Origin of the sequence: Knoellia subterranea KCTC 19937 (genome assembly GCF_000768685.1) — a bacterium.
GTDB classification, from domain to species: domain Bacteria; phylum Actinomycetota; class Actinomycetes; order Actinomycetales; family Dermatophilaceae; genus Knoellia; species Knoellia subterranea.
Genome location: NZ_AVPK01000004.1, coordinates 281871 through 337589 on the forward strand (window position 1 = coordinate 281871; position 55719 = coordinate 337589).

The 55719-nt window shown below is 69.0% G+C and carries 58 protein-coding genes (1 of these 58 cut by a window edge); 37 read left to right on the top strand and 21 right to left on the bottom strand.

The genetic code is table 11. The features are described 5' to 3' along the window. Window positions 1–70 precede the first annotated feature (70 nt). Window positions 71–418: a MazG-like family protein gene (locus N803_RS09170; RefSeq protein WP_035904324.1), complete on the bottom strand. Its 348-nt coding sequence runs from the start codon at window positions 416–418 to the stop codon at window positions 71–73. A 73-nt stretch (window positions 419–491) separates the two neighbouring features. Between N803_RS09170 and N803_RS09175 the strand changes: the two genes are divergently transcribed. Beyond that, window positions 492–1598 (top strand): DNA polymerase IV, encoded by a 1107-nt coding sequence (locus tag N803_RS09175; RefSeq protein ID WP_035904325.1) that lies wholly within the window; start codon window positions 492–494, stop codon window positions 1596–1598. A 262-nt stretch (window positions 1599–1860) separates the two neighbouring features. On the opposite strand, the gene N803_RS09180 is transcribed toward N803_RS09175, so the two are convergent. Next, a complete protein-coding gene (locus N803_RS09180) occupies window positions 1861–3135 on the bottom strand; it encodes an MFS transporter (RefSeq protein ID WP_052112091.1) in 1275 nt (424 codons plus the stop codon). A gap of 106 nt (window positions 3136–3241) precedes the next feature. Between N803_RS09180 and N803_RS09185 the strand changes: the two genes are divergently transcribed. After that, on the top strand, window positions 3242–4147 hold the full coding sequence (locus N803_RS09185; RefSeq protein ID WP_035904327.1) for an NAD(P)/FAD-dependent oxidoreductase: 906 nt from the start codon (window positions 3242–3244) through the stop codon (window positions 4145–4147). Window positions 4148–4165: 18 nt separating this feature from the next. After that, on the top strand, window positions 4166–5098 hold the full coding sequence (locus N803_RS09190) for a S66 peptidase family protein (RefSeq protein ID WP_035904328.1): 933 nt from the start codon (window positions 4166–4168) through the stop codon (window positions 5096–5098). On the opposite strand, the gene N803_RS09195 is transcribed toward N803_RS09190, so the two are convergent. Genes N803_RS09195 through N803_RS09215 form a run of 5 tightly spaced genes read right to left on the bottom strand, consistent with a single transcriptional unit; the run spans window position 5063 to window position 10939 of the window. Next, window positions 5063–6097, bottom strand: coding sequence for an ABC transporter ATP-binding protein (locus N803_RS09195; RefSeq protein WP_035904329.1), 1035 nt, complete (start codon window positions 6095–6097; stop codon window positions 5063–5065). The genes N803_RS09190 and N803_RS09195 overlap by 36 nt on opposite strands. Continuing rightward, window positions 6094–7116, bottom strand: a complete 1023-nt coding sequence (locus tag N803_RS09200; protein ID WP_035904331.1) for an ABC transporter ATP-binding protein — start codon at window positions 7114–7116, stop codon at window positions 6094–6096. The genes N803_RS09195 and N803_RS09200 overlap by 4 nt, the downstream gene beginning before the upstream one ends. Beyond that, a complete protein-coding gene (locus N803_RS09205) occupies window positions 7116–8033 on the bottom strand; it encodes an ABC transporter permease (RefSeq protein ID WP_035904332.1) in 918 nt (305 codons plus the stop codon). Before N803_RS09205 ends, N803_RS09200 begins: the two co-directional genes overlap by 1 nt. Continuing rightward, window positions 8030–9100, bottom strand: a complete 1071-nt coding sequence (locus N803_RS09210; RefSeq protein ID WP_035904333.1) for an ABC transporter permease — start codon at window positions 9098–9100, stop codon at window positions 8030–8032. The genes N803_RS09205 and N803_RS09210 overlap by 4 nt, the downstream gene beginning before the upstream one ends. Before the next feature lie 6 nt (window positions 9101–9106). Beyond that, window positions 9107–10939, bottom strand: a complete 1833-nt coding sequence (locus N803_RS09215) for an ABC transporter substrate-binding protein (protein WP_035904334.1) — start codon at window positions 10937–10939, stop codon at window positions 9107–9109. Between the two features lie 189 nt (window positions 10940–11128). On the opposite strand from N803_RS09215, the gene N803_RS09220 reads away from it, so the two are divergent. The 3 genes from N803_RS09220 (at window position 11129) to N803_RS09230 (ending at window position 13665) form a co-directional block, all read left to right on the top strand. After that, on the top strand, window positions 11129–11599 hold the full coding sequence (locus tag N803_RS09220; protein WP_035904335.1) for a nitroreductase family deazaflavin-dependent oxidoreductase: 471 nt from the start codon (window positions 11129–11131) through the stop codon (window positions 11597–11599). Window positions 11600–11604: 5 nt separating this feature from the next. Next, window positions 11605–12288, top strand: a complete 684-nt coding sequence (locus tag N803_RS09225) for an alpha/beta fold hydrolase (RefSeq protein WP_035904337.1) — start codon at window positions 11605–11607, stop codon at window positions 12286–12288. Between the two features lie 78 nt (window positions 12289–12366). Then, the gene (locus tag N803_RS09230; protein ID WP_035904338.1) at window positions 12367–13665 is read left to right on the top strand and encodes a hypothetical protein; all 1299 of its coding nucleotides are present in this window, start codon (window positions 12367–12369) and stop codon (window positions 13663–13665) included. Here N803_RS09230 and N803_RS09235 read toward each other — a convergent pair. From N803_RS09235 to N803_RS18315, 5 genes are all read right to left on the bottom strand, one after another. After that, complete coding sequence (locus N803_RS09235) at window positions 13643–14272, bottom strand: hypothetical protein (RefSeq protein WP_035904339.1); 630 nt, start codon at window positions 14270–14272, stop codon at window positions 13643–13645. The two genes, N803_RS09230 and N803_RS09235, sit on opposite strands and share 23 nt — an antisense overlap. Beyond that, window positions 14269–14868 carry a hypothetical protein gene (locus N803_RS09240; protein ID WP_035904340.1) on the bottom strand — a complete coding sequence of 200 codons (600 nt, stop codon included), beginning with the start codon at window positions 14866–14868 and terminating at the stop codon, window positions 14269–14271. Before N803_RS09240 ends, N803_RS09235 begins: the two co-directional genes overlap by 4 nt. Further along, window positions 14865–15485, bottom strand: coding sequence for a hypothetical protein (locus N803_RS09245; protein WP_035904341.1), 621 nt, complete (start codon window positions 15483–15485; stop codon window positions 14865–14867). Before N803_RS09245 ends, N803_RS09240 begins: the two co-directional genes overlap by 4 nt. Window positions 15486–15535: 50 nt before the next feature. Continuing rightward, window positions 15536–16741, bottom strand: a complete 1206-nt coding sequence (locus N803_RS09250; RefSeq protein WP_084764322.1) for a potassium channel family protein — start codon at window positions 16739–16741, stop codon at window positions 15536–15538. Between the two features lie 116 nt (window positions 16742–16857). Then, window positions 16858–17004, bottom strand: a complete 147-nt coding sequence (locus N803_RS18315; RefSeq protein ID WP_156969719.1) for a hypothetical protein — start codon at window positions 17002–17004, stop codon at window positions 16858–16860. Window positions 17005–17200: 196 nt separating this feature from the next. Between N803_RS18315 and dnaK the strand changes: the two genes are divergently transcribed. The 9 genes from dnaK to N803_RS09295 all read left to right on the top strand — a co-directional run bounded on the left by dnaK (window position 17201) and on the right by N803_RS09295 (window position 26838). Further along, window positions 17201–19111 (top strand): molecular chaperone DnaK, encoded by a 1911-nt coding sequence (dnaK, locus tag N803_RS09255; protein WP_035904344.1) that lies wholly within the window; start codon window positions 17201–17203, stop codon window positions 19109–19111. Beyond that, entirely contained in the window at window positions 19108–19797 is a 690-nt protein-coding gene (gene grpE / locus N803_RS09260; RefSeq protein WP_425402406.1) for a nucleotide exchange factor GrpE, read from the top strand. The genes dnaK and grpE overlap by 4 nt, the downstream gene beginning before the upstream one ends. Before the next feature lie 62 nt (window positions 19798–19859). Then, on the top strand, window positions 19860–20888 hold the full coding sequence (locus N803_RS09265) for a DnaJ C-terminal domain-containing protein (RefSeq protein ID WP_035904345.1): 1029 nt from the start codon (window positions 19860–19862) through the stop codon (window positions 20886–20888). 2 nt (window positions 20889–20890) lie between these two features. Beyond that, window positions 20891–21367 carry a heat shock protein transcriptional repressor HspR gene (locus tag N803_RS09270; RefSeq protein ID WP_035904346.1) on the top strand — a complete coding sequence of 159 codons (477 nt, stop codon included), beginning with the start codon at window positions 20891–20893 and terminating at the stop codon, window positions 21365–21367. Between the two features lie 206 nt (window positions 21368–21573). Beyond that, window positions 21574–21861 (top strand): hypothetical protein, encoded by a 288-nt coding sequence (locus N803_RS09275; protein ID WP_035904347.1) that lies wholly within the window; start codon window positions 21574–21576, stop codon window positions 21859–21861. Window positions 21862–22166: 305 nt separating this feature from the next. After that, window positions 22167–23708, top strand: coding sequence for a multiple monosaccharide ABC transporter ATP-binding protein (gene mmsA / locus N803_RS09280; RefSeq protein WP_052112112.1), 1542 nt, complete (start codon window positions 22167–22169; stop codon window positions 23706–23708). Next, window positions 23705–24955: a multiple monosaccharide ABC transporter permease gene (gene mmsB / locus N803_RS09285; RefSeq protein WP_035904350.1), complete on the top strand. Its 1251-nt coding sequence runs from the start codon at window positions 23705–23707 to the stop codon at window positions 24953–24955. The genes mmsA and mmsB overlap by 4 nt, the downstream gene beginning before the upstream one ends. Before the next feature lie 86 nt (window positions 24956–25041). Then, complete coding sequence (locus N803_RS09290) at window positions 25042–26154, top strand: substrate-binding domain-containing protein (RefSeq protein WP_035904351.1); 1113 nt, start codon at window positions 25042–25044, stop codon at window positions 26152–26154. 135 nt (window positions 26155–26289) lie between these two features. Continuing rightward, on the top strand, window positions 26290–26838 hold the full coding sequence (locus tag N803_RS09295; RefSeq protein ID WP_211253484.1) for a gluconokinase: 549 nt from the start codon (window positions 26290–26292) through the stop codon (window positions 26836–26838). Between the two features lie 55 nt (window positions 26839–26893). On the opposite strand, the gene N803_RS09300 is transcribed toward N803_RS09295, so the two are convergent. Then, entirely contained in the window at window positions 26894–27733 is an 840-nt protein-coding gene (locus N803_RS09300; protein ID WP_035904352.1) for an SGNH/GDSL hydrolase family protein, read from the bottom strand. A gap of 178 nt (window positions 27734–27911) precedes the next feature. After that, on the bottom strand, window positions 27912–28226 hold the full coding sequence (locus N803_RS09305; RefSeq protein ID WP_156969720.1) for a hypothetical protein: 315 nt from the start codon (window positions 28224–28226) through the stop codon (window positions 27912–27914). 204 nt (window positions 28227–28430) lie between these two features. Between N803_RS09305 and N803_RS09310 the strand changes: the two genes are divergently transcribed. The 6 genes from N803_RS09310 to N803_RS09335 all read left to right on the top strand — a co-directional run bounded on the left by N803_RS09310 (window position 28431) and on the right by N803_RS09335 (window position 36447). After that, entirely contained in the window at window positions 28431–29246 is an 816-nt protein-coding gene (locus N803_RS09310; RefSeq protein ID WP_052112092.1) for an SGNH/GDSL hydrolase family protein, read from the top strand. 30 nt (window positions 29247–29276) lie between these two features. Beyond that, window positions 29277–30860: an LCP family protein gene (locus N803_RS09315; RefSeq protein ID WP_052112093.1), complete on the top strand. Its 1584-nt coding sequence runs from the start codon at window positions 29277–29279 to the stop codon at window positions 30858–30860. Between the two features lie 88 nt (window positions 30861–30948). Continuing rightward, window positions 30949–33516 carry an ATP-dependent chaperone ClpB gene (gene clpB, locus N803_RS09320; RefSeq protein ID WP_035904355.1) on the top strand — a complete coding sequence of 856 codons (2568 nt, stop codon included), beginning with the start codon at window positions 30949–30951 and terminating at the stop codon, window positions 33514–33516. Between the two features lie 30 nt (window positions 33517–33546). Further along, the gene (locus tag N803_RS09325) at window positions 33547–34242 is read left to right on the top strand and encodes an LppX_LprAFG lipoprotein (protein WP_035904356.1); all 696 of its coding nucleotides are present in this window, start codon (window positions 33547–33549) and stop codon (window positions 34240–34242) included. Then, on the top strand, window positions 34223–35890 hold the full coding sequence (locus N803_RS09330; protein WP_035904357.1) for an MFS transporter: 1668 nt from the start codon (window positions 34223–34225) through the stop codon (window positions 35888–35890). Before N803_RS09325 ends, N803_RS09330 begins: the two co-directional genes overlap by 20 nt. 305 nt (window positions 35891–36195) lie before the next feature. Further along, on the top strand, window positions 36196–36447 hold the full coding sequence (locus N803_RS09335) for a hypothetical protein (protein WP_035904359.1): 252 nt from the start codon (window positions 36196–36198) through the stop codon (window positions 36445–36447). Here the strand turns inward: N803_RS09335 and N803_RS09340 are convergent. Together N803_RS09340 and N803_RS09345 are read right to left on the bottom strand one after the other, a co-directional pair. Further along, window positions 36444–37313, bottom strand: coding sequence for an alpha/beta fold hydrolase (locus N803_RS09340; RefSeq protein ID WP_035904360.1), 870 nt, complete (start codon window positions 37311–37313; stop codon window positions 36444–36446). The two genes, N803_RS09335 and N803_RS09340, sit on opposite strands and share 4 nt — an antisense overlap. Beyond that, a complete protein-coding gene (locus N803_RS09345; protein ID WP_035904361.1) occupies window positions 37313–38098 on the bottom strand; it encodes an exodeoxyribonuclease III in 786 nt (261 codons plus the stop codon). Before N803_RS09345 ends, N803_RS09340 begins: the two co-directional genes overlap by 1 nt. 45 nt (window positions 38099–38143) lie before the next feature. Here N803_RS09345 and N803_RS09350 point away from each other — a divergent pair, with 45 nt between their 5' ends. The 7 genes from N803_RS09350 to N803_RS09380 all read left to right on the top strand — a co-directional run bounded on the left by N803_RS09350 (window position 38144) and on the right by N803_RS09380 (window position 44143). Beyond that, on the top strand, window positions 38144–38914 hold the full coding sequence (locus N803_RS09350; protein ID WP_035904362.1) for an SDR family NAD(P)-dependent oxidoreductase: 771 nt from the start codon (window positions 38144–38146) through the stop codon (window positions 38912–38914). Window positions 38915–38919: 5 nt separating this feature from the next. Further along, a complete protein-coding gene (locus tag N803_RS09355) occupies window positions 38920–39906 on the top strand; it encodes an alpha/beta hydrolase (protein WP_211253485.1) in 987 nt (328 codons plus the stop codon). A gap of 35 nt (window positions 39907–39941) precedes the next feature. Then, window positions 39942–41042 carry a CdaR family protein gene (locus N803_RS09360; protein ID WP_035904364.1) on the top strand — a complete coding sequence of 367 codons (1101 nt, stop codon included), beginning with the start codon at window positions 39942–39944 and terminating at the stop codon, window positions 41040–41042. A 144-nt stretch (window positions 41043–41186) separates the two neighbouring features. After that, complete coding sequence (locus tag N803_RS09365) at window positions 41187–42242, top strand: alpha/beta fold hydrolase (protein ID WP_035904365.1); 1056 nt, start codon at window positions 41187–41189, stop codon at window positions 42240–42242. A 36-nt stretch (window positions 42243–42278) separates the two neighbouring features. Further along, on the top strand, window positions 42279–42833 hold the full coding sequence (gene pyrE / locus N803_RS09370; RefSeq protein WP_035904367.1) for an orotate phosphoribosyltransferase: 555 nt from the start codon (window positions 42279–42281) through the stop codon (window positions 42831–42833). Between the two features lie 99 nt (window positions 42834–42932). Continuing rightward, complete coding sequence (locus N803_RS09375; RefSeq protein WP_035904368.1) at window positions 42933–43712, top strand: LemA family protein; 780 nt, start codon at window positions 42933–42935, stop codon at window positions 43710–43712. A gap of 2 nt (window positions 43713–43714) precedes the next feature. After that, window positions 43715–44143, top strand: a complete 429-nt coding sequence (locus N803_RS09380) for an FHA domain-containing protein (RefSeq protein ID WP_035904370.1) — start codon at window positions 43715–43717, stop codon at window positions 44141–44143. Window positions 44144–44303: 160 nt separating this feature from the next. On the opposite strand, the gene N803_RS17475 is transcribed toward N803_RS09380, so the two are convergent. Next, window positions 44304–44864: an ArsR/SmtB family transcription factor gene (locus N803_RS17475; protein WP_052112094.1), complete on the bottom strand. Its 561-nt coding sequence runs from the start codon at window positions 44862–44864 to the stop codon at window positions 44304–44306. A gap of 53 nt (window positions 44865–44917) precedes the next feature. Between N803_RS17475 and N803_RS09390 the strand changes: the two genes are divergently transcribed. From N803_RS09390 to N803_RS09410, 5 genes are read left to right on the top strand one after another with little or no spacing between them, the layout of a single operon-like run. Continuing rightward, a complete protein-coding gene (locus N803_RS09390; protein ID WP_084764326.1) occupies window positions 44918–46177 on the top strand; it encodes an MFS transporter in 1260 nt (419 codons plus the stop codon). A gap of 18 nt (window positions 46178–46195) precedes the next feature. Then, on the top strand, window positions 46196–47104 hold the full coding sequence (locus N803_RS09395) for an ABC transporter ATP-binding protein (protein ID WP_035904372.1): 909 nt from the start codon (window positions 46196–46198) through the stop codon (window positions 47102–47104). After that, entirely contained in the window at window positions 47101–47898 is a 798-nt protein-coding gene (locus tag N803_RS09400) for an ABC transporter permease (protein ID WP_035904373.1), read from the top strand. Before N803_RS09395 ends, N803_RS09400 begins: the two co-directional genes overlap by 4 nt. Before the next feature lie 7 nt (window positions 47899–47905). Further along, on the top strand, window positions 47906–49165 hold the full coding sequence (locus tag N803_RS09405) for a sensor histidine kinase (protein ID WP_052112095.1): 1260 nt from the start codon (window positions 47906–47908) through the stop codon (window positions 49163–49165). Further along, window positions 49162–49782: a response regulator gene (locus tag N803_RS09410; protein ID WP_035904375.1), complete on the top strand. Its 621-nt coding sequence runs from the start codon at window positions 49162–49164 to the stop codon at window positions 49780–49782. The genes N803_RS09405 and N803_RS09410 overlap by 4 nt, the downstream gene beginning before the upstream one ends. A gap of 55 nt (window positions 49783–49837) precedes the next feature. On the opposite strand, the gene N803_RS09415 is transcribed toward N803_RS09410, so the two are convergent. Then, window positions 49838–50572, bottom strand: coding sequence for an AIM24 family protein (locus N803_RS09415; RefSeq protein ID WP_035904587.1), 735 nt, complete (start codon window positions 50570–50572; stop codon window positions 49838–49840). 138 nt (window positions 50573–50710) lie between these two features. Between N803_RS09415 and N803_RS09420 the strand changes: the two genes are divergently transcribed. Next, entirely contained in the window at window positions 50711–51172 is a 462-nt protein-coding gene (locus tag N803_RS09420) for a hypothetical protein (protein ID WP_035904376.1), read from the top strand. A 42-nt stretch (window positions 51173–51214) separates the two neighbouring features. On the opposite strand, the gene N803_RS09425 is transcribed toward N803_RS09420, so the two are convergent. The 3 genes from N803_RS09425 to N803_RS09435 form a co-directional block, all read right to left on the bottom strand. Further along, window positions 51215–51892 carry a DedA family protein gene (locus N803_RS09425; RefSeq protein ID WP_035904378.1) on the bottom strand — a complete coding sequence of 226 codons (678 nt, stop codon included), beginning with the start codon at window positions 51890–51892 and terminating at the stop codon, window positions 51215–51217. 83 nt (window positions 51893–51975) lie between these two features. Next, window positions 51976–52467 (bottom strand): DinB family protein, encoded by a 492-nt coding sequence (locus N803_RS09430; RefSeq protein ID WP_035904379.1) that lies wholly within the window; start codon window positions 52465–52467, stop codon window positions 51976–51978. Continuing rightward, window positions 52445–53488 carry a hypothetical protein gene (locus tag N803_RS09435; RefSeq protein WP_156969722.1) on the bottom strand — a complete coding sequence of 348 codons (1044 nt, stop codon included), beginning with the start codon at window positions 53486–53488 and terminating at the stop codon, window positions 52445–52447. The genes N803_RS09430 and N803_RS09435 overlap by 23 nt, the downstream gene beginning before the upstream one ends. 107 nt (window positions 53489–53595) lie before the next feature. Between N803_RS09435 and N803_RS09440 the strand changes: the two genes are divergently transcribed. The 3 genes in view from N803_RS09440 to N803_RS09450 are tightly spaced (each overlapping or abutting the next) and all read left to right on the top strand, a layout consistent with a single transcriptional unit that may run on beyond the window. After that, the gene (locus N803_RS09440; RefSeq protein ID WP_052112096.1) at window positions 53596–54804 is read left to right on the top strand and encodes a sensor histidine kinase; all 1209 of its coding nucleotides are present in this window, start codon (window positions 53596–53598) and stop codon (window positions 54802–54804) included. Continuing rightward, window positions 54771–55451 (top strand): response regulator transcription factor, encoded by a 681-nt coding sequence (locus N803_RS09445; RefSeq protein ID WP_035904382.1) that lies wholly within the window; start codon window positions 54771–54773, stop codon window positions 55449–55451. The genes N803_RS09440 and N803_RS09445 overlap by 34 nt, the downstream gene beginning before the upstream one ends. Further along, on the top strand, window positions 55448–55719 hold the 5' end (the start) of the coding sequence (locus N803_RS09450; protein ID WP_035904384.1) for a TrmH family RNA methyltransferase. Its footprint extends 367 nt past the window's final position; only the first 272 of its 639 coding nucleotides appear in the window; it begins with the start codon at window positions 55448–55450; its stop codon lies beyond the right edge, outside the window. Before N803_RS09445 ends, N803_RS09450 begins: the two co-directional genes overlap by 4 nt.

Here is a 55719-nt window from a genome sequence, read left to right on the forward strand (position 1 = left end):
GCCTCGGGCCAGCGGATCTCCGTCGCCGGACGTCTCGATCGAGAGGCATGTATGCCGTGTGCCGAGATCGCTAGCGCTCGCTCGTCTCGGGATCGAAGCCGCGGTCGCGGTGGTGCTGCTCATGGCGGAACCACTTGCGCTCGATGGCCTGCTCCACGTCGATGCCCTGCCGATGGGCATAGACCAGACACATGCTGACGACGTCGGCCAGCTCGTCCTCGGTCGCCCGGCGTTGACTGTCGTTGTCGAGGCCGCGATCGCGACTCTGGCCTGACGAGTTCAAGTGCGCCTGGACGAGTTCGCCCACTTCCTCGGTGAGCTTCAGCAGGAGCCACTCATCCGTGCGCGCGACGTCGTGCAGGTCGGCATATCCCGCTGAGATGTATTCGACCCGCCGCGTCAGTTCCCCCAAGTCCATGCTCGCCACGCTACGCGTGGGTGCTGACGTCGCCGTGGCCCGCGCTGTCCCAGGTGCACGGCAGACTGGGCCCATGGCGCGCTGGGTGCTCCACGTCGACCTCGACCAGTTCATCGCGGCCGTCGAGATCCTGCGTCGGCCGGAGCTCGCGGGCCTGCCCGTCGTCGTCGGCGGGCGGGGCGACCCGACGGAGCGGGCGGTCGTGTCGACGGCGTCCTATGAGGCGCGCGAGTTCGGTGTCCGCTCGGGCATGCCTCTCAAGACGGCGGTGCGCAAGATCCCCGATGCGGTGTTCCTACCCGTCGACGGTCCCGCTTATGACGCGGCGTCGGCGGTCGTCATGGAGGCGCTCCGGGCCCACGAGGGTGCGGTCGTCCAGGTGCTCGGGTGGGACGAGGCGTTCGTCGGCATCGAGACGCCCGGTGACGACGTCGCGGAGGCCGTCGCGCACGCCGAGGCAATCCGGGCCGAGGTGCTCGAGGCGTCGCAGTTGCACTGCTCGGTCGGGGTCGGCGACACGACCGTGCGCGCCAAGATCGCCACCGACTTCGGCAAGCCGCGCGGGGTCTTCGTCCTCACCCGTGACAACTGGTTCGAGGTCATGGGCGAGCGGCCGACGACGGCGCTCTGGGGCGTGGGCAACCGGATCGCTGCGCGGCTCGCGTCCCACGGCTACGACACCGTGCAGCAGCTCGCCGACGCCTCCGACGACGTGCTCACGGCGGAGTTCGGGCCGCGGATGGGGCCGCACTACGGCCGGCTCGGGCGAGGCCTCGGCGTCACCGTCATCGACGACACCCCGTGGGTCGCGCGGGCGCACGGACGTGAGACGACCTATCAGTCCAACCTCACCGACCCCGACGAGGTCGCCGCCGCCATCACGAACCTCGCCGAGCAGGTCGTCGAGGACATCCGCCGTGAGGATCGGGCGTGTGCCCGCGTGCACCTCAAGGTGCGGTTCGCGCCGTTCTTCACGACGACCCGCATCCGCAAGCTCGCGGAGCCCACGTACGACCCGAAGGTCATCGCGGCGACGGCACTCGACCTCCTGCGCGGGCTCGGGGACGACCGGCCGATCCGACTCCTCGGCGTGCGAGCCGAGATGGTCGAGCCCGAGGGTGGCTACGAGCCGCCGCGCACCACCGGTCGTGGCGGCCCCGCCGCGGCCGACCCGACCTGACCCGCCCCTGCCGGGCTCGACTTATTGCCCGATTGGGCGCGTCCGTGGGCGGGTTCCGCGTCCGCGTAGCCGCCCAGTGGGGCAATAAGTCGAAGGCTTGTCCAAACCGCGTGCCCTGCACAAAGCGGTTCGCGAACCACGGACTCACTCGATGACCGGATCGATCCGGTCATCGAACAACGTGGTGGTTCGCGAACCAGATTGTGCAGCCCTCAGCCCTCAGCCCTCAGCCCTCAGCCCTCGACATGCCTTCAGGGCGACCTCAGACAGCTGGAGCCGCATCGACGGGAGTGACATCGACCGGCGCACGGTGCCGCTCGAGGTGTCGCTCCGCCGCCCGAGCTGCCGGGTGCGAGAGGACTGCAGCGGTCACAGCGATCACCGCAATGACCGCCCAACCCGCAGGACCCCAGCTCAGCGCCAGGAACGTGTAGAGCGCCGGGAAGATGATCGGCTCGATCTGGTACCCGAGCGACCACACGCCCTGGTAGTCGCCGAGACGCAGCGGGTCGGACAGTTCCGACGTGAAGCCCCAGTCGGAGGCCGACTGCCACAGCTCGGCGCCGGTGATGGTGACGTGGCCGATCCAGATGAGGACGACGGACACCCAGCCGACGGTTTCGTGCGTGAAGCTGATGATCGCGCAGGACAGAACGAACGCCAGTCCCGACAGACGCACGGCCCGCAGCGACCCGTCGACCGTCTCGGCGCCGCGCGAGGCACGAACCTGGAGCAGCACGGCGAGAACCGTATTGGTACCGAAGAGCCACGCGAGGAGCGTGCGCGGAGCATCGGTTTGCTCGACCAGCCACAGGGGGACGACGACGTTGAGCAGCACCTGATTCGACGTGAGGACGCCGTTGCACATCGACAGCGCGACGAACCCGAAGTTCTTGAGCGCGGCCGGCGTGACGTGCGGCTCCTCCCCGGTCGCCGCCGGCGTCGAGCGCTGGATCGGCGGGAGGAAGGAGACCATCGCGGCGTTGACGAGGAGCAGTGCAGCTGTGACGAGCGGGATCGCGATGATCGCCGCGTGGGTGCCGATGCCGAGGGCGATGCCAGCGGTGCCGGCACCGAGGGTGTAGCCGACGTTGCGCGCTGACCGCTGATAAGCCATGGCCCGCACCCGCGTCTCGCGCGGGAAGACCTCGATCCGGTAGACGTTGCGCGCGGAGCGGGTCGCGGCCTCGACCGTGGAGAGCAGGGCGAGGAGCAGGACGAAAGTCACGAAACCGCTCGCTGCCGGCCAGGCGAGGTACAGCAGTGCCTCGACGAGGGAGCCCACCACCCAGAGCGGCTTGGCGCCGACGAGGTCGGTGAGCCGTCCGAGCGGGATCGACAGGGCGAGCGTGACGGCCGCCGCGACGGACATGCCAAGACCCACCTGCGCACCGGTGAGTCCGACGATCTGGGTGAAGAACACCGCCGTGCCCGTGAGGAATGACCCCGTGGCGAAGGCGGACAGAACGCTCTGCAGCGCGAGGTCGCGTTCGAGCTTGGTCGGCGGGACGATCGCGCGCCACCACTTCTTCGTCATCTGGACTACCCCTCCCGAAAGTATCTCGACGTCAAAGTACATGCCGCGCGAAGGGGGTGCCACGGGGATTTGCCTTCAGGTTGACCTGAAGGTTCAACATCGACTCATGACGACCTCACCTGCAACCCCGAACCACACCGACATCGCGATCATCGGCTGCGGCCCCGCCGGACTCCAGGCCGCCCTCACCATCGGACGCGTGCGCCGCAACGCGACCGTCTTCGACGACGGCACCTACCGCAACGCCACCGTGAGCCACATGCACAACGTCGTCACCCACGACGGCACCCCACCCGCTGACTTCCGCGCGGCCGCACGAGCCGAGCTCACGGCATACGACACCGTCTCGGTGCGCAACGAGCGGGTCGAGACGATCGAGCGGGACGGGACCGGATTCCGGCTCACCCTCGCGGGTGGTTCCGTGATGACGTCGTATGCCGTCATCCTCGCCACCGGGGTCCGCGACGAACTGCCGCCCGTGCCCGGGCTGCAGGAGGTGTGGGGCGACCTCGCGGCGCAGTGCCCGTTCTGCCACGGGTACGAGTTCCGTGGGCAGCGCGTCGGTGTCGTCGGTGCTGCCACGGCTGCACACCTCACGGCGCTCATGCGACCGGTCGCCGGGGAGTTCGTCGTGTTCGCCGAGGGCCAGGACGTGCCCGATGGGCTGGCTGCGCCGGTCGTCACTGCGCGCATGACTGCGGTCGAGCGCGAAGGCGACGGCTTGCGCGTTGCCCTCGACGACGGGACCTCCGAGGACGTCGCGGTGTTGTTCGTCGTGCCGATGCTGCACCAGTCAGCGCCGTTCGCCGAGCAGCTCGGGCTCGACCTCAACCCCTCGGGTGCGGTGCGCATCGACGAGTTCGGGAAGACGAGCGTCGATGGTGTGCTGGCTGCCGGCGACCTCGCGCACCTGCCCGTGTTTCCCATGCCGATGGCGTCCGTCGTCATGGCGTCGGCGGCCGGCCAGATGGCCGCCAGCTCGGCCATCGCCGGGCTGCTCCAGCGCGACTGAGCGTGTTGGAATGGCGGGGTGACTGCGACGCCCGTGACACCGCTGGAGCGACCGAAGCGACTCACGGAGGGTGACCGCGTCGTCATCGCCTCCCCGAGCGGCCCGGCGCCGCACGACCGGATCGAGGCTGGCACGGCCATCCTGCGGAGCTGGGGGCTCGATGTCGTCGTGGCCCCGCACGCGGGTGCGACGTCGGAGCAGTTCTCCTACCTCGCGGGCGACGACGAGGCGCGAGCCGCGGACTTCGAGGCAGCGTGGTGCGACCCCGATGTCGCTGCGGTCGTGTGTGCGCGAGGTGGCTACGGCGTGCAGCGCATGGTCGACCGCCTCGACTGGGCGGCGATGCGCGCGGCCGGGCCCAAGGTGCTCGTTGGCTACAGCGACATCACCGCCCTGCACTCGGCGGTGGCGACCCACCTCGGGCTGGTCTCACTGCACGGTCCCATGTCGGCGACGGAGGTCTTCCTCAACGACGAGGCGAGCCCCGAGCACCTGCGCCGCACCCTCTTCGAACCCGAGTCGGTCCAGGAGCTCGGCCCGGGCGACGCGCACACCCTCGTCGGTGGCCGCGCCCAAGGTGTCACCGTCGGCGGTTGCCTCAGCCTCCTCGCCGGTGAGCTCGGAACCCCGACGGGCGTGCCGTCGGCCGCCGGTGGGCTGCTCCTCCTCGAGGACGTCGACGAGAAGGCCTATCGGATCGACGGCTACCTCACGCACCTCCGTCGCGCCGGCTGGCTCGACGGTGTGAACGGCGTCGTCCTCGGCTCGTGGCAGGGCTGCGAGCCGGTGGAGGACCTCGTCGTCGAACGCCTCGGCGACCTCGGTGTGCCGATCGTGGGCAACTTCGGGTTCGGGCACTGCCCGAGCACGATCACCGTCCCGCTGGGCATCCCGGCCACCCTCGATGCGGACGCGTCAACCCTGCGGTTCGACGTCCCCGCGCTCGCCTGAGGCAGCAGGCGTCGGCAGCGCGACGCGCGCCTGAGCCAGGTGGCAGGCCGCCAGGGTTCCGCGCCCGTCGAGAACCGGCAGGTCCGTCGTCCGGCACAGTTCGGCCACTCCCGCAGCCTCGGCCGCGCCCGATGCCAACGCCTGGCATCGCACGTGAAAGCGGCACCCACCCGGCACACGCGACGGGTCCGGCGGCTCACCCGACAGGACGACTGGCGTGCCGCCCTCCGGCAGCACGGACAGCAGCGCCTGCGTGTACGGATGCTCCGGGGCGGTGAGGATCTTCTCCACCGGGCCGGTCTCGATGATGCGGCCGAGATACATGACAGCGACGCGGTCGGCGATGTTCCACGCGAGGCCGAGGTCGTGGGTGACGACGAGCGCGGCGAGACCGAGTTCCTCTCGCAGGCGCAGGAGCAGCGCGAGGATCTCGCCGCGCACCGACGCGTCGAGCGAAGCCACCGGCTCGTCGGCGACGAGGAGCGTGGGCTCGAGGACGAGCGCTCCGGCGATGACGACGCGCTGGCGCTGGCCGCCCGACAGCTCGTGCGGGTAGCGCAGGAAGTAGCGCTCCGGAGGGCGCATTCCGGCTCGGGACAACGCATCCGCGACGCGTTCGCGCTCGTCGGCGACTTCGCCGTGGATCCGCAGCCCTTCGGCGACGGCGTCATAGACCGTATGCCGTGGGTTGAGTGAGCCACTCGGGTCCTGGAGGACGAGCTGGGCTTCACGGCGGTAGGCCTTGAGGTCCTTGGATCCGTAGCGCAGGGGAGTGCCCCGATAGGACACCTCGCCTCCCGTGGGCTTCTGGAGCCCGAGGAGCGTGCGCGCCAAGGTTGTCTTGCCGCAACCGGACTCACCAACCAGCGCGACGATCTCGCCGGGAGCGATGTCGAGGTTGACCCCGTCCACGGCCCTGGCGGAGCCGCCACCGCGGCGGCCGGGGAAGGTCACCCGCAGGTCCCGCGCAGCGAGCAGTGATGCAGTCTCGTCGGTCATCGAGTGGCCTCCTCAACTGGCGCTGGATCGGCTGTGAGAGAACGCCCTTCATCCGGCAGGACCCGCACGCAGGCCGCAGTGTGGTTGTCCGCACCGGCCGGCCACAGCACCGGGTCGACCGAGTCGCAGTGATCCAGGCGCACCGCGCATCGCGGGTGGAACGCGCACCCCGACGGCAGATCCTGAGGGTCTGGCGGGTCGCCCGGCAGGCCCTGCGGCCGCATCCGTGCGGCCGGATCGCCCACGGTTGGGAAGGCACCCGCGAGAGCCGCGCCATACGGGTGGCGGGCGGCGCGGAAAACGTCACTGGCCGGTCCCACCTCGACGACGCGGCCGGCATACATCACCGCAAGGCGGTCGCAGACGTCCGAGAGGACGGACAGGTCGTGGCTGATCATGAGCAGGCTGATGCCGCGGCTCGCGACGAGGCCGTCGATGAGCGTGAGGATCTGCGCCTGCACCATGACGTCGAGAGCGGTCGTGGGTTCGTCGGCGATGACGAGGTCCGGTTCGCAGGCGAGGGCCATGGCGATCATGACGCGCTGTCGCTGACCGCCCGACAGCTCGTGCGGGTAGGAGCGGGCGCGGTCGGGCAGCATCCCGACCTGGCCGAGCAGCTCCCGCACGCGCGTGGCAGCGGCATCGCGAGACACCTTCTGGTGGCGCAGGATCGGCTCGGCGATCTGGTCCCCGATGGTCTGAACGGGGTTGAGGGAGTGCATGGCCCCCTGGAAGATGATCGACGCTCCGGCCCAGCGCACGGCGCGCAATCGCCCCCAGCCCATCTCGAGGACGTCCTCGCCGTCGAGGAGGACGCGTCCCGTGACCGTCGCGGTCGGGGGGAGGAGTCGCAGCAGCGCCAACGCCAGGGTCGACTTGCCCGACCCGGACTCGCCGGCGACGCCGAGCTTCTCACCGCGGGCCAGGGTGAGGTCGACGCCGCGCACCGCGTTCACGACGCCGTCGCGGGTGCCGTAGCCGACGGTGAGGCCTTCGATCGAGAGCAGTGGTGTCGTCATCAGCGGGACCTCAGTCGGGGGTTGAGGACGCCCTCGATTGCGCGTCCGCACAACGTGAATGCCAGTGCGACGAGCGCGATCGCGATGCCGGGCGGGAGGATGTACCACCACATGCCGGAGCTCACCGCCCCCGTGTCGCGGGCCGCCTGGATCGTGCTGCCCCACGACGGGACGGTCGGGTCACCGAGGCCGAGGAAGGCCACGGTCGACTCGGTGAGGATGGCGCCGGCGACCATGAGCGTCGTCTGGGCGAGCACGATCGGCATGACGTTGGGCAGGACGTGCCGGGTCATGACGTGCCAGTGCCCGCCGCCAAGGGCACGCGCTCGTTCGATGTAGGGGCGGGCCTCCACGGCGAGTGTCTGCGCCCGAACGAGCCGGGCCGTCGTCGGCCATGAGGTCACGCCGATGGCGATGATGATCGTCGACAGGCTGCGCCCGAGGACGGCGGCGAGGGCCACGGCGAGCACCAGCGTCGGCATGACGAGGAACCAGTCGGTGATCCGCAGGAGAAGCCCCGACAGCCAGCCGTGGAAGTGGCCGGCGAGGATGCCGATGAGGGAGCCGAGGGCGATCGAGATGAAGGTCGCGGCGAAGCCGACGGTGAGCGAGACGCGTGAGCCCCACAGGATGAGGTCGAGCACCGAGCGGCCGGATCGGTCTGTGCCGAGCCAGAATTCGCCACTCGGTGGCTGCAGCGGCTCACCGGCCGGACGCGTCACGCTCAGTGCGTCCTCGCCGACGATCCACGGCACGAGGAGTGCCGCGAGGACGAACAGCGCGAGGACGGCGAGCCCGAAGAGTCCCGCACGGTTCTGGCTGTAGTCGCCCCAGAACTTCGCGACCGCTCGGCGGCGACGCGTCCAGGCGAGCTGGCGAGGTGTGCGCGGCGTGGCGGCAGAAGCTGACGTCGTCATGGGCGCACCCGGGGGTCGATGAGCGGATAAATCAGGTCGGAGACGAGGTTCATGAGGATGACCGCCGAGCTGAAGATGACGAACAGGCCCTGCACGAGCGGCAGGTCGGGCACGCTCAGCCCTTCATAGAAGAGCTTCCCGAGGCCGGGCCACGAGAAGACCGTCTCGACGAGGACTGCACCGAAGAGCACGAAGCCGATGTTGATGAAGAGCAGCGTCGTCGTCGGGAGCAGCGCGTTGGGGACGGCGTGCTGCCGCTTCACCTCGGCGTCACGCAGGCCCTTGGCGCGCGCGGTCGTGAGGTAGTCCGACCCCATCTCGTCGAGCAGCGAGGAGCGCATGACGAGCAGGTACTGCGCATAGACGACGGCCACCAGCGTGACGAGCGGCAGCACCATGTGGTGCGCCACGTCGAGGACGGCGTCGAAGCCCTCCACCCCTGGCGTCTTCATCCCCGACGTCGGGAACCACCCCAGCCCGGACCCGAAGACGACGATGAGGATGAGCCCGAGCCAGAAGCTCGGCACCGACCACAACGTCAGTGCCACACCGGTATTCACCCGGTCGGCGGTGCTTCCGTGCCTCCACGCTCCCTGCACGCCGAGCCACAGACCGAGTGCCGCCGACACGATGAGGCTCGCGCCGACGAGCAGCAGCGTCGGCCAGAGCCGGTCGCCGACCATCGACAGCACCGGCCGGTTGTACTGGAACGACTCCCCGAAGTCGAGCCGCAGCACGCCGAGCAGGTAGTGCCCGAACTGCTCCAACAGCGGCTTGTCGAGCCCGAATTCGCGTGTCAGCGCCTCCTTCTGCTCGACGCTCACGGGCCGTCCGTGGGTCATGACCCGCACCGGGTCGCCCGGGATGATTCGGAAGAGGAAGAAGCTCGTGAAGATCACCGCGACGAGAGACGTGGCGGCTCCGAGGAGCCGTTGTCCGATGTATGCCGTGTTGCGGCGCAGGCACCCTCCGTCCCGTCGCGCGTCGGTCGGGTTCTCGGGCGCCGCGACGCGATCCCGCACCTCGTCGAGGTGCGGGACCACGTCACTGGGTGGAAGCTCGGTCATCCAGCGTCACTCGCGGTCGTCCGCAGTGGCGCCACCGCGACGACGCATGAGCACGAGGCCGGCCGCGAGGGCGGCGAGTACGACAGCGCCACCACCGACGAGCAGTCCGGAATTGCTGCCACCGTCGTCACCGGACGCGGCGCCGGAGTCCTCACCGGCAGGCGTCGCCGACCACCAGCTCCAGTAGCCGTCCTGGCTGTCGTAGTTTCCGCCCGGGTCGGGCTGCGGCTGCATCGAGCCGATGGTGTCGGAGCGGAACGCCTCGAGCTGGTCGGCGTAGCCCCAGACAACGAAGACGTTGTCCTTGTAGAGGATCTCCTCCATCTGCTTGACGATGCCGGCGCGCTTGGCCGGGTCGAGTTCGGCGAGCTGCGCGGCATACAGCTTGTCGTACTCGGGGTTGCAGTAGTACGCGTCGGACAGGTACGGACCGCCCACCTTGGCGGGCAGGCCGGAACAGCGGTTGATCCCGAGGATGTAGTCGGGGTCGGGGTTGACGCTCCATCCCGTCGTGAGGATGTCGTAGGTGCCGGCGTCGAGCAGCGCGCCGACCTCGGACACGGGCTCGACCTTGAGCTCGATCCCGGCCTCCTTGGCCCACTCGCGCATCATCTCGGCGGCCTGGATGTACTGCGGGTTGTCGCCGTGGACGTTGAAGCGGAACGACAGCTTCAGGGCGCCCTTGGCGCGTATGCCGTCCGAGCCCTTCGCGTACCCGGCGCCGTCGAGCAGCGAGTTGGCCTTGGCGATGTCGAAGCCGATGACGGCGTCACCCTCGGGCTGCCAGTGGTAGTCGGCGTAGCGCGACGGGATGTAGCCACCGTTGGCCTCACCGAAGCCGCCGTAGGCCGTCTTGTAGATGGCCTCGCGGTCGATGGTGCGGACGAGCGCCTCGCGGACGATCGGGTCCTGGAGGGCCTTGTTGCCGTCACCGAAGGCGGTGCCGTCCTGGAGCTTCGCCCCCGGGTTGAGCGTGATCGCCTGGAAGCGCTTGCCCTTGGCCTTGTTGACGGTGATGTTGTCGGCCGACTCGAGCGCCGTCGCCTGGGCGGGAGTGAGGCCGGAGACGAAGTCGACCTCGCCGGCCTTGAGAGCCTCGACCTGGGCGTCACTGTCGTCGATGTAGCGGAAGACGAGCTTGTCGAACTTGGGGGCGCCCCGCCAGAAGTCCTTGTTGGGCGTGAGCGTGATCGAGTTGTTCACGTCGTAGGCGCTGACGATCCACGGGCCGCTCCCGACGATGGGGAACTCCTGGTCGTTGTTGAACTTGGCGAAGTCGGTGACCTTTTCCCACTTGTGCTTGGGGAGGATCGGCACGTCGAGCGCGAGCATCGTCGCCTGCGGGGCCTTGAGCTTGACGACGAGGGTGCGCGGGTCGGGTGCGCTGACGGTCTCGAAGTTCTCGACGAAGTTGCCGTTGGCCGTCGCGGCGGCCTCGTCCTTCATCATCGTGTCGAACGTCCAGCGGGCGTCCTCGGCCGTGATGGGCTGGCCGTCGGTCCACTTCGTGTCACGGATCTTGTAGGTCCAGGTGAGTCCGTCCTCCGACGTCGACCACGACTCGGCGAGGGCAGGAATGGTCTTGCCCGTCTTGGGGTCGTAGTTCGTGAGGAAGTCGTAGGAGAGGCGGCCGATCGCCGTCGTGATGCGACGGACGGCGAGGAACGGGCTGAGCGAGTCGACCTCCTGGCTGACGGCGATCGTCAGCGTCTTCTCGTCCTTGGTGTCAGCACTCGCGCCGGAACCGGCGAAAAGCGTTGTGACACATGCCAAAAGCGTGATGAGCAATCCGGAGACGGCGGTGCTGAACCCCCGGCCACGATGGTTCGTGCGGAACATCGGTCCTCGATCCTCTGGGCCTTCGCGCGACGACCTTGTCGCGCGCCGCGCGACGCGCGCGGTTGCCGATGAGGTCTACACGGGTTCCGGAGCGTCGTCAATAACTCCCACGCAGATGCGGTCGTTCCGTAACTTTTCGTCACGACGTGCCCCGTGCCACGGGGGCGGTCGGAGGTAACGTCGGGAGCGATGAACCTCAGCCCGGCACATCTCGGCGCGCGACTCCTGCAGGACCGCCGGTCAGCGCGCGCGCCGATCTGGTTGTTCCGGCACGGCCTCGGCTGGCTCTTCGGCGGCCGTGTTCTGCTGCTCGAACACGTCGGTAGGAAGTCCGGTGAGCCGCGCTTTGTTTGTCTCGAACTCGTCGAGCGTCCCGAACCCGACGCGCTCGTCATCGTCAGCGGGTTCGGGCGACGGGCGCAGTGGTACCGCAACCTCGAGGCCGAGCCGCGGTGTCACGTGAGCATCGGAACCCGACGGCGCGTCCCGGCACTCGCCCGGTTCCTGTCCGCCGAGGAGTCAGCGGAGACCTTGGGCCGCTACGCGACTGAACACCCACGGGCATGGCAGCAGCTTCGCGGAGTCATCGAGGAAGCGGTCGGTCACGAGGTGGCCGGGTTGCCGATGGTCCGCCTTGACCTGCTTCCCGAACGGACGTGATCCGTATGCCGTCCGCCCACCGTTTCGACGTCGGTGACGTCACGCTCGCAGTCCGGATGTGGGAGTGCGCCCAACCGCGTCACCCCGACGTCGTCCTGCTCCACGGCACGGGACTCACCGCCACGGACTGGGACGACGTCGCCGCTGACCTGAGTCGCGACCGCACCGTCCATGCCGTCGACCTGCGCGGCCATGGTGAGTCCGACTGGCCGGGCACCTACTCGATCGAGCTCATGGCCGACGACGTGGCGTCGCTCGTGTCTCAGCTGCCGAATCCCGTTGACCTCGTGGGTCATTCACTCGGAGGGCTCGTCGCGTGCCGTGTCCCGGCCACGTCGCCAAACGTGCGACGATTCGTCCTCGAGGACGTCGGTCTGATGCGCGCCCGCACCCCGTCCATGCCGAGCCGGCCGCACGGCGAGCTCAACTTCGACTGGGCGATGGTCGAGCGGGTGCGACCCCAGGTGGACACCCCTGCCGCCGACTGGACGGAAGTCCTCTCCGCGATCTCGGCGCCTGTTCTGGCGATCAGCGGCGGGCCGCCGAGCTTCGTCCCTGAGGAGTGGGTGGACGACCTCGTCACCACAGTGGGCGCGGCCCGCAAGGTGACCATCCCCGTCGGGCACGAGATCCACGCAGGCGACCCTGCGGCATACCTCCACGTCGTCCGGGACCACCTCGACACGTGAGCCAACCGCGGGAGCGCGCCGCTCGGTATGCTCCGCACGACAGGTCGAGCCCGGGTGGGCGCGGGGACGGGGGAGAGCATGAACACCGAGATGCGGGTCCGGGACATCCCCGCGGTGCTGCTGTCGGCAGCGCGCATCCTGCGCACCTACTGGGCGCCGTTCGTCGTCATCGCCTGCCTCGGGCTCGCGGTGCGGAGTGCGGCGATGTGGCTGGCGGTCATCGTCAGCGACTTCAACGGCTTCCTCGCGCAGCTCATCCTCGTCATCGCTCCGTTGGGATTCCTCGGGGCGATGATCGCCATGCTCTACATGACTCGGGGTGCGCTGCCGAATGTCGAGGCGCTCTCAGAGAGTGAGGGTCCGCAGGCTGTCACCGAACAGCGCGAGCGGCGACTCGTCGATGTCGCGGTGTCGGTGCTCGTGCCCTTCCTCGCGGTCTACGTCTCCTACGGGCTGCTCAAGGAGGACCTGTTCAGGTTCACCAACGAGGCGGCCTACGCCGAGTTCAACCAGTTCAGCCTCAACGGCGACGTTGAATACGACTTCGCCAGCCGACTCGCGATCTATGACTGGCAGATCGTGCTCGCGATCGTGGGCATCGCGTGGGTGCTGCGCTTCGCACTGGGCAAGATCGAGAGCGTCACGAAGTTCCTCGGGTTGGCGTTCCTCGGTGCTCTCGTCGAGGTCTACTACACCTCGCAGGTCGCCCAGCAGGTGACCGAGATTCGTGACGCCGGACAGTCGTGGGTCGAGAACCGACGTGCGGCGCGTCTCGTCCTGGACCAGTACGACAGTGTCGTCTCCTCGCTGGGGCCACTCGCCAACCCGGTCGACACCGCCACCGCGTGGCTCTTCGGTCTGCTCGGCGCGGTCGATGCCGTGGTGATCGTCCCGCTCGCCTGGCTGACCGTCGGTGCCGTCGTACTGGGGCACAAGCTCTCGCCTCCCGAAACGCCTGCAGCACAGCCGAATCCGCGGTGGGAGCGCGTGCCGGCTCCCGTGCGCCGCTGGGGTGGCGGGCTCGTGGCCGACGTTCGTGAGCGCTGGTCGGCCTTCTGGAACGGCCTGCGGATGATGGCCACGGCGGGCCTGCTGCCGATGCTGACCTTCAGCCTCGCCTTCCTCCTCGTGCTGCGCATCCCTTGGCTCGTGAGCCAGCTCCTGCGGTGGGCGATCGGGCCGCTCGAGACGAAGACCTGGCTCGCGATCGCGCCGATGGAGAAGTCCGTCGGGCTCGCCCTGACGATGGTGCTCGCAGCTGCGCTCCTCGCGGCGGCCATCGACTGGCTCCTCGGCCCGAGGCTGGCGGAGGCCGCCGAACCCGAGCCCAACCCTGCTCCGGCCGCCGATCAGGTCAGCGCGGCAGCCGTAGCGTGACGTAGTCCGGGTTCTCGAAGGAGATCCGCAGTTCGACGAACGTCGCGTCCTTGGGGACGGCGATCTCGGGCGATGCCGACCATTCGCCGGGTCGGGGGAGCTCGTCCTCGGGCAGGCTGCCACGCGCGTCGTTCTTCAGCACTGGAGCGCTCGGCCCCGGCGTCTTCTCGGGCACGCACACCGTGATGTTCGGCCCGATGCCGTCGAACAGGTGCCCCACGCGGTACTCGCGCCCACGGTCGTCGACCAGCGTGAGGTTGCAGTGCTTGAGCGGCACCGATGGGTCCGCACGGAAGTCGAGATTGACGGTCCGCGCGACCATCCCGTCGCGAAGTGCGAAGTCGTCATAACGCGTCTCGTATGCCGTCCGCTCACCTCCGAGCCCGACGAGGCGCACGCTGTACTTGCGGCTGAAATCGCCGTGGGCATCGGAGGTGCGCTCGGACACACTCACCCATTCGCGTGCATCGCCGCTCGCGATCTCGTGGTGCTGGCCCGACTGATACCAGAAGACCGGCACGCGGAACCCGTTGCCGGCGAGCATGGCGGCGATCGCGACCGGTGTTGCGGCGATCCACCAGCGGCTCGGACGTCGTGCCGGGCTCATCGCTGTGCCTCCTCGGGCGGCACGGGGCCGGCTTCCTTGACGTTCACGGCGTCCTTCTGCGCCCAGAGGGCGTCGACCTCGGAGCCGGCAATGCCGAGGTCGACCCTGGCGACGTCGTCGCGCCGGAACTGCGCCTCGTGGGAGTCCCATGCGCCTCGTGTGGCCATGAGCCGGGCATCCGCGAGCGCCTCCTTCGGCACGTCGAAGCAGATGCTCGCCCAGTGGCGAACACCAGTGGAGAGGTTGGCTGCCGTCGCGCACTCGGGGCCGCGGGAGGAAGCGATCCATCTCCGGTCGTTGGCGTCGACGAGGAAGAAACCGGCCATGCTCGTGGGCGAGTGGCGGGCCTTGAGCTCGAGGTCCACGACGAGCCAACGACCCCCGGCGGCCGACGCGGGGTTGCCCATGATCGTCGGCGTGACGTGGACGCCCGTCACGGTGACATCGGCGTAGTCGAGCGCCACCGGTGAGCCCACTGCGCCGTCGTGGAAGAACGGCTTGTCGGCGGTCTCTGTCGTAGGCAGGTGGTCGGTGATGAGCCTGCCGAGGCCCATGGCGGCGATGACGATCGCGGCCGAGGCGACGGCGCGCCTCATGACCGTCTCACGATCGGCAATTCTCCCTGGGCCTGGATCTCGTCGCGAGCCACCCAGGCGTTCGGGTCGAGCGTTGCCGAGTCCTCCTCGCGGAACTCGACGAGCCGGCTCTTCACCGTGACCTCGTCGCCCTGCCACGGACCGGAGGTCGTGAAGGTGATGGCGAGTCGGTAGGTCAGTCCGGGGTTGAACTCCCGCATCTGCGTGGCGTCCTCGACGAAGTAGAGGCGAGGTCCGTCGACGACCTTCACGCCGCCGCCTTGGATCTTGACGTTCTGCGTGAGCGTCACCGCGTATTCGGGTCGGTCCCCGGTGAGGGTGACGTGAGAGTCGAGGACGACGACACGCTGCGACGGCTCGGGCGAGACGGCCGGCTTGAGGTCGGGCAGCTCCACGACCTTGTCGATGACGACCTTGTAGGGGCCGACCATGAGCGCCTTGCCCGCCACGATCGTCCCGGGACCGTCCGCAGCCGGACCCGAAAGTCCGCCGAAGGGTGCGCTCGCGAGCAGTGCCGCAGCGGCCCCGGCGCCGACCTTTTGCGACGTCGGTCGCGAGCGCAAGTAGCTCCCAGTGCGCCGCAGCACCCCGCGCTTGGACTCGATGTCTTCCCCCACGCCACGGATTCTAGAGACAAAGCGCGACGGCGGACGGCTTCGGGGAGAGTTCAGGCGAGACCCGTGGCGTTCGCCGTGACCGGTGTGGGCGTGGGTTCCGCCGTAGCGGACGGTTCCGTCGGGCTCATCGTGCCAAGGCTCTCAGCGATGACCATGGCGTGATCGCCGGCTGCCACTCGGAAGTCGCTCCCGGGGTTGGTGATGCCGACGCCGTTGCGGACGACGGCCAGGAGGGTCGCGGCGTGCTCAGCGCGAAGCCTGGTGGAGAGCTCGTCCGTCGTGGAGCCGGCGACGTCGTCCGGCAGCGCGACCCGGTAGAGCTCCGATCCGTCACCCCCGGACACGAGGTCGGTGACGAGCGTGGCGAGCCCCGGATAGAGGGCCGATCGGGCGAGGAGCCTGGACGCGAGTCTCGACGTCACGAGGATCTCGTCGGCCTTGGCACGCTCGAAGTGCTCGACGTGCTTGGGGTTGTTCACCTCGACGACGGTCCGGACGCCTGGTGCCATCGACTCGATGGCGAGCACGGTGAGGATGGAGCGCATATCGGCGTCGTTGCTCGCGTCTCGGGGGAAGACGATCGCCGCCGCTGCGTCGCGGATGCCGGCACGCTCCAGGTCGTCGTCGTTGGTGACGTCGCCCTTGACGAAGTACGCACCCGAGCCGGCCGGGTTGGAGTCGGAGTCGTGGATGACCACCACGCGGCTCGTGAACTCGTCCCCCTTGAGCTCCTCGAGGAGTTCGCGCGCAGTGGAATTCCATCCGCAGACGACGATGTGGTCGGTGAAGCCTGCTGAGCCCATGCCCTGTCCCTCCTTGAGCAGGAAATCGATGACGAAGCCGACGCATGCGGCGGTCAGGGCGCCGACGATCGCGACGCCGAAGAACGAGAGCAGCCACCCGACGAGGAATCCCGCTGGGCTGCTCGGATAGCCCGCGTCCCCGCTGCCGATGACCGTCGTCACGGCCCAGTAGACGCTTGCGCCGAGCCCTCCGAGGGAGCGCTTGGATTCCTCGACGAGGGTCACGAGCAGGGCCGCGAAGAAGACGAATCCGAGGAGGGCGCGCAGCAGGTTCCGGAAGAAGTGCAGGTCGAGATCGCCACCGACCCGGCGCAGGTGGAATCCGACCCGTCGTGCGATCGGCAGGTCGGTGAGCGACCGGAACGGCCGGCGGAGCGCGCGCCGCAGCCGGGCTCGCATCAGCCGTTCCCGAGTCCCGCGCGGCAGCACACCATCCTTCATGGTCCCGCTCATGCGGTCGTCGTGCGGTGCGATTCACGCAATCCAGACGGTGTATGCCGTCCGCTCGCCCCGCGACGTATCAGCCGCGCGCCCGCGTGCCCGGATGAGGCTTGCGAGCCGCGCCCGGGTCAGCCGGCGCGCAGCCGGGCTCGCTCGTCACGGAGCGAGCGGACCTGGGCCCAGTACGCCTCGCGGACGGCGTCCTGGTCGCGAGGCGGAGTAGTGGCCTGCGCGCGAACCACCCGCAGCCGACGACTCGCCACCTTCTCTGCCATGGTGCCGACGCTATGACCCGCCACCGACAGCCAGAGGCTTCAACGGCACCGTGTCACCCCCTTCGGGAACATCTCGCCGGGTCCAAGAGTTGAGTCGAGTGAACGCAAGTTTGGACGCACGAATTTGCCACCCGGCATACGCCGTTCTAACTTGAGCGCAGGCAACTCAACCCAGCACACACAAGGAGACCTACACATGGCCCGTGCAGTCGGTATCGACCTCGGAACCACCAACTCCGCCGTCGCCGTCCTCGAAGGTGGCGAGCCCACGATCATCGCGAACGCCGAAGGCGGTCGCACCACCCCGTCCGTCGTCGCCTTCTCCAAGAGCGGCGAGGTCCTCGTCGGCGAGATCGCCAAGCGTCAGGCCGTGACGAACGCCGACCGCACCCTCCGCTCCGTCAAGCGCCACATGGGCACCGACTGGAAGAGCGAGGACATCGACGGCAAGAAGTACTCCGCCCAGGAGATCAGCGCCCGCACGCTCCAGAAGCTCAAGCGCGACGCCGAGTCCTACCTCGGTGAGCCCGTCACCGACGCGGTCATCACCGTCCCCGCCTACTTCGACGACGCCGAGCGTCAGGCCACCAAGGAGGCCGGTGAGATCGCGGGCCTCAACGTCCTGCGCATCGTCAACGAGCCGACCGCGGCAGCCCTTGCCTACGGCCTCGACAAGGGCAAGGAGGACGAGCTCATCCTCGTCTTCGACCTCGGTGGTGGCACCTTCGACGTCTCCCTCCTCGAGGTCGGCAAGGACCCGGAGGACGGCTTCGCCACGATCCAGGTGCGCGCCACCTCCGGCGACAACCAGCTCGGTGGTGACGACTGGGACGACCGCGTCGTCCAGCACCTCCTCACGACGGTCAAGAACACCAGCGGTGTCGACCTGTCCAAGGACAAGATCGCGATGCAGCGTCTGCGCGACGCCGCCGAGCAGGCCAAGAAGGAGCTCTCCTCGGCCAGCTCGACCAACATCTCGATGCAGTACCTCTCGATGAGCGAGAACGGCCCCATTCACCTCGACGAGACGCTGACCCGCGCCCAGTTCGAGCAGATGACCAAGGACCTCCTCGACCGCACCAAGAAGCCGTTTGAGAACGTCATCAAGGACGCCGGCATCAACGTCTCCGACATCGACCACGTGGTCCTCGTCGGTGGCTCGACCCGCATGCCCGCGGTCGCGGACCTCGTCAAGCAGCTCACCGGTGGCAAGGAGCCCAACAAGGGCGTCAACCCCGACGAGGTCGTCGCCCTCGGTGCGGCCCTCCAGGCCGGTGTCCTCAAGGGTGAGCGCAAGGACGTCCTCCTCATCGACGTCACGCCGCTCTCGCTCGGCATCGAGACCAAGGGTGGGCTCTTCACCAAGCTCATCGAGCGCAACACCGCCATCCCGACGAAGCGCTCCGAGGTCTTCTCGACCGCCGAGGACAACCAGCCGTCCGTGCTGATCCAGGTCTTCCAGGGTGAGCGCGAGATCGCTCAGCAGAACAAGGCGCTCGGCACCTTCGAGCTCTCCGGCATCGCCCCCGCCCCGCGCGGCGTGCCGCAGGTCGAGGTCACCTTCGACATCGACGCCAACGGCATCGTCCACGTGACGGCCAAGGACCGCGGCACCGGGAAGGAGCAGAAGATCACCATCTCGGGCGGCAGCGCGCTGTCCAAGGAGGAGATCGAGCGCATGGTCAAGGACGCCGAGGCCCACGCCGAGGAGGACAAGAAGCGCCGCGAGGAGACCGAGACCCGCAACATGGCCGAGTCGCTCGTCTTCTCGACCGAGAAGTTCCTCAGCGAGTCGGGCGAGAAGCTCACCGACGACGCGCGCAAGCCCGTCGACGACGCGCTCGCCGACCTCAAGGAGGCCATCAAGCCGGAGTCGACGCTCTCCCGCGACGAGATCCAGGCCAAGATCGACACCCTCAACGAGGAGTCCCAGAAGATGGGCGCCGCGCTCTACGCCCAGGCGGCCGAGCAGGGCGAGTCGGGCGACGTGCCCGGTGGCGAGGCCTCCGACGGCGCCGAGCAGGCTGGCGCCCAGGACAATGATGACTCTGACGTCGTGGACGCCGAGGTCGTCGAGGACGACGACGCGACCGAGGACAAGAAGTGACCGACCCTCGCAACCCCGAATCCGGTATGCCGGGTGCGGACGAGGTCTTCGACGGCGAGATCGTGGACGATCCGGTCGAGGACGAGGCAGTCTCTGAGACTGACGCGGTCACCGACGAGGCCGACGACGCGATCAACACCGAGTCGGCCAACGACGGTGAGGAGGTGGCTCCGGCCGGCAACACGGCCGGGGCCACCGCCCCCGCGGCGGGCACCGGCACCGGGGACGCCACCGAGCACCCCGACACCGCGCTCGCGGCCCAGCGGCTCGAGGACCTCCAGCGCCTCAACGCGGAGTACGTCAACTACAAGCGTCGCGTCGACCGGGACCGTGCCGCGGTCCAGGAGCGCGCGGTGCGTGACGTTCTCGAGACGGTGCTGCCGGTCCTCGACGACATCCAGCTGGCGCGCGACCACGGTGACCTCACCGACGGTCCGTTCGCGGCCATCGCCGACAAGCTCGAGGGCACCCTCGGCAAGTTCGGCCTGGCGCGTTTCGGTTCCGTGGGCGAGGCCTTCGACCCGATGCAGCACGAGGCGCTCATGCACGCCGCGTGGGACGCCTCCAACCCGGAGCTGCCGAGCGACGCGACGGCCACGACGGTCGTCCAGGTGCTCCAGCCCGGATACCGTTCCGGTGACCACGTGATCCGCCCCGCGCGGGTCGCGGTCGCAGACCCGGAGTGATCGCAACGCACGCCGAAAGCCGTTGTCCCACAACGGCATACGATGCCTGAGAGGAGGCGCTGATGGCTCAGCAGGACTGGTTCGAGAAGGACTTCTACGCGATCCTCGGCGTCTCCAAGGACGCCGACGCGGCCGCGATCAAGAAGGCGTACCGCAAGCTCGCCCGCACGCATCACCCGGACAAGAACCCGGGTGATGCGGCGGCCGAGCAGAAGTTCAAGGACATCGGCGAGGCCAACTCCGTCCTGTCCGACCCCAAGCAGCGTGAGGAGTACGACGCGGTCCGCCAGATGGCGCACGGCGGAGCGCGATTCACGGCGGGCGGGCACGGCGGTGCGGGTGGCTTCGACGACATCTTCAGTGCCTTCGGTGGCGGCGGTGGCGGCTCGCGCGTGCGCTTCGACACCGGGGGCGGCTCGCCCTACGGCGGCGGCGGAGAGGACATCAACGACCTCCTGGCGCAGATGTTCGGCGGTGCCGCTGGCGGTGCCCGCGGTGGACAGGCGGGGTATGCCGGTTATGGCGCCCCCCGCGGTCCGCGCAAGGGTGCCGACGTCCAGGCCACGACGACGCTCCCGTTCCGGGACGCGGTCGAGGGCTCGACCGTGACCCTCCGCACGGCCGAGGGGCGCACGATCAACGCGCGCATCCCGGCGGGGGTCAAGGACGGCCAGAAGATTCGTCTGCGTGGCAAGGGCCAGCCCGGCGAACCCGGAGCGGCTGCCGGCGACCTCATGCTCACCGTGTCCGTGGAGAAGCACCCGGTCTTCGGCCGGGACGGCGACAACCTCACGATCGAGCTGCCGGTGACGTTCGCCGAGGCCGCACTTGGTGCGACCGTGGCCGTCCCCACTCTCGATGGCTCGAGCGTCAAGGTCCGCATCGCACCCGGCACTCCGTCCGGGCGCGTGCTGCGCCTCAAGGGTCGGGGCGTCCCGGGCAAGTCGGCCGCCGGCGACCTGCTCGCCAAGGTGCAGGTCATCGTTCCGGAAGCGTTGTCCGACAAGGCTCGTGAGGCCGTCGAGGTCCTGCAGGCCGAGGCCGACGGGTTCGACCCGCGGGCCGAGCTCGCCGACCGGGCACGGGCCTGACCATGGCTCCCCGTCAGCGTCGGCCGCGACCGGATGACGACGCACCCGTGTTCGTCATCTCGGTCGCGGCCGAGCTGGCGGGGATGCACGCGCAGACGCTGCGTCAGTACGACCGGCTCGGTCTGGTCACACCCTCGCGCACGCGTGGGGGTGGCCGTCGCTACTCCACCCGCGACGTCGAGCTCCTCCGCGAGGTGCAGCGCCTCTCGCAGGACGAGGGCATCAGCCTCGCCGGCATTGCCCGCATCCTCGAACTCGAGGGACAGGTCAGTGCCCTCGAGTCGCGCCTCGCAGAGATGACACGCGAGGCCGAACGACTGCGCCTTGCGGCCGCGGCTGCCGGCGGGGCGCGCGTGTTCTCGGTCGGCCCGAGTGGCGAGATCCTCGCCAGCCGACTGGGCGAGCGACCCCGGCGACGTCCGGGTGCATCGCCTGGTGTGGCCTCTGCCTCGCAGGCCCTCGTCCTCTGGCGCCCCTGACGGCTGCTGGCTCCTGATTGCCGCGCCCGCGCCCCGGCCAGCCTCGAGACGACCACTTCTCTTCGAGGCGACCACCTGCAACTGGTCGCCTCGAGCAGAACTGGTCGTCTCGCGCTTCTTGTCAGGTGACGAACCTCCCATCTCACCCTCAGTGGGGCCCGCGGGTGCGGCGTGACCGAGGTGGGCGGACGGCATACTCGAGTGCCATGACCGAGCACCTGCTTCTCTTCCCGGACCGTGAGGTGGCCGAGGAGATCGCCCAGGAGCTGGACGACGAGGGCTTCGCCGAGGTGCGGGTCCTCCGGGTCGCGCATGCGGGCGAAGACGATTCCGAGGACCACGAGTGGGCTGTGCATGTCGTCGAGGAGGCGGTGGGCACTTCCGGAGAAGCCGAGGGTGGACAGGCTGAGGGTGGGCTGCGTGGTCGGTTCGCCGCGTTGGCTGCCGAACACGATGGGTGGTACGACCCCGATCCCACCGGTTCCTCACGCTAGTGTCTCGACTTCTTGCCCTCTTGGGACACGGTCGCGGGGCCGAAGGCCCGCTCTGCGTGTCCCAAGAGGGCAAGAAGTCGGTTGGGGCTGACCGGTCCTTGTCATTACGTCACCCCGGTGTCACGCGGCGAAAGGGGCATTTTTGTCCGATTGTCCTTGTCCACCGGACAAGCCAGTGCGTCCCGTCGTCAAGGTGGCGGGATCGACAGGTCGCGGGTCTAGCATCGCCTCACCGGGGCCAGTGAGGTCCCCGGTGAGTGACTCGACGAGGAGACGATGTGGCCGATTCGGCGCCCATCCTGGAGATGACGGGCATCACCAAGACCTTTCCCGGTGTGAAGGCCCTCTCCGACGTCACCCTCACGGTCCGGCGAGGCGACGTCCACGCCATCTGCGGTGAGAACGGCGCAGGCAAGTCGACCCTGATGAAGGTGCTGTCCGGTGTGCACCCGCACGGCAGCTACGACGGCACGATCCGGTTCAACGGCGCCGACGTCACCTTCAACAACATCCGCGACTCCGAGCACGCCGGCATCGTCATCATCCACCAGGAGCTGGCGCTCATCCCCGAGCTCTCCATCGCCGAGAACATCTTCCTCGGCAACGAGGAGACCAGGCGCGGCGCCATCGACTGGGTCTCGACGAACAACCGCGCCCGTGACCTCCTCGCACGCGTCGGCCTCGAGGAGGACCCCGAGACCCCGATCAAGAACATCGGCGTCGGCAAGCAGCAGCTCGTCGAAATCGCCAAGGCTCTGTCCAAGGACGTCAAGCTGCTCATCCTCGACGAGCCGACCGCGGCCCTCAACGAGGAGGACTCGCGCCACCTCCTCGACCTCATCCGCGGCCTCCAGGCCAAGGGCATCACGTCGATCATGATCAGCCACAAGCTCAACGAGATCGAAGCGATCGCCGACGCGATCACGATCATCCGCGACGGCCAGACCGTCGAGACGCTCGACGTGCGCGAGGGGGCTGTCGACGAGGACCGCATCATCCGTGGCATGGTCGGTCGCTCGCTCGAGTCCCGCTTCCCCGACCACACGCCGGACATCGGCGAGGTGATGTTCGAGGTCAAGAACTGGACCGTCGCCCACCCACAGGTTCCGGAGCGTCTCGTCGCCAAGCAGTCCGAGTTCTTCGTCCGTCGCGGCGAGATCGTGGGCTTCGCCGGGCTCATGGGTTCGGGTCGCACCGAGCTGATGCGCTCGCTGTTCGGCCACTCCTACGGCACGTGGCTCAGTGGCGAGATGACCCTCAACGGCAAGCGCGTCGACCTGCGCTCGGTGCCCGCAGCCATCGACGCCGGCATCGGCTACCTCACCGAGGACCGCAAGACGCTCGGCCTCAACCTCCTTGACGACATCAAGTCGACGACGGTCTCGGCCAAGCTCAAGAAGATCGCCCACAACTTCGTCATCGACCGCCGCGCCGAGCACAAAGCGGCCGAGGACTACCGACAGGCGCTGCGGACCCGCACTCCGTCGGTCGACTACGGCGTGGCCAAGCTCTCGGGCGGCAATCAGCAGAAGGTCGTCCTCGCGAAGTGGCTCTTCACCGACCCCGACCTGCTCATCCTCGACGAGCCGACCCGAGGCATCGACGTCGGCGCGAAGTACGAGATCTACGGGATCATCCAGCGCCTCGCGAGCCAGGGCAAGGGCGTCATCGTCGTCAGCTCCGAACTGCCCGAGCTGCTCGGGCTCAGCGACCGCATCTACACGATCAGCGAGGGTCGGATCACCGGTGTCCTCGACAAGGACAATGCCGACCAGGAGTCGCTCATGCGGCTCATGACCAAGACGACGGGCTCAACGCCTTCCAGCACCCCCAAGGACGCCGCATGAACAAGCTCAAGGAGATCTTCGGGGGCGACCTGCGCCAGTTCGGCATGGTCTTCGCCCTCGCCTTCCTCCTCGTCTTCTTCCAGATCAAGACCGGCGGGCTGATGTTGGAGGCGACCAACGTCATCAACATCTTCCAGGGCAACAGCTACATCCTCGTGATGGCCATCGGCATGGTGCTCGTCATCATCGCCGGACACATCGACCTCTCGGTCGGCTCGGTCGCTGCCTTCGCCGGGATCGTCGTCGCCATCGCCATGCGTGACTGGGGCATCCCGTGGTGGGTCGGCATCCTCCTCGGCCTGGTCGTCGGTGCCCTTGTCGGCGCGTGGCAGGGCTTCTGGGTCGCCATCGTCGGCATCCCGGCGTTCATCGTCACCCTCGCGGGCATGCTCATCTTCCGCGGCGCCAACCAGTACGTCGGCAAGTCCATCACCGTCCCCGTCGACGCCGACTTCCAGCGGATCGGCGCCGGCTACCTGCCCGAGGTCGGCCCCGACACGGGCTACAACAACCTCACCGTGCTCATCGGGTTGCTCGTCTGCGCCGTCATTGTGTTCGGCGTCCTGCGCAACCGCCGCAACCAGCGCAGGATCGGCGCCGAGGTCGAGTCGGGCGTCGTCGCCACCGTCCGCCTCGTCCTCATCTGCGCGGCCATCCTCGCGACGGCCCTCCTCATGGCCTCCGGCCGCCCGGGGACGTCGGTGCCCATCTCGGCCCTCATCCTCGGTGTCCTCGTCCTCATCTACGGGTTCATCTCGACCCGCACGATCATCGGCCGCCACATCTACGCGGTCGGTGGCAACCGGCACGCCGCCGAGCTGTCCGGTGTCCGCTCGAAGCGGGTCAACTTCCTCGTCATGATGAACATGTCGATCCTCGCCGCCCTCGCCGGAATGATGTTCGTCGCCCGCTCCAACGCCTCCGGCCCGTTCGATGGTGTCGGTTGGGAGCTCGACGCCATCGCAGCCGTGTTCATCGGTGGCGCCGCCGTCACCGGTGGTGTCGGAACCGTGGTCGGGGCCGTCATCGGTGGTCTCGTCATGGCCGTCCTCAACAACGGACTCCAGCTGCTCGGCGTCGGCGCCGACATGACCCAGATCATCAAGGGCCTCGTCCTCCTCGCCGCTGTCGCCTTCGACGTCTACAACAAGTCGCAGGGCCGCCGCTCCCTCACCGGACTCCTCTTCAAGAACTTCGGTGGACGAGCCACCCAGGAGACGACCGAGACCGCCAAGCAGGAATCCTGACGAGTTCGACTGCAGCACAACTGAATACGCACAAAGGTGACGTCACCGCCCCGGGTCCGTCACGGCATACGAAAGAAAGAGACGACATGCGTTCCCTCACCAAAGTGATGGCGGCCACCGCCGTCGCCGCGCTCGCTCTGACCGGCTGCGGCCGCTCCGACGACACCGGCTCCACCAGTGGCGACACGAGCACTGGAAGCTCCACCGGGGCCACCGGCGGGTTCCCCGCCGACTCGCTCATCGGTGTCTCGCTCCCGCAGAAGACGTCGGAGAACTGGGTCCTCGCCGAGAACCTCTTCAAGGACGACCTCGCCGCGGCCGGCTTCAAGGCCGACGTGCAGTTCGCCAACGGTGGTGTCGGCGAGCAGCAGAACCAGATCCAGTCCATGGTCACCAAGGGCGCCAAGGTCATCGTCGTCGGCGCGATCGACGGCAGCCAGCTCGGCACCCAGGTCAAGGCGGCCAAGGACGCCGGCGCGACGGTCATCGCCTACGACCGCCTGCTGCTCAACACCGACGCAGTCGACTACTACGTCGCCTACGACAACTTCCAGGTCGGTGTGCTCCAGGGCAACGCGCTCCTCGAGGGCATGAAGGCCAAGAAGCCGAACGGCCCCTACAACATCGAGCTGTTCGCCGGTTCGCCCGACGACGCCAACGCCAAGGTCTTCTTCGACGGCGCGATGAGCGTGCTCCAGCCGAAGATCGACGACGGCACGCTCAAGGTCGTCTCCGGTCAGACGCAGTTCACGCAGGCCGTCACCCAGGGCTGGAAGGCCGAGAACGCGCAGAAGCGCATGGACACGCTGCTGTCGGCGTCCTACGCCTCGGCCACGCTCGACGGCGTCCTCTCCCCGAACGACACGCTGGCCCGCGCGATCATGACCTCGGTCAAGGCCGCCGCGAAGCCGCTTCCCGTCGTGACCGGTCAGGACTCCGAGGTCGAGTCGGTCAAGTCGATCATGGCCGGTGAGCAGTACTCGACGATCAACAAGGACACCCGCAACCTCGTCAAGGAGACGATCGCGATGGTCCAGGCCCTCCAGAAGGGTGAGAAGCCGACCATCAACGACGACAAGTCGTACAACAACGGCGTCAAGGTGGTCCCGGCCAACCTGCTCAAGCCGCTCATCGTCACCAAGGCGAACGCCAAGGAGGCCTACGCCAACGACCCGACCCTGTCCAAGCTCACCCAGTGAGCTGAGGCCGGTTCCCCGGTCGTTCGGGTTCTCGACCCCGTCACCCCTCGTGGGTGGCGGGGTCGAGGTCATTTCCCGGTATGCCGTCCGCCCACCTTCCGTGCCTCGGCGCACCTTCGTCGGTAGGTTGCCGGGATGAGTGAGTCGACACCGGAGTCCGGCCAGCTGGGACAGGGGCAGCAACGCCACGTCATCGTCATGGGGGTGTCGGGGTCGGGCAAGTCGACGATCGCGGAGGGCATCGCCGAGCGGACGGGGTGGGTGTTCGGGGAGGCGGACGAGTTCCACCCCGCTGCGAACATCGCGAAGATGGAGGCCGGCACGCCGCTCACGGACGAGGACCGGTGGCCGTGGCTCGAGGCGCTCAACGCGTGGATGCGGGAGCGGGCGGCAGCGGGGGAGTCGACGGTCATCACGTGCTCGGCGCTGCGGCGGGTCTATCGCGACCGGCTGCGTGAAGGGCTGGACTCGCTCGACTTCCTCCACCTCGACGGTCCGGCCGAGGTCATCGCCTCGCGGATGGAGGGACGCAAGGGGCACTTCATGCCGCCGGAACTCCTGCAGTCCCAGCTCGACACTCTCGAGGCACTCGACCCCGATGAGAGTGGGGTCGTGCTCGACCTGCGCCACACGCCGGACGAGCTGATCGACGAAGCCCTCACCTGGCTCAACTTGCCCACGTAGACCGTGGGACCCGCCGCCTGAAGTGGCTTTCTCTCACTCCGCCTGACCGCCGTGATCAGGCGAGGTGAGAGGAACCCACTTCGGGCGGGAAAGTTCGGGCGAGGGCGCGCTCGCGGGCCAGCCTCTTCATGCCGTCCGCCGGGCGAATGGGGTCCGGCCACTTGGGATGGGCGAAGTCACCCTCGGAGCGGCCGGTGAGGCGACGCCGCACCAGCGGTGCGACCTCGGTGCGCAGGAACCGTCCCTCATCGCGCAGGGCCCGGCGCCAGCCGCGTGGCTCCCAGTCGTCGAGCTCGCGCAGTTTGAGGGTGTGTGGCACGCCGAGTTCGCGCAGCACGAACGCCGCCATCCGCTTGTGCCCCAACCGATTCATGTGGATCTTGTCGGGCGCCCAGAGCCGGCGGTCCTCGTACTCCCGCATGAGCGTGTGGTCGAGCAGCGTTGCGCCGTGAGTGGCGGAGAGGTCACGCACGGCGTCGTTGAAGGTCTGGACCCGACGCAGCAGCGGGTCGAGGAGTGCAGTCGTCTTCATGTCGAAGGCGGTGAAGACGAGGACGTGTGCGCCGCTGCCGGTGAGCCGGGTGAGGGCGGCCTCGTAGCGCTCCATGAGCGCGTCGAGATCCGAGCGGAGCGACAGGATGTCGTTGCCCCCGGCATAGAACGACACGTGCGTGGGAGAGAGCGCGAGGGCGTCGTCGAGCTGGTCGGACACCACCTGGTCGAGGACCTTGCTGCGGATGGCGAAGTTGGCGTACTCCCAGCGAGGGTCGGCGCGGCCCAGTTGGCGCGCCATCCGGTCCGCCCACCCACGAAAACCGTTGGGGTAGTGCAGGTTCGGGTCACCAACACCCTCGGTGAAGGAGTCTCCGATGGCGACGAAACGACCGGGGTGCATGTGGACATGTTCACTATGAGGGGGGTCGCACAGCAACAACCGCGCACTGTTGCGCCCGTTGTTGTCCCGCCCGTTGCGCGGGCGTCACGACATGGTCATCTGCGAGGCAGCTGGCCACGAGGTTGCCGGAGGGGCAGCCAAATGCACGGCTGCCCCTCCGGTCTTGGTGATCGTTCGGTTACCAGCACTTGAGGTAGTCGAGGGCGTGGACAGGAATCCCCGCATCACCCTTGAACAGTTCCTTGTTTGAGAAGTACAGACGCCCCCACCTGTTGGGATCGTGCTTCCGAATCGAAAAGGTGCTGACGTTGAGGTACATCCCCGGATACGTGACTCCCGTCCCGGTCCCGCGCCCACCACCCTTGTTGTACGTGAACGTCACGTGCTTCGTGACCCTGTACTGGCATGTCGAGTAGTCCGTGGTTGCTGCCTGCGAACTCGCGGGCTGGACGAGCAGCATTCCTGTTGCTGTGGCGCTGGTCAGCGCAGCCATGGCGAATCGACCAAGGTTCATATTTCCTCCGCGTTCCTGATTCTCGTCGAGATGACTCGGACCCTGACAGTGTGGCATCGCCCCGGTGTTTCATCCTTGAACGTCAGATCCCGGAGTGTTGGTGTGGCTGTTGTTCGCTCGATGGTTCGCAACTCGTCAACGTGACGACACTGCGGAGGTGGGCGGGCGGCATACCGTGCGCTCGTGCCCAGGTTCGTCGCGCTCGGCGACTCACTCACCGAAGGCGTCGGCGACCCGCATCCGGCCTGGCCCAACGGGCTCCGCGGGTGGGCCGAACTCGTGGCCGCCCGGCTCGCGGCGACGGATCCGACGACCGAGTACGCGAACCTCGCGCTGCGCGCCAAGACCGCCTGGGACGTCGCGCAGGAGCAGGTCCCGGCCGCGCTCGAGATGAAGCCCGACATCGTGACGATCTGGGCCGGCGGCAACGACATCCTGCGGCCGCGACTCCACCTCGACCGGGTCCTCACGCCCATCGACGAGGCGCTCGCCCAACTCGCGGTGACGACCACGACCCTCATCGTCTTCACGGGCTTCGAGATCAGTGGCTCGCCGTTCCTCGGGCCGCTGCGGGCCAGGGTGCGGGAGCTCAACAGCAACCTTCGCGAGATCGCCCATCACCGGGGTGCCGTTGTCGCCGATGTCTCGCCCCGGAACGAGTGGCGGGACCGACGGCTGTGGGCCGGCGACCGCGTGCACCCCTCGCCGCTGGGCCACGAGCGCCTCGCCGCCCAGGTCGGCACGCTGCTCGGACTGGCACCGCAGCCGGCCCCGCCCGTCCTCGGCCCGCCGCAGCCCCCGCGCCGTGGACGCGTCATCGCGGACGAGTTCGAGTGGTGGCGGGACCACGCCGCGCCGCACATCGCCCGGTGGGCAACGGGAGCGTCCAGACGTGAGCTCGTCACGCCCAAGTGGACGGTTCCGGTCCGGCCCGCGGCGGCCTTCCCGTGGTTCGACGTCGGCAACGATCTGGCTGTGAGTTCTCTGCCCTCGGCGTGAACCCGCCCTCCCGGCGGCATGATGTGAGTCGTGCCCATCCACCATGACGGCGACAGTGCCCGTCGCGACGACGACGCGGACCACGAGTTCACGTACGAGTCCGGCGACCAGGATTACGACGACCAGGACGACGACGACAACGACCGGGACGACGACTACGACGAGTGGGACACGCGGGCCCCGCGCATCCACGGCGGTGGCGGCGGTGGGTCAGGGCGCTACGTCGGCCTCACCGCACTGAGCACCCTCCTCCCCGGTGCCGGTCTCATCCCCACTCGACGTCGCGGCCTGGGCCTGGTCCTGTTCCTCGGTGCCCTGCTCCTGGGGGCCCTCGCCCTCTTCTATGCGTGGCGCAAGGGCTTCGTCGTGGCCGCGCTCGATCTCGCGGTGCGCCCCGGTCTCCTCATGGGATTGCTCGTCGCGACGATTGTCGGGGCGCTGCTGTGGTGCTTCGGCATCCTCACGACGGCCCGCGAGACGACACCCGGTGGCCCGGGCAGGGGTTGGCGCGCTCTCTTCGCGGCCATCTGCTGCGCCGTGATCGTCGCTCCGGCAGCGACGGCGGTCCGCTACCTCACGATCCAGCACGACGTCATCACGGTCCTCACCGGCAATGGCAACAACGACGACGTCGAGGCGAACGCGTGGGCCGACCAGCCGCGCGTCAACATCCTGCTGCTCGGGTCCGACGCCGGTGACGACCGGATCGGCGTGCGCACCGACTCGATGATGGTGGCGAGCATCGACACCGAGTCGGGTGACACCGTGCTCTTCAGCCTGCCGCGCAACCTCGAGCACGCGCCCATTCCCTCGTCGAACCCGCTGAGCAAGCTCTATCCCAACGGCTACGACTGCGGCGACGAGTGCCTGCTCAACGGCATCTGGACGCTCGCGACGGATCACGCCGAGCAGGACCCGGCCCTCTTCGCCGGCGACGACAACCCGGGCCTCACCTCGACTCGTGACGTCATCGGCGAGATCCTCGGCCTCGACATCGACCGCACCCTCGTCGTCAACCTCCAGGGCTTCCGCGCCCTCGTCGACGCGATGGGCGGCGTCGACATCAACGTCAAGGAGCGGGTCTGCGTCGACTGTCAGCTCAAGAACGGTCGCATCGTCTTCGCCCACGGCATCGAGAAGTGGATCGAGCCGGGGGAGCAGCACCTCAACGGAAACCTTGCCCTCTGGTACGCCCGTTCGCGTGCCGGCAGCGACGACTTCAACCGCATGCGGCGCCAGCGCTGCGTCACCGCCGCCATCCTCAACCAGGCCGACCCGGTGGCGCTCCTGCGCAACTATCCGGCGCTGGCCGACGTCGTCAAGGACAACGTCGCGGTCGACATTCCGCAGTCGGAGCTGCCCGCCTGGGCTCAACTCGTCGGGACCCTGCAGGACTCGGGGTCGATCCGGAGCCTGCCGATCACGAACCAGGTCGTGAAGGTCACCAATCCCGACTACGCGAAGATCCGCGATGTCGTCCAGGACGCGCTCAACCCGCCGCCCCCGGCGTCCGAGACGAGCGCGCCGAGTTCGACGCCCAGCCCGAGTGACTCGAGCTCGCCGACACCGACACAGCCGACCGACGAGGTGGAGGACATCAGCACCGCCTGCTGAACCACAGAGTTGAGCGGAATCAACTCAACTCTGTGGTCGTTGGACCTGATGAATCCGTGCCTTTCACGACCCTCAGGAGAACTCAGCAATGGATCTGACCCCGACGACGAAGGTCGCCGAGGCGCTCGCGCTCGCCCAGCGGACGGCGCAGGCGTCCGGTCACCCCGAGATCACCCCCGACCACCTCGCTCTGGCCCTCGCCGAGCAGCCGGAGACGTCGACCCCGGCGCTCCTCGAGGCTGCCGGAACCTCCGCCCCCGCCGTCGCCTCGGCCGCGCGCTCCGCGCTGTCCCGTATGCCGGTGAGTTCCGGTTCCAGCACCGCCTCACCGTCGTTCGGGCAGGCTGTGCTGGGTGTGCTCCAGCAGGCGAGCACCCTCATGTCAGCCAAGGGCGACACCCACCTCGCGACCGACCTGCTCCTCCTCGCTCTCGTCGAGAAGGGCGCGGTGCCGGGCGTCGACCCGTCCGCGGCCAAAGCCGTCGAGGCCCGCATCGACGAACTGCGCGCCGGGCGCAAGGTGACGTCGGAGACCCAGGAGAGTGGCAGCGAGTCGCTGGAGAAGTACGGAACCGATCTCACAGCCGCCGCCCGCGAGGGCAAGCTCGACCCGGTCATCGGACGCGACTCGGAGATCCGTCGCGTCGTCCAGGTCCTGTCGCGCCGGACCAAGAACAACCCCGTCCTCATCGGCGAACCCGGCGTCGGCAAGACCGCTGTCGTCGAGGGCCTCGCCCAGCGCATCGTCGACGGCGACGTGCCGGAGTCGCTGCGCGACAAGCGCCTCATCAGCCTCGACCTCGGTGCGATGGTCGCCGGGGCGAAGTACCGCGGCGAGTTCGAGGAGCGGCTCAAGGCCGTCCTCGAGGAGATCAAGGCGAGCAACGGCCAGATCGTCACCTTCATCGACGAGCTCCACACCGTCGTCGGTGCGGGCGCCACCGGCGACTCGGCCATGGACGCCGGCAACATGCTCAAGCCCATGCTCGCGCGGGGCGAACTGCGACTCGTCGGCGCGACGACGCTCGACGAGTTCCGGGAGCACATCGAGAAGGACCCCGCGCTCGAGCGCCGCTTCCAGCAGGTCTTCGTCGGTGAGCCTTCCGTCGAGGACACGGTGGCGATCCTGCGTGGCCTCAAGGAGCGCTACGAGGCGCACCACAAGGTCGAGATCGAGGACGCCGCGCTCGTGGCTGCTGCCTCCCTGAGCGACCGCTACATCACCGGCCGCCAGTTGCCCGACAAGGCCATCGACCTCGTGGACGAGGCCGCATCCCGCCTGCGCATGGAGATCGACTCCAGCCCGGTCGAGATTGACGAGCTCCGTCGCGCTGTCGACCGCCTCAAGATGGAGGAGCTCCACCTCGAGCGCGAGACCGACGACGCCTCCGTCGAGCGCCTCGCTCGGCTGCGTGAGGACCTCGCCAACAAGTCCGAGCAGCTCAGCGCGCTCAACGCCCGGTGGGAGTCGGAGAAGTCCGGCCTCAACCGCGTCGGTGACCTCAAGGCTCAGGTCGACGAGGCGCGCACGCGCCTCGAGAAGGCGCGCCGCGAGTACGACTTCGAGACCGCGAGTCGTATCGAGTTCGGCGAGATCCCCGAGCTCGAGAAGCAGCTCGCCGAGGCCGTGGAGAACGCAGCGGATGAGGACCACGGCGCCGATCTCATGGTCAAGGAGCGTGTCGGCGCCGACGACATCGCCGAGGTCATCTCGGCGTGGACCGGCATCCCCGCCGGACGTCTCCTCCAGGGCGAGACCGAGAAGCTCCTCTCGATGGAGTCGATCATCGGCTCGCGCCTCATCGGTCAATCGAGCGCGGTCGAGGCCGTCGCCGACGCCGTGCGCCGCAGCCGGGCCGGCATCGCCGACCCGGACCGGCCGACCGGGAGCTTCCTCTTCCTCGGCCCGACCGGTGTCGGCAAGACCGAGCTGGCCAAGTCGCTCGCGGACTTCCTCTTCGACGACGAGCGCGCCATGGTCCGCATCGACATGTCCGAGTACTCCGAGCGCCATGCCGTGGCTCGCCTCATCGGAGCCCCTCCCGGCTACGTCGGGCACGAGGAGGGCGGCCAGCTCACCGAGGCCGTCCGCCGCCGTCCGTACTCCGTCGTCCTGCTCGACGAGGTCGAGAAGGCCCATCCCGAAACCTTCGACATCCTGCTGCAGGTCCTCGACGACGGTCGGCTCACCGACGGGCAGGGCCGCACGGTCGACTTCCGCAACGTCATCCTCGTGATGACGAGCAACCTCGGAAGCCAGTTCCTCATCGACCCGACGCTCGATCCGGATGCCAAGCGTGAGGCCGTCATGGCCGCGGTGCGCACGTCCTTCAAGCCGGAGTTCCTGAACCGGCTCGACGAGATCGTCATCTTCGACCCGCTGACCCGCGACGAGCTCGCCCACATCGTCGAGCTGCAGGTGCGTGCCCTCGGCACGCGTCTCAAGGACCGTCGCATCGATCTCGAGGTGACCGACGCGGCACGCGAGTGGCTCGCCGAGACCGGATACGACCCGGCATACGGCGCTCGTCCGCTCCGTCGCCTCGTCCAGAAGGAGATCGGTGACCGCCTCGCGCGCGCCCTCCTCGCCGGCGAGGTCCGCGACGGACAGACCGTCACCGTCGACCGGGATGAGGACGGTCTCACCCTGCGCTGACGGCCCGGACCGGCCAGTAGGGTGTGCGCCATGCGACGACGCGCCCTGCTGGCCGGTTCCCTCTCTCTGGCCGCCGTCCTTCTCACCGGATGCGGCGGTGGCGACGAGCCTGCCGCCACGATGAATCCGAAGGAGGATCTCGCCGCCGCCAAGAAGGTCTTCGACGAGGCGAAGTTCGTCGGCCTCCAGCTGTCGAGCAAGGACGTCCCCCAGACCGAGAACGGCGTCACCGGCGCCCTCGGCACCGGTGAGATCAGCGCGACCGAGCCGAAGTTCAAGGGCAGCGTCACCGCCACGATCAAGGGCGTGAGCGGAGCGGCCGAAGTCATCACGATCGGCGACGCGGCATACATGAAGTTCTTCACGCCGACCTACAACCCGACGAACCTCGCCGACCTCGGGGCACCCAACCCGTCGAACTTCTTCCACCCCGACAAGGGCATCTCCTCGCTCCTCACCGAGACGATGAACCCCGGTGTCGGTGAAAAGGTGCGTGACGGAGCCACGGTGCTCCAGCAGTACTCCGGCACCCTCCCCGGCGCCCGCATCAAGGACCTGCTCAATCTCGGCGACGGCACGAGCGAGTTCCAGGTCACCTATGGCATCGCCGAAGGGAACAAGCTGCAGCTCGCCACCCTCACGGGGCCGTTCTTCGCCGGCACCACCTCGACCTACACGCTGCGCCTGAAGGACTACGGGAAGACCGTTGACATCACCCGCCCGTAGGGCAGCTCGCCCCAGGGCCCTGCTCGCGACGGCGTCCGTGGCGGTCGCGCTCGCGGCAGCCGATACGTACGTCGTCGTGCTCGCACTCACCGACATGATGTCGGGCGTCGGCATCGGCATCGACTCGCTCCAGCGCGCGACGCCGATCATCTCCGGCTTCCTCCTCGGCTACATTGCGGTGCTGCCGCTCATCGGCCGACTCGCGGATCTCACTGCGAGACAACGGGTTCTGCTTGGCTGTCTCGCGATCTTCGTCGTCGGCTCGGCCATCACGGCGCTCGCGGTGGAGTTGCCGGTGCTTGTCGCCGGACGCGTCATCCAGGGCGTCGGCGGCGGTGGGTTGGTCCCGGCGACGTTGGCGATCGTCGCCCAGCTGTGGCCGGCCGACCGGCGAGGCACACCCCTCGGAGTCGTGGGGGCCGTGCAGGAGCTCGGGTCCGTGCTCGGACCCGTTCTCGGCGCGGCGGTGCTCGCCGTGGCGGACTGGCGGGCGATCTTCTGGCTCAACGCTGTTCTGGGAGTCGCCCTGGCGTTCGCGGTCGTTGCGACCGGCGGAGGTATGCCGGCCCGCCCCCGCGCGCTGCCCGTAGCGGTCTCGCTCGTGGCCGGTGTCGTGGGTTGGCTCGCGCTCGCCGCGCCCGAGTCGCTCGTGACGTCGGTGTCGCTCGGGGTGCCGTTCGTGCCGTTCGGCGACTCGACGTCGCGGCTCATGACGCCGATCGGCGTCCTCGCGCTGGCCCTGTTGCTTCTGGCCGTCGCACTGTGGGTGCGCGGCGCATGGCCGGTGCTGCGCCGGGCCGACCTGCTCGGTGCCCTGCTGCTGGGCGGCGCCCTCGGGTGCATCGTCCTGACCTTCGCCGCGGCCAACCCGGAGAAGGAGATCGTCGGCCCGCTCGGCTTCGCGCTGCTGCCGGTCGCGGCGGTCCTCGCCGGTCTCTACCTGCTGCACCACCGCCGGGCCGGGACTCCGCTCGTGCCACGGGGGGTGGTGGTGGGCAGGACGCGCTGGTCGCTGCTCGTGTCGCTCTGCGTCGGTATCGCCCTCGTCGCCGTCATCGTCGACGTGCCTCTGCTCGCCCGCCTCGTCCACACCGAGAGCGAGACGGTGGCGGCGTTCGTCCTCGTCCGCTTCCTCGTGGCGGTGCCTGTCGGCGCCCTCATCGGCGGCTGGTCCTTGCGGCGCCTCGGTGATGGGCTCGTGAGCGGGGTCGGACTGGCCCTCGCCGCCGTCGGACTCGTCGTCATGTCGACGTGGGGTCGCGGGTCGTTGGCCGAATGGACCTCGACGGTCGTGCTGGCCCTCGTGGGGTTCGGCATCGGCCTGGCGCTTGCACCGGTGAACAACGCCGCCCTTGCCGACTCACCCGAGGACGCCCATGGCACCGCCAGTGCGCTCGTGGTCGTTGCCCGGATGGTCGGCATGGTCGCCGGATTGGCACTACTCACGGCGATCGGGCTGCACCAGTACTACGCCGCCGTCGCCGCGCTGCCCGACCAGACCGACGGGCAGGCCCTGCTCGACGCCGCGGTCGTGCAGGTCGAGTGGGTCTTCCGCGGAGCAGCGATTGCTGCGGCCGTCGGCGCCCTCGGCTCGGTCGCCCTCGGCCGCACCCGCACCAGTCCTGACCCGACACTTTCCGACCCATAGGTCACGAAATGCGCGTCGACACTTTGTGACCTATTGGACGAAAAGTGTTGTCGACAGGGGTTGATGGTGACCAGCCGGTGAGAGCCGCTCGCGCCCCGGCGGCGACGGCGGCACAGCACACCGTCAATGCCGCGAGGCCAGCCGCGAACCGCAGGGTGAGCGACCCACCCGAGGTTCCGAGAAGGGCCGGCATCGCGGCAAGGTAGGCCAGGCCGAGGACGAACTATGAGGACGAAGCGATCGCGAACTTCCGTGCGGGAGACGGCAACTGGGTCCGAGGGCTCGGCCTCGTCGACGCCTCGCTGGTGCCGTCCCTGACGCTCGACTACCGCTGGGGCAAGCTCTACGACGTCGGTCGGCTCGAGCCCGGCCAGACGGCGTGGGGACTGGGTGAGAACACTGCGGTCCGCGTGGCGTCCACAGGCACGACGGTCGTCGGGGACGGCTCGGTCGTTGCGCTCGACCCGCGTCAGGCGCAGTTCACGACCGGGCCGAACGGAGCCATCGGTGCGTTGAACGTCCTGCTCCACACCTTCGGTGCGGGCGAGGCGCTCTAGGAGCCGTCGACCAACTCGATGAGTGCGTCGGCGACGACGTCGGTCGCCTCGTAGTTGAGCATGTGCCCGCGGCCGGGCAGCACGGTCAAACGCGAATCCCGTATGCCGGCGTGCAGCGCACGTGACCACCTCGCCGGGGTGATCCGATCCTTCGCGCCGACCACGACGTGGGTCGGCACCTCGGCGAGCACCTCGAGTGCCCGGGCTTCGTCGAGGTCCCGGATGGCGGGGAAGTAGCGGCCGAAGGCCTGCAGCGACGCCCGGGACATCTGGCGCCCAGCCTCGTGCACCCCCTCGGCGGGCGGGTTCTCGCCGAAATTCAGCCGCGTGAGGATGGCTCCCGGGACGACCATCCCGGTGCGCAGCAACGGAATTCGCGCAGCAACCGCCATCGCCGCAGCCTCGGCGCGCACGTTCCGACGGTCGCTGACATCGTGGGCGGTGGCGACCAGGGCGACCCCACGCACGCGGTCACGGACAACGTCAGCCCGCTGGCCGGCATACGCAAGGACCGTCATTCCGCCCATGGAGTGTCCGCCGAGAACGAGCGGTCCGGTCGGGGAGACGGCCGCGATGACGGTTGCGAGGTCGTCACCGAGGAGTGGGATGCTCGGCGCGCTCGATCCCCATGTCGAGCGCCCGTGCCCGCGCTGGTCGTAGGTGATCGCACGAACAGCCCTGTGCGACAGCACTTCTCTGACAACAGGGGCCCAGTTCTCGGAGGACAGGATCCAGCCGTGGGCGAGGACCACCGTCGGGGCGTCCGGAGCGAGGGGTGAGTTCGGCGTGTACTCGGTGGCGTGCAGCACGGCCCCGTCGGGCGTGGGGATCGACAGCGTGCGGGTGGTCAGCGAGGCGGTGTCCATCAGGCCTCCACCTCGATGACGACGGGCGCGTGATCACTCGCGCCCTTGCCCTTGCGCTCCTCGCGATCGATCGCCGCGCCCTGAACCCGCTTCGCCAGTGGGTCGCTCGCGAGGATGAAGTCGATGCGCATGCCGCGACGCTTCTGGAAGGCGAGGCGCGTGTAGTCCCAGTAGGTGAACGTGCCCGGCTCCGACGTGTGCGGCCGCACGACGTCCGTGACGCCGGCGTCGAGAACCGCTTGGAAAGCGGCGCGCTCGGGCGGGCTGACGTGGCTCTTGTCGAGGTAGTACTCCATCGACCAGACGTCCTCGTCCTGCGGCGCGATGTTCCAGTCACCCATGAGAGCGAACGGCACCTGCTCCGCCGCCCACGCCTCGGTCTGCACCCGCAGGCGGTCGAGCCACGCGAGCTTGTAGTCCATGTGCGGGTCGTCGAGCGCCCTGCCGTTGGGGACATAGAGCGACCAGAGGCGGATGCCGGCACAGGTCGCGCCGATCGCCCGAGCCTCCTCGACGGCCGGCTCGCCCCAGTGCGGCAGGTCGGGGAAGCCGCGACTCACGTCCTCGAGGCCCACCCGCGAGACGATGGCGACACCGTTCCACTGGTTGAGCCCATGGTGCGCGACCTCGTAGCCCAACGCCTCGAACCGGTCGAAGGGGAACTGGTCCTCGCGGCACTTCGTCTCCTGCATGGCCAGCACGTCGACGTCCGTGCGTTGCAGCCACGCCTCGACGCGGTCGATGCGGGAGCGGATGGAGTTGACGTTCCAGGTGGCGATGCGCACCACGTCACCCTACTTGTGGGTATGCCGGGTGTTTAGGCTCCACTCATGACCACCGCTCTCGTGACCGGAGCGACCGCAGGCATTGGCCGCGAGTTCGCCCTCCAGCTCGCTGCCCGCGGCGACAACGTCGTCCTCGTCGCCCGTGACGTCGCCCGCATGGAGGCCTTTGCGGCTGAACTGCGGGAGGCACAGGGGGTGGAGGTGGAGGTGCTTCAGGCCGATCTGACCCGGCGTGAGGACATCGGTCGGGTCGCCAATCGGCTGGCCTCCACTGACGCACCCGTCGACATCCTCGTCAACAACGCGGGCTACTCGCTGAAGAAGTCGTTCCTCGACAACGAGGTGGAGGTCGAGGAGGCAGTGTTCGAGGTCCTCGCCCGGGCCGTCCTCGTGCTCTCGCACGCGGCCGGCAACGCGATGCGTGCACGCGGGCGCGGCTCGATCATCAACGTCTCGTCCGTGGCGTCGCTGCTGACGTCGGGGACGTACTCGGCGAACAAGTCCTACGTCTCGGTGTTCACCGAGGGCCTGGCGGCAGAGCTGGCCGGGACCGGTGTCACCGCGACCGTGCTCTGCCCCGGCTTCACCCACACCGAGTTCCACGAGCGTGCCGACCTCGACATGTCGAAGCTCCCGGACTTCATGTGGCTCGACGCTCCCCGACTCGTGCGCGACGCGCTCGCGGACGTCGACAAGGGCAAGGTCGTGTCGGTGCCCGGCCGCCAGTACAAGGCGTTCTACACCGCCCTCCGCGTCATCCCGCGTCCGCTCGTGCGGTCCCGGTCCCGTCGAGCCCACCGACCCAGCTCCGACTGAGCGAAATGTGGTCGACGCGAGGTGAGGGCGAGGCTGCTGCTCGGCGCCCTCGGATCGACGCCGAGCTCCGGGCTGGCCTGGCCGTCATCGGTGGTGTGTTTCCCCCGACGATCACGCCGGATCTCATCGGCTTCATGCGCCAGTCGTACGCATCGCCACCCATCGAGGACATGCTGCGCGGCCGTGCCATCGACCTCGCCGTCCACGAGCTGCCCGGTCATGGGGGAGACACGATCGAGGTGTCGGTCCTCTCCCCGCGCCATGCCTCGGGGCCTCGTCCCGGCGTCGTCGTGGCGCACTCCGGTGGCTTCATGTTCGGCGACCGCTTCAGCGGGCTCGACCTGGCCATCGACTGGGTCGACCAGTTGGGGCTCGTGCTCGTCACCGTCGAGTACCGGCTGGCCCCCGAGCACCCGGATCCGGTGCCGTTCGAGGACTGCTACGCCGCGCTCGAGTGGACTGCTGCCCGCGCCGAATCGATCGGCGTGCGCCGCGACCGCCTGGTGGTGGCCGGGGCGAGCGCCGGTGCCGGGATCGCGGCGGGCCTTGCGCTGGCGGCCCGTGACCGTGAAGGTCCAGGGCTCGCAGGGCAGCTTCTCGACTACCCCATGCTCGACGACCGCGGGCTCACCGAGTCGACCAGGCTCTTCGACGGCATCGGAGTGTGGGACCGGGTCAGCAACGAGACCGGCTGGGCCGCGCTGCTCGGAGACCGTTGCGGGACCGACGGCGTGAGCGCGTATGCCGCGCCTGCGCGCGCCACAGACCTTCGCGGCCTGCCGCCCGCCTTCCTCGACGTCGGAACCGTCGAGATCTTCCGGGACGAGACGGTGGAGTATGCCGGCCGGCTCTGGTCCGCCGGTATCGACACCGAACTGCACGTGTGGCCGGGCGGCTTCCACGCTTTCGACATCTTCGCCAAGCACGCCGCGCTGTCCCGGGGGATGATCGCGACCCGCAAAGCATGGCTCGAGCGGATCGTGTCGGACTAGAATCCAGACCTCCCTGACGAGGTGGTGATGGGTCGATGCAGGAGCTGCTGGGGCGTCTGTCGGCCCTCGACCCCGACGCCAGCCAGGGCCTGCGCGTGATCGCGTGCTTCGACGAGCTCGTGGCGGGCAACGTCAACACGCGGGCGCTCCTCAGCGCGGCTGCGTCGCTGGCCGGCTGCGTCGCCGGCTTCCACCGGGAAGGCTCTGGCCAGGTCGTGCGCGTCACCCCCCGTGCTCAGCTCGCCGAGCCCCCGGCCTCCGCGATTCCGCCGGCGCTCGGTGCGGGTCCGGAGGCGAACGCGGTCGAGGCGGCGACCGGTCTGACCGTCTGGCTCGAGCGCGACGGCCTGCCACACGCCAACGACGCGATCATCCTCGAACGCCTGGCCCTGTCGGTCCGGGTCCGCCACGGCGGTGGAAGGGCGGGGGACCGGCGCCGCGCCCTGGGTGTCCTGCTCGACGGATCGGTGCCCGTCGACGAGCGGCTCTCGGCTGCAGCGCGGCTGGGGCTCGCGGCGTCGGCGCGCTATCGCGTCGTCGCGGCACCGCTCTTCGCGACGTGGGCGCGTCACCCAGAGGTGCCCGAGGACGTCGTGCCCACACCCTTCGGCCCCATTCACGCCCTGGTGGTTCGCGCCGACGCCGAGCCGCCCGAGTGCACCCCGCGTGGCACGGGCTCGGCCGCCGTTCCGGCGCAGCTACACCGCTCCTTCCTCGCTGCCGTCGTCGCCCTCCGGCTGTGTTCACCCCCGGCCGTCCGGAGCGTCGACGCCGACGACTACGGAGGGCTCGTCGACGTCCTCGTCGACACGCCGGCCGAGACACCGCTGGCCGACGTCGACCTGCTCGAGCCCGTCATGGGGATCCCGTGGGGTGAGTCCACCGTCGATGCACTCGTGCGCGCCGGCTCCGTGCGCCAGGCCGCGCGGCTCGGCGGGGTGCACCACAGCACGATGCAGTCCCGCGTCGACGCGATGACCACCGCACTCGGCTTCGACCCGCTCGACGGCTTCGGGCGCACGCGCCTCGGACTGGCGCACCTGCTCTGGAGACTGCGCGACTCCACCGTCCTCGAGCTGCCGGCGCCCGAACCCGGCCGGGCACCCACTGGAAGCCGCTCCGCGAACGCGGGCTGACGGCATACCCCAGCTCGCCGGAGGCGACCCGCCATCTGGCGGAGCAAACCCGCCAAGGTGCGCACGGCTGCCGGATGTGCCGGTGCCCTCGCGCGACGACGATCGTCCACGACCCGTCCGTCCAATGAAGTGCGAGGCGCAGTGATGATCGACAACCCCTACTACTCCCACGAGTTCCACGGCGACTACGAGCTGGTCAGCATCGGAAGGCTCGACCTCGAAGAGGGCGGGAGCATCCCCGACTGCGAGCTCGCGATCGCGACGTTCGGCACCCTCAACGACGCCAGGGACAACGCGATCCTCATCCCGACGTGGTACTCGGGGACGCACCAGGTGTGGCGCGAGATCTACATCGGCGAGGACCACGCGCTCGACCCGACGAAGTACTTCATCGTCTGCGTCAACCAGATCGGCAACGGCCTGTCGACGTCACCGCACAACACGGGGGACGCGAGCATCTCGATGTCCCGCTTCCCGAACGTGCGGATCGGTGACGACGTCGTCGCCCAGGAGCGCCTGCTGCGCGAGCACTTCGGCATCGAACGCCTCGCGCTCGTCGTCGGCGGCTCGATGGGAGCACAGCAGACCTACGAGTGGGCGGTCCGCTTCCCGGACAAGGTCCTTCGTGCCGCGCCCATCGCCGGGACCGCGCAGAACACCCCACACGACTTCCTGTTCACCGAGGCGCTCAACGAGCAGATCTGGTCCGACGCCCGATGGAACAACGGTGAGTACACGTCGAACAAGGAAGTCCTCGACGGCCTGACCCGGCACGCCCACCTCTGGGGGATCATGGGCTTCTCGACGGAGTTCTGGAAGCAGGAGGTCTGGCGGGCGCTCGAGTTCGAGTCCAAGGAGGAGTTCCTCGAGGGCTTCCTCGAGCCGTACTTCACGGCCATGGACCCCAACGACCTGCTCGCCATGGCCTGGAAGTGGCAGCGAGGCGACGTCGCCCGGCACACCGGCGGTGACCTCGCCGCGGCCCTCGGCAGGATCACGGCGAAGACCTTCGTCATGCCGATCAACGAGGACATGTTCTTCCCGGTCCGGGACTGCGCGGCTGAGCAGGCCCTGATTGCCGGGTCCGAGCTGAGGGTCATCGACGACGTTCTCGGCCACCTGGGTCTGTTCGGCGTCGCGCCGACGTACATCCCGCAGATCGACGACGCCCTCAGGGACCTGCTCGCCGAGGAGGTGTGAGGTCGGCGGCCCCGGCCCCTCGGTAGGGTCGGGGCCGTGACTGACATCGCTTCCGACCGCGCCCGCCTGCTCGAGATCGTCAAGGACAAGGCCATCGTGCACGGCCGCGTCACCCTCTCCTCCGGCAAGGAGGCCGACTACTACGTCGACCTGCGCCGCATCACGCTCGACGGTGAGGCCAGCCCGCTCGTCGGCCGCGTCATGCGCGACCTCGCCAAGGACCTCGACTTCGACGCCGTCGGTGGCCTGACCCTCGGCGCGGACCCCGTTGCCACGTCGATGCTCCACGCCGCCGCCGCCGCGGGTGAGCGCCTCGACGCGTTCGTCGTCCGCAAGGCCGGCAAGGCCCACGGTCTCCAGCAGCGCATCGAGGGCCCGTCGATCGAGGGCCGCCGCGTCCTCATCGTCGAGGACACGTCCACGACAGGAGCCTCGCCGCTCGATGCCGCGAAGGCCGCGCAGGAGGCCGGCGCCACCGTCGTCGGTGTCGCGACCATCGCCGACCGCGCCACGGGTGCAGCCGAGGTCTTCGCCGACGCCGGGCTCCAGTACCGCCACGTCTACGGCCTCGCCGACCTCGGCCTCGCCTGAGGCTCGACCAGACCGCGACCTGCACCTTCGCGCATCCCGGAGCACACGGCATACAGGCTCTAGGATCGCGGACGAGACGTCTCGAACAGGGGAGTTCCCATGATCACCGCAATCGTCATCGTTGCCATCCTCGTCGTCCTGGCCCTGATCGTGGTCGGGATGTACAACGGCCTCATCAAGCTGCGCAACCTCGTGCAGGAGGCGTGGCGGCAGATCGACGTCGAGCTGACGCGACGGCACGACCTCATCGGCAACCTCGTCGAGACGGTCAAGGGCTACGCGGCGCATGAGCGCGGCACGCTCGAGGACGTCATGAAGGCGCGTTCGGCCGCGATGGCGCCGAACCAGTCGCCGGGTCAGCAGGCCGAGAGCGAGAACATCCTCAGCCAAGCGCTCGGACGCCTCATCGCCGTTGCCGAGGCCTACCCGGACCTCAAGGCGAACCAGAACTTCATGGCGCTCCAGGCCGAGCTGACGAGCACCGAGGACCGCATTGCGTCGGCGCGTCGCTACTACAACGCGACCGTGCGTGACCTCAACACCAAGGTCGAGACGGTCCCGACGAACTTCGTCGCCGGCATCTTCGGCATCAAGCAGGCCGAGTACTTCGAGGCCGTCGGCGAGCAGCGCGAGGCCCCGAAGGTCGACTTCGGACAGCGCGACGCGACGATTCCGCCGCCGAGTGGGTATGCCGGTGGGGCACCTTCCGCCTCCACCCCGCCGTCGCCGACGTCCCCGGCTCAGACGCCCGCCGCACCCGAGCCGCCGGCTGCGTCTCCGGCCCCGCAGGCTGCGCCGCCCGCTGAGGCCACCCAGCCCATTGACCCCACGACGCCTCCCGGCGACGTGCCGCCGGCCCCGCCCGCACCCCGAGTCTGAACGTGTCGGTTCAGGGGGGATCCCGCAGCGTCCTCGCCGAGCCGTGGGTGGCTGAGGTCTGGGTCGATCCGCAGTGGTACGAGTGCCAGAGCAGCCCGGACCGGCTGCCCGAGCCCGGACCGCCCACGGTCGTCCCGCTGCGCGGTAGCCAGTTGCTCATCGGTCGGCACAGCGAGACCCACGCGGTCGTCCCGCACATCGATTGCGACCGCGACGCCGGAGTGAGTCGTCGCCACGCCCAGCTCACGCGACAGGGTGACGGTTGGGTGGTCGAGGACCTCGGCTCCGCGAACGGCACCTATGTCAGCGGCGCTGTCGGAGACATCCCGCAGGACCCGATCGAGATCGGTCGACCGGTCGCTGCTGGGAGCGTGCTCTACCTCGGGTCGTGGACTCGCATCGTGCTGCGTCGGGAGTCGGCCGCCGGCTGAGGCCTCCTGCCGCGAGGCGAACATGTGCGCCGGTCGAGCGACCGGCGCCCACCTTCGTGACCGGCGCAGCCATCCGTGCGCCGGTCACCAGCTTCTGCGCCGGTCGCACGACCGGCGCAGAGCCCGCGGGCCGCGCAGCCGCGATCGGGAGGGTCTGCGGTTACTTCTCGGTCGGGAGGATGAGAGCGTAGACGTCCCACGGCCGCGCGTCGTCCGGGTGCTCGCGCCGGGTCCGCCCCTTGTAGGCCCGGAACACCTCGTTCAGCTGCTCCTTGATCTCCTCGAGCTCGGCGTCGGTGACCCAGAGCCGGCCCCGTGACGTCATGCCCGTCTCCTCGCCCGTCTCGAGTGATGCGGCCAGGCGGTCGAGCCCCGCGTCCAGCCCCACGAACCACTTGGCCAGGGAGGTGCGACTGAGGTCGCGACCGGCCGCCCGGTGCGCCTCGGGAAGGATCGAGATCGATGTCGCGCTCGACCGCCACGGCCGTTCGCGGCCGTCGCTCGAGGCCGCGTCGCGCTCGACGACCCCCCACTTCTCGAGCGCGCGCAGGTGGTAGCTGGTCGCCGAGGGGGTGAGGTCGACGAGACGCGCAGCTTCGGTGGCCGTGAGCACCTCGCCGGAGAACAACTCAGTGATGAGCCGCTGCCGCGCCGGGTGCGCCAGCGCGCGGAGGGCTCGCGGGTCGGTGATCCGGAGCTCGTCGGGTCGCTTCTTCGCCATGGATCCCAGCCTAGTGTTGACGCTGGAATTCATGAAGCGTTACCTTCACATATATGAAGCAACTACTTCACGAGTATGCCGGTGTGCTGGCCGTGCGTCAGGCTCGCCTCGTCCTCGGGGCGAGTGTCGTCTCGATGGTCGGCGATGCCACGGCCCTGGTCGCCCTGCTCCTGAAGCTGCATGAGGAGGGGCACGGACCGCTTGCCGTCATGGCCCTGCTCATCTGTTTCGCCCTGCCGATCGTCGCGACGATGGGTCTCGCCGGATCGGTTGCTGACAGCCACGACCCGCGACGCGTCCTCGTCCTGGCACTTGCCGTCCAGGCGGCTGGCGCGATCGGGCTCGTGGTCGCACCGTCGGTGGTGTGGGTCTGCGCGGCGGCAGTCGTCATGCAGACGGGGTTCGCGTTCGCCAACCCGGTGTGGAGCGCGGTCATGCCGCGGGTCGTCGGCGAGGACCTGTCGGGCACGTACGTCTCGCTGGCCCAGGGGATGCGCGCCGTGGCCTCACCCATCGGGGCCGCAGTCGCGGGCGTCGTCGTCGAACACTGGGGCAGCCGAACGGCGCTGGCCGTCAACGCCGCGAGCTTCGTCGGGCTCATCGGAGCTGCACTCGCTCTCAGGGTGGGGCGGGTGGGCGCGCCGGTGGGTGAGCGCGAACGGTGGCGTCGGTCATCGCTCCTTCCGCGCGATGGCGTGACGGTGTTGCGCCGTGACCCGGTGCTGGCAACGCTCGTCTTCGCGATCGTCCCGCTCATCCTCACCATCGAAGCCGTCAACGCGGTCGAGGTCTTCCTGGTCAGAGGCGACCTCGGAGCCACGCCCAGGCAATACGGCATGGCCGAGGCCTGCGCCGGCGTCGGCGCCGTCTTGGGCTCCTTCGCCGCTGCGGCCATTCGCTCCCGCCCTGCACGAATCCGGGGGCTGCTCCTCGGGATCGCCGTCGTCCCGCTCGCCCAGATCGTGCAGGGTCTCGCGCCGACCCTGGGGGCCTACGCCGGAGCAGCATTCGTTGTCGGACTGGCGCTCGGGATCGTCAACGCGTTGATCTTCGCACTGCTCCTCCGAGAGATCGGGGAGGTCGACCGGGGCAAGGTCATCACCCTCGTGAGCGGGCTGTCCCGATCGGCGACGATCGGGGCCCTGACCCTCGGTGGAGTCCTCGGGACCCTGGTCGGCGCGCGCACGGCATACGTCATCTGTGGTTCTGCCGGGCTCCTCATCGCTGCGGCCGCGGCGCTTCGCGTGCAGCGCCCTGTCCACCGGTCGGTGGACTCCGACTCCACCCAGTGGTCGGTGCCGACCGGACGCTGACGCGAGGATGCTGGAGGCATGACAGCGATCAGCATTAGGGGGCTTGAGAAGGCCTACGGCAGCAAACGTGCAGTCGACGGCCTCGACCTCGACATCGAGACCGGCGAGGTCTTCGCGCTGCTGGGTCCGAACGGCGCCGGCAAGACGACCACCGTCGAGATCCTCGAGGGCTTCCGCACCCGGGATGCCGGTGAGGTCAGCGTTCTGGGCGAGGACCCGCATGGCGCAAACCGGCTGTGGCGGAACCGAATCGGCATCGTCCTCCAGTCGTCATCGGGGCTCGATCTGCTCACGCCGAGGGAGATCCTCGCGTCGACGGCGCGGTCCTACGCCAAACCCCGCGCCATCGACGAGGTCATCGCCGCTGTCGGGCTCGAGGAGAAGGCCGACGTCCGCATCGCCGGACTCTCCGGCGGGCAACGTCGCCGGCTCGATGTCGGGCTCGGCATCGTCGGCCGCCCCGAGCTCCTCTTCCTCGACGAGCCGACGACCGGGTTCGACCCGCAGGCGCGCCGCGACTTCTGGGAGCTCATCCGCAGCCTGGCATCCGAGGGGACGACGATCCTGCTGACGACGCACTACCTCGACGAGGCCGAGCAGCTCGCCGACCGCGTCGGCGTCATCGCCGGTGGGCAACTCCTCGCCCTCGACACGCCCGCCAACCTCGGGGGTCGAGCGTCGGAGGAGGCGACGGTGACCTGGCTTGAGCAGGGGCAGCGCCAGTCCGTGCGCACCGCGACGCCGACCCTCGAGGTGCGGCGGCTCGCCGAGCGGTTCGAGGGCGAAGTGCCCGAGCTCGTCGTGAACCGCCCCTCCCTCGAGGACACCTACCTGTCACTCATCGCACCCCATGTGGCTGCGCACGACGAGCCTGCTTCACACGACACGGGGCGCACCAACTCCATCGCCCAGGAGGTCTCGGCATGAACGCCGTCGCACTCGGCTTCGACCGCACGCTCCTCGAGCTGAAGATGTACTCGCGGGAGAAGGAGGCCGTCTTCTTCTCCTTCCTCTTCCCGATCCTCATGCTCGCGCTCTTCTCGGTGATCTTCGGCGACGAGATGGAAGCCGGGGGGTCGCAGATGAGCGCCGCCGAGTACTTCCTGCCCGGCATGATCTCGGCCGGCATCCTGCTCACGAGCTTCCAGACGATGGCGATGTCGGTCGCGGCCGAGCGTGACGACGGCACCCTCAAGCGACTCCGCAGCACGCCCATGCCGCCGGTGTCCTACTTCCTCGGCAAGGTCGGTCTCGTCGTGACCACCGCACTGGCACAACAGGTCTTGCTCCTTGCCGTCGCCAGGTTTGCGTTCGGGGTTGAACTTCCGGACACGGCCGATCGCTGGTTCACCTTTGCATGGGTCTTCGGTCTGGGTGCCTTCGCGGGAACCGTTCTCGGCACGGCCTACAGCTCACTCGCCACCGCCCGAACCATCGGCGCGGTCGTCGTCGCCCCGATGCTCATCCTGCAGTTCATCTCGGGCGTCTATTTCGCTTTCACCGACATCCCGAGCTGGCTCCAGCACATCGCCTCGATCTTCCCGCTCAAGTGGATCGCCCAGGGCATGCGCTCGGCCTTCTTCCCCGACCAGCTCGCCTCGATGGAGATGGCAGGCGCCTGGGAACACGGTCGCACCGCCCTGGTCCTCGGTGGCTGGGCCGTCGCCGGACTCGTCCTCTGCGTCCTGACCTTCAAGTGGTTCAAGCGCGGCACGACATGATGGCACCGTGACCAGTCCGTCCACGCCGTCCCCGCCGTCCGCGTCGCCCTCGGAGTCCTCGGAGTCCTCGGCTCGGTCGCAGCTCTCGACCGACGAGCTCGCGGCCATGTGGCGCGGACAGGCCAAGTGGTGGGACTTCGGCTGCTACGCGCTCATCGCGACGGCCGTGGTCGTCGCCCTGCTCGAACCGGCCGGTCCCCACGGGCGGTGGCCCACCATCGTCCTCCTCGGCGGGATCGCCCTCGCCTACATCCTGTTCGGTCGCCGCGCGCTCATGCACGAGGAGACCGTGTATGCCGTCCTCTATCACCTCTGCGCGTGGACCTGCCTCCTCACGATCATCGCGCTCGACCCCGAGTTCGAGGCATGGCTGCTGTTCTTCTGCCTCTTCCCGCAGATCTGGGCCACGTTCTCCCTCCGGCCCGCACTGCTCGCCACCGGACTCGGTCTCGCCGCGATCTTCGTCAGCGTCGTCGCCCCGGCGGACAACCCCGCAGCCGAGGTGCCGGGTGCGCTCGTGTCGGTGCTCATCTCGTTCACCCTCTCGGCCGCCCTCGGCATGTTCATCCACCGCATCATCCGCGAGGCCGAGGAACGGGCCGGCGTCATCGACGAGCTCCGCGCCACCCGCGAGCAACTCGCCGTCGCGGAGCGGGCGCAGGGCGTCATGGACGAACGCAGTCGTCTCTCGCGCGAGATCCACGACACGCTCGCGCAGGGCTTCACCTCGGTCGTCGCCCTGTCCCGGGCTGCGGGATCGGCTCTGGATCGCGGCGACCTCGAGGCCGTACGCGAGCGGCTCGCCATGGTCGAGCAGACCGCTGTCGACAACCTGGCCGAGGCACGCGTCATCGTCGCCGAACTCACTCCCGGCCACCTCCAGTCGCGCACGCTCGTCGAGGCACTCGCGAGGCTTGCCGACACGATGACGCGAGAGACCGGCATACAGGTCTCGTCCACCGTCACCGGCGAACCGGCACCCCTCGGCGGCAACGCCGAGGTCGTCGTCCTCCGCGCCGCGCAGGAAGGGCTGTCCAACGTGCGCCGCCACTCCGGAGCCGAGGCGGCCTGCCTCACGCTCGACTACGCACCCACGCAGGTCTCCCTCGAAGTCACCGACGACGGCTCCGGCTTCGACCCCGACGCTGCGCGCGACGGCTTCGGCCTGGACGGACTGCGTTCTCGCGCAGCGGAACTCGGTGGGGCTGTGACCATCGCACCCGCCGCACCCCGCGGTACCCGACTCAGGATGGAGCTGCCCCGATGATCCGCGTCGTCGTCGTCGACGACCACCCGGTCGTCCGTGCGGGGATGGTCGCCCTGCTCGGCGAGATGGCCGATGTCGAGGTCATCGGGGAGGCCGGCAATGGCGCCGAGGCGCTCGCCATCGTGCCCCGACTCACGCCGGACGTCGTCCTCATGGACCTGCGCATGCCCGTGATGGACGGCGCCGAGGCGACTGCCCGGCTGCGCGAGCTGCCCGACCCTCCCCAGGTCCTCGTCCTCACGACCTATGACACCGACGCCGACATCGTGCGTGCTGTCGAGTCGGGGGCGCGCGGCTACCTGCTCAAGGACACGCCCCCGACCGTCCTCGCCGACGCGATTCGTCGTGCCGCCCTCGGCGAGACCGTCCTGGCCCCTCCGGTGGCGGCCAAGCTGGCCGAGCGGCTCCAGGCGCCCAGGGTCGAGCTCACGCCGCGCGAACTCGATGTCCTCAGGGCGGTGGCCCGCGGACTGTCCAACGCCGAGGTCGGTCGCGAGCTCTTCATCGGCGAGGCCACGGTCAAGACGCACCTGCTGCGGATCTTCGCCAAGCTCGAGGTGACGGATCGGACGGCAGCCGTCACCGCGGCATACGGAATGGGTTTGATCAGCCTGTGAGGTGAGGCGACGCGCGCCCGGGCGCAACTCTCAGCGACGTTGCCGAGTGGTCGGCTCAGCCGAGGACCTGGCCGAGGAGCCCACCCGCGCCGCCGCTGTTGCCGCCTCCCGACTGCTGGTGCCCACCGTCCACGACGGACTCGCTCGGCTGGACCAGGACATGTCCCTGCCCACTGAACGCCATCTGCACCAGCTCACCCGTACCGCCGCGCACGAGGGATCCCAGACCGCCGGTGTCGATGCGCACATCCATGCGGACGCCAGAGGTCCACAGGACGACGGCCTGCGCATCCGCGAAGGTGGGGGCGCTGGCGACATCGAGTGCCACCGGGTCACCCTTCGTCGTCACTGCCACGTAGCCGGTGCCCTTGAGCCCGACGTTGTAGAGCCCGCCGGTCATGGCTCCGCCACGGGCCTGGATCCGGTGGATCTCCCAACTGATCGAGCTGCTGAAGGCCAGCACGTTGTTGCCGTTGACGGAGATGGCGTCGTTCTCGAGATACATGACCTGCACCTCGGCGGCAGACTCGGCGAGGAAGAGCTCGCCCTGACCCGCACAGCTCATCAGCGTCAGGCCCTCGCCCGTGACGGCTGACTTGAACATGTTGCTCATGCCCTGGCTCTTCTTCGTGAAGCGGATGTCGCCCTGGTAGGCGACCATCGAGCCGGCGCGGGCCATGACCTCGCCGTAGCGCATGTCCACCCGGAGCAGCTTCTTGTTCTGGAGCGAGAACGGGTCGGCCGTCTCCTTCTCGCGGAAGTCCTGGAACAGTGATCCGTGGATCGTCATGGCCTGCATCCCCTTCGAGTGTGATCTCCCCTCCCGGAGCCGTTTCCGGGGTTCGACGCAAACCTATGACGTGGTCCGCGGCCGCGGATATCGTTTGAGCAGAACAGTCATCGATCGATGTGGGCAGGGAGCAGGGGCATGGGGTTTCTCGACAAGGCCAAGCAGGCAGCCACTGATTTCGCGGCGGCGAATCCGGATCTCATCGGAGGGCTGAGCGGGTCACCGGCCTCCGGGCAGAGTGACCGGCTCCTGCGCGATCTCGGCGCGCTGACCTATCTCAACGCCCAGGGCCGGCCCGGTCCGGACGCGGAGTACCAGCGGATCATGGGTGAGCTCCGGACGCTCGAAGCAAGTGGGCGCCTCAACCTCACGTTGACCTCGGCCCACACGGCACCCGGCGCTCCACCGCCTCCTCCGGGAGCAGTGCGACGCGAGTACGAAGCGGGCCAGGCGGCCACCCCGCCCGCCCCGACTCCGCCGGCCGCGCCCCAGGCTCAGCCTCAGGCTGCGCCTCAGGCTGCGCCGGACCCGTCCGGCCCGACCGGAGTTGATGGAGGCGCGGGCACAGGTGCCCCGCCGCCTCCGCCGAGCTGGAGCTGATCCGCTCGGGAATACCGGGCAGCGCAGCAGGCGACAGGCAGTTCAGATGCGGTCGTCGCGGATGTCGTCGACGACCTCCGCGGTCTCCTCGATGACCGTGCGTGAGGCGCTGCGGTGGCGGAGGTACTCGAAGACCATCGGCAGGACCGAGAACGCCACGATGACGAGGATCGCGGCCTCGAGGTTGTCGTGGATGAACTGGATGCCGCCGAGGAAGTAGCCGAGCAGGGTGATGCCCGTTGCCCACAGCACGGCGCCGACTCCGCTCCACACGAAGAAGTGGCGGCGGTCCATGCGGGAGACGCCGGCGACGACGGTGATGAAGGTGCGCACGATCGGCACGAAGCGGCCGAGGACGAGGGCCTTGGCGCCGTGCTTCTCGAAGAAGGCGTGCGTCTGGTCGAAGTACTTCTTGTTGATGAAGCGGCCGTTGCGCTCATAGAGCGGGGCACCGATGGCCCGGCCGATCTCGTAGCCCACGACGTTGCCGACGAACGCCGCGATGCTGAGGATGAGGCAGGCGAGCAGGATGTTGATGCCGATGTCGCCGCGGCTGATGAACAGGCCGATCGCGAAGAGCAGCGAGTCACCGGGCAGGATCGGGAAGAGCAGCCCGCACTCGATGAAGACGATCGCGACGCTGACCCAGAAGAACTGGGAGCCGAAGCGGTCGAGGAGCCACTGGGGGTCCATCCAGTCGGGGCCAAGCGTCGGCATCATCACGGAGCCAAGGGTATGCCGTCCGGCTGAGCGTTCGCTGCATGCCTCCTGTGCCGCTCGCCGCGCCCCGGGGTCGGGCCCCGTCAGCCCTTCTGGCCGTCGATGGCCTCGCGGAGCAGGTCGGCGTGGCCGAGGTGCTGCGCGTACTCCTCGATCATGTGCACGACGATGTCGCGCACGTTGAGGACGCCGTGGTGGTCGCAGTCGACGGTGGCGTCCATGTCGTCGTGCGCTGCGAGCCACTCCTTCGAGAAGGCGACCTCGTCTCGCCAGTTCGTCCAGGCCTCGTCGACGAGGGCCTGGTCCGCGACGGCGCCGTCCCAGTCGACGTCCGCGCCGCGCGGCCCGTAGAGGCGGCCCGGGTCGCCCTCGCCAACGAGCCAGCGGCGGAACCAGATCCGCTCGACCTCTCCGAGGTGACGGATCATCCCGAGCAGCGACATGGTTGACGGCGGCACCGAGCGCGTCGCGAGCTGCTCGGGCGCCAGCCCTTCGCACTTGCGCGCGAACGCCTCCCGCCGGCTGTCGAGGTAGTCGACGTAGTTGTCCCGTTCACTCAGCAGTTGCGGTCCCATGCCCCTCAGTCTGCGGTCCCTTGGCTGGTCTCGCACTCAGGTTTCCCATCCGCCTGCCAGGCACGGACCTCACCTTGCGCAGTCGGCTGGCGACGATGACGGTGATGAAGCCGCTGAGGCCTCGCAGGAACTCGAGGATGGCGAGCGTGGTCGGGATCGGATCGTCGCCGCGCAGTGGGTTGGGCAGTGACATGACGATGAAGAAGAACAGGCCCCACGCAGCGACGGCGGCCGCGCCGACATAGGTCACGACGAGGGCGCTCGATCCGCGGAGCGAACCGGGGGTACGGGTGGCCAGCGCGATGAGGCCCGCGCCCGCGACGACGGACAGAAGGACCGCGACGATGCTGTGCGATCCGAAGAGTTCCAGACGGGTGGCGACGACGAGTTCGGCCACGCAGATCGCCACCAGGCCGATGGCATGGGCCATGGTCAGGACACGCGTGCGTGTGGGGACCGGGGCCCACGTCGACAGGCGTGTCGTCCAACCGCCGGGGCGGATCCACCGCTCCCAGCTGTGCAGCGCGAAGATCGTGAGCAGCGCGACCCCGAGCACGGCGAAGCCCCCGTAGACCATCGCGTACACCCAGCCCGCGATCGGGTCGAACTCCGTCATCGCGGTCTGCTTCGCGCTCGGCGTCGTCACCGCGCTCCTGATGGCCTCGACGGGGAGCAGCACGAGGATCCCGCCGAGGAGTCCCGTGCCGACGAACATCGGGATCTGGACGAGCCACGCCGGGATGCGTTTGCCGACCTCGAGGACCAGCGCGACGGCGAGGGCAGCAGCGGTGAGCTCCATGAGGAGGGTGATGGCGTTGGCGACCTCCATGGCGCTGCCGGCGAGGGCGTCGGGGTCCTTGAGGCCGATGGTCGAGCCGGTCAGCCAGAGGATCTTGATGGCCACGTAGGGGAGCGTGGCGAGGACGGCGATGGTGGCGAGTACGAGCCGGAGGCGACCGGGGCCACGTCGGGAGCGGCTGGTCGGTGTGTGGCCGGGTCGGGTTTGCACGAGTTGGGTCATGCCTCGACTGTCCGGCGGCAGCGGCAGCTGGCACATCACGCGGGCGAGGGGTTCGGGTCCCTCGTTCGAGGGATTCGCCGACGAGGGTGACGTGTCAGGGTGGTGTCATGCGACGGAGAGCCGGGTGGGGTGCCGTCGCCCACGTGTTCGTCGCGATCGCCCTGGCCCTGCCGCTCGTTGCCGCGGTCGGCGCCACGGTGGCGGCACTGCTCATCCCGTCGCAGTCGATGCTCAACCGCGGCCTGCTCACCGTCCTCGGCGTCGGCTTCCTCGCCGTCGTCACGTGGGTCGCACTGCTCCCGGAAGTGCGCCCGGTCGAGGTCGCGACGGCACGCGCCCTGCTGGGCCTCGACCTGCCCGACGTCACGCACCCCACTGACTGGACCTCGCGGCGTCGCGGCGCTCTGTGGTTGGCCTTCCTCGCGGCGCTCGGACTCGTCGTGGCGGTGGGCGTGCTCTATCTCCTGCCCACGGGAGTCGGCCTCGTCGCCCATCCGTTCACGGGGGCAGAAACGATCGGTATGCCGGGTGCGGACTTCCGCACCGGCTCCGGCTGGGGTGCCGCCTGGGTTGTCGTACCGGGGCTCGTCTCCCTCGTTGCGACGGCTGCGCTGGTCTGGGGCGCGGGGGTGCTCCTCACCCGGATGGCGCCGCGGGTCATCGGCCCGACGATGGTCGAACGTGTCGCCGTCGCTGCGAATCGTGAGCGCGACCTTGCCCGGGCGAACGCCCTCGCTCGCGACCTGCACGACTCGCTCGGCCACCTGCTCACCGCAATGACGATCCAGGCGACCGCCGCTCGTCGGCTGGTCGCCACGGATCCCGATGCGGCGGAACGAGCCATGACTGCAGTTGAGGAGCTGGGTCGTTCAGCCCAGGCTGATGTCGACGCCGTCGTCGGTGCCCTCAGGGGACGAGGGGAAGCGCGTTCCACGACGGCGTCCGGGTCCGACGCCGTTGCCGGGGTTCTGCGAGCCGTCGCCGCGCACCCGGGCAAGGTTCACGTGTCCGCCCCGGCGCAACTCGAGGTGTCTGCGTCCGTGGCCGAGACCGTCGAACGTGTGGCCCGTGAAGCCCTCACCAATTCGGCCCGTCACGGCGTTGGGGCGCCGGAGCTTCGGCTCGAATCCCGCTCTGGGACAGTCGTTCTCGAGGTGGTGAACTGGATGCGCGACGACCGGGCGCCCGGTGGGCAGGATGGCCGGGCAGGTCTGAAGGGCTTGCGTGAAGAGGTGCTCCTCGCCGGTGGCGCCCTCACCGCGGGGACCGAGGAGGAGGGGACATGGCTGATTCGAGCAACGCTGCCGCTGGTGTGATCCGGGTGGCGGTCGTCGACGACGACCAACTCGTGCGCTCCGGACTCGTCGCGATCCTCGGGCTCGAGGACGACATCGACGTGGTGGGGGAGGGCTCGGACGGCGCCGAGGTGCCGGCCCTCGTGTCGCGTACCTCCCCCGACGTCGTCCTCATGGACGTCCGCATGCCGCGTATCGACGGCATCGCCGCGACCGAGAGCCTCACCTCGCGCGACGGTGCCCCTGCGGTCGTCGTCCTCACGACCTTCGAGAACGACTCCTACATCCACGACGCGCTGCTCGCCGGCGCGCGGGCCTTCGTCCTCAAACGCGCCACCCCCGACGAGTTGCTCCTCACCGTGCGCACCGTGGCCCGTACCGACGCACTCGTCTTTCCCGATGCGATCCGCCGGGTGGCGTCCCTGACACAGACGCACACGGGGGCGCAGGCACAGGCACCCGCGTGGGTCGCTCGCCTCACCGACCGCGAACGCGAGGTGCTCGCCGAAGTTGCTCGCGGACGCACCAACGCCGAGGTGGCGGAGGTGCTCTTCATCTCGCTCGAGACGGTGAAGACACATCTGCGGTCGCTCCTGTCGAAGTCGGGCTCGCGCCACCGGACCGAACTTGTCGTGCGTGCCTACGAGTCAGGGATGCTACCCACGTGAGTGACAAGGATTCAGTGGTGCGGGCCGACGTCGGTGTCGGCCCGTGGGAAGGGCCGTGGCCCGACGACGAGCGCTTCGACCCCGACCTCCTCCGCGACGGCGATCGACGCAATGTCGTTGATGCGTACCGCTATTGGCGCCACGACGCGATCGTTGCCGACCTCGACACGAAGCGCCACGACTTCCATGTCGCGATCGAGAACTGGGAGCACGACTTCAACATCGGCTCGGTCGTCCGCACCGCCAACGCCATGGGAGCCGCTGCCTT

Excerpts from the sequence above, each read along its gene's own strand:
- N803_RS09170 (WP_035904324.1), bottom strand. The coding sequence starts at position 418 with ATGGACTTGGGGGAACTGACGCGGCGGGTCGAATACATCTCAGCGGGA.
- N803_RS09175 (WP_035904325.1), top strand. The coding sequence starts at position 492 with ATGGCGCGCTGGGTGCTCCACGTCGACCTCGACCAGTTCATCGCGGCC.
- N803_RS09180 (WP_052112091.1), bottom strand. The coding sequence starts at position 3,135 with ATGACGAAGAAGTGGTGGCGCGCGATCGTCCCGCCGACCAAGCTCGAA.
- N803_RS09185 (WP_035904327.1), top strand. The coding sequence starts at position 3,242 with ATGACGACCTCACCTGCAACCCCGAACCACACCGACATCGCGATCATC.
- N803_RS09195 (WP_035904329.1), bottom strand. The coding sequence starts at position 6,097 with ATGACCGACGAGACTGCATCACTGCTCGCTGCGCGGGACCTGCGGGTG.
- N803_RS09200 (WP_035904331.1), bottom strand. The coding sequence starts at position 7,116 with ATGACGACACCACTGCTCTCGATCGAAGGCCTCACCGTCGGCTACGGC.
- N803_RS09205 (WP_035904332.1), bottom strand. The coding sequence starts at position 8,033 with ATGACGACGTCAGCTTCTGCCGCCACGCCGCGCACACCTCGCCAGCTC.
- N803_RS09210 (WP_035904333.1), bottom strand. The coding sequence starts at position 9,100 with ATGACCGAGCTTCCACCCAGTGACGTGGTCCCGCACCTCGACGAGGTG.
- N803_RS09215 (WP_035904334.1), bottom strand. The coding sequence starts at position 10,939 with ATGTTCCGCACGAACCATCGTGGCCGGGGGTTCAGCACCGCCGTCTCC.
- N803_RS09220 (WP_035904335.1), top strand. The coding sequence starts at position 11,129 with ATGAACCTCAGCCCGGCACATCTCGGCGCGCGACTCCTGCAGGACCGC.
- N803_RS09225 (WP_035904337.1), top strand. The coding sequence starts at position 11,605 with ATGCCGTCCGCCCACCGTTTCGACGTCGGTGACGTCACGCTCGCAGTC.
- N803_RS09230 (WP_035904338.1), top strand. The coding sequence starts at position 12,367 with ATGAACACCGAGATGCGGGTCCGGGACATCCCCGCGGTGCTGCTGTCG.
- N803_RS09235 (WP_035904339.1), bottom strand. The coding sequence starts at position 14,272 with ATGAGCCCGGCACGACGTCCGAGCCGCTGGTGGATCGCCGCAACACCG.
- N803_RS09240 (WP_035904340.1), bottom strand. The coding sequence starts at position 14,868 with ATGAGGCGCGCCGTCGCCTCGGCCGCGATCGTCATCGCCGCCATGGGC.
- N803_RS09250 (WP_084764322.1), bottom strand. The coding sequence starts at position 16,741 with ATGAGCGGGACCATGAAGGATGGTGTGCTGCCGCGCGGGACTCGGGAA.
- N803_RS18315 (WP_156969719.1), bottom strand. The coding sequence starts at position 17,004 with ATGGCAGAGAAGGTGGCGAGTCGTCGGCTGCGGGTGGTTCGCGCGCAG.
- dnaK (WP_035904344.1), top strand. The coding sequence starts at position 17,201 with ATGGCCCGTGCAGTCGGTATCGACCTCGGAACCACCAACTCCGCCGTC.
- N803_RS09265 (WP_035904345.1), top strand. The coding sequence starts at position 19,860 with ATGGCTCAGCAGGACTGGTTCGAGAAGGACTTCTACGCGATCCTCGGC.
- N803_RS09270 (WP_035904346.1), top strand. The coding sequence starts at position 20,891 with ATGGCTCCCCGTCAGCGTCGGCCGCGACCGGATGACGACGCACCCGTG.
- N803_RS09275 (WP_035904347.1), top strand. The coding sequence starts at position 21,574 with ATGACCGAGCACCTGCTTCTCTTCCCGGACCGTGAGGTGGCCGAGGAG.
- mmsA (WP_052112112.1), top strand. The coding sequence starts at position 22,167 with ATGACGGGCATCACCAAGACCTTTCCCGGTGTGAAGGCCCTCTCCGAC.
- mmsB (WP_035904350.1), top strand. The coding sequence starts at position 23,705 with ATGAACAAGCTCAAGGAGATCTTCGGGGGCGACCTGCGCCAGTTCGGC.
- N803_RS09290 (WP_035904351.1), top strand. The coding sequence starts at position 25,042 with ATGCGTTCCCTCACCAAAGTGATGGCGGCCACCGCCGTCGCCGCGCTC.
- N803_RS09295 (WP_211253484.1), top strand. The coding sequence starts at position 26,290 with ATGAGTGAGTCGACACCGGAGTCCGGCCAGCTGGGACAGGGGCAGCAA.
- N803_RS09300 (WP_035904352.1), bottom strand. The coding sequence starts at position 27,733 with ATGCACCCCGGTCGTTTCGTCGCCATCGGAGACTCCTTCACCGAGGGT.
- N803_RS09305 (WP_156969720.1), bottom strand. The coding sequence starts at position 28,226 with ATGGCTGCGCTGACCAGCGCCACAGCAACAGGAATGCTGCTCGTCCAG.
- clpB (WP_035904355.1), top strand. The coding sequence starts at position 30,949 with ATGGATCTGACCCCGACGACGAAGGTCGCCGAGGCGCTCGCGCTCGCC.
- N803_RS09325 (WP_035904356.1), top strand. The coding sequence starts at position 33,547 with ATGCGACGACGCGCCCTGCTGGCCGGTTCCCTCTCTCTGGCCGCCGTC.
- N803_RS09340 (WP_035904360.1), bottom strand. The coding sequence starts at position 37,313 with ATGGACACCGCCTCGCTGACCACCCGCACGCTGTCGATCCCCACGCCC.
- N803_RS09350 (WP_035904362.1), top strand. The coding sequence starts at position 38,144 with ATGACCACCGCTCTCGTGACCGGAGCGACCGCAGGCATTGGCCGCGAG.
- N803_RS09355 (WP_211253485.1), top strand. The coding sequence starts at position 38,920 with ATGTGGTCGACGCGAGGTGAGGGCGAGGCTGCTGCTCGGCGCCCTCGG.
- N803_RS09360 (WP_035904364.1), top strand. The coding sequence starts at position 39,942 with ATGCAGGAGCTGCTGGGGCGTCTGTCGGCCCTCGACCCCGACGCCAGC.
- N803_RS09365 (WP_035904365.1), top strand. The coding sequence starts at position 41,187 with ATGATCGACAACCCCTACTACTCCCACGAGTTCCACGGCGACTACGAG.
- N803_RS09375 (WP_035904368.1), top strand. The coding sequence starts at position 42,933 with ATGATCACCGCAATCGTCATCGTTGCCATCCTCGTCGTCCTGGCCCTG.
- N803_RS17475 (WP_052112094.1), bottom strand. The coding sequence starts at position 44,864 with ATGGCGAAGAAGCGACCCGACGAGCTCCGGATCACCGACCCGCGAGCC.
- N803_RS09390 (WP_084764326.1), top strand. The coding sequence starts at position 44,918 with ATGAAGCAACTACTTCACGAGTATGCCGGTGTGCTGGCCGTGCGTCAG.
- N803_RS09395 (WP_035904372.1), top strand. The coding sequence starts at position 46,196 with ATGACAGCGATCAGCATTAGGGGGCTTGAGAAGGCCTACGGCAGCAAA.
- N803_RS09400 (WP_035904373.1), top strand. The coding sequence starts at position 47,101 with ATGAACGCCGTCGCACTCGGCTTCGACCGCACGCTCCTCGAGCTGAAG.
- N803_RS09410 (WP_035904375.1), top strand. The coding sequence starts at position 49,162 with ATGATCCGCGTCGTCGTCGTCGACGACCACCCGGTCGTCCGTGCGGGG.
- N803_RS09415 (WP_035904587.1), bottom strand. The coding sequence starts at position 50,572 with ATGACGATCCACGGATCACTGTTCCAGGACTTCCGCGAGAAGGAGACG.
- N803_RS09420 (WP_035904376.1), top strand. The coding sequence starts at position 50,711 with ATGGGGTTTCTCGACAAGGCCAAGCAGGCAGCCACTGATTTCGCGGCG.
- N803_RS09425 (WP_035904378.1), bottom strand. The coding sequence starts at position 51,892 with ATGATGCCGACGCTTGGCCCCGACTGGATGGACCCCCAGTGGCTCCTC.
- N803_RS09430 (WP_035904379.1), bottom strand. The coding sequence starts at position 52,467 with ATGGGACCGCAACTGCTGAGTGAACGGGACAACTACGTCGACTACCTC.
- N803_RS09435 (WP_156969722.1), bottom strand. The coding sequence starts at position 53,488 with ATGACCCAACTCGTGCAAACCCGACCCGGCCACACACCGACCAGCCGC.
- N803_RS09440 (WP_052112096.1), top strand. The coding sequence starts at position 53,596 with ATGCGACGGAGAGCCGGGTGGGGTGCCGTCGCCCACGTGTTCGTCGCG.
- N803_RS09445 (WP_035904382.1), top strand. The coding sequence starts at position 54,771 with ATGGCTGATTCGAGCAACGCTGCCGCTGGTGTGATCCGGGTGGCGGTC.